This is a genomic window from Chryseobacterium sp. ISL-6 (genome assembly GCF_018613715.1).
Classification (GTDB): domain Bacteria; phylum Bacteroidota; class Bacteroidia; order Flavobacteriales; family Weeksellaceae; genus Chryseobacterium; species Chryseobacterium paludis.
Genome location: NZ_JAGGPT010000007.1, coordinates 172,503 through 230,173 on the forward strand (window position 1 = coordinate 172,503; position 57,671 = coordinate 230,173).

The window sequence follows — 57,671 nt, forward strand, 5'->3', positions numbered from 1 at the left end:
TTAGCACCATGAGCAATTGCATCATCAATACATTCTTTCAGATAAGGCGGTTTATTAACTTCTGGAAGAGGTGTTATTTTCACGTCTTTTTCCCAAGGTAATCCTGGTTTTAAGGCAGATACTGCTTTGTTCAGCTTATCAGTAAATTCAGCTGCTACTTCTCTTTGTACAAATAACAGTTTTAGTGCTGTACATCGTTGTCCATTAAAGGAAAGTGCTCCTAAAATACATTCGCTTACTGCTACATCAAGATCTGCATTCTTAGTGATGATCGCTGCATTTTTTGCATCTAAACTTAAAATAGCCCGTAACCTGTTTACTTTTGGATGCAGCTTTTTCAATCCATTAGCTACCTTACTGGATCCGATAAAGGCCAGTACATTTACTTTTCCACTTTCCATGATCGGTGTAATAATTTCCGAACCTTTACCATAAAGTGTATTTACAGTTCCTTTTGGAAAAGCTTCTTTAAAAGCGTTTAGTAAAGGATAATGAGCCAAAACACCATGTTTAGGAAGTTTAAATAAAATTGTATTTCCCATAATTAAAGCCGGGATCAACGTCGTAAATATCTCGTTTAATGGATAATTAAATGGCCCCATGCTTAAAACAACTCCCAGTGGAGCTCTGCGAATCTGAGCAATCGTTCCTTCGGCTTGTTGAAAACGTGAAGATTCACGATCCAGATCTTTTAGTGCATCAATGGTCTGGTTGATATAATCTACCGTACGATCAAATTCTTTTGTGGAATCCGCCAATGTTTTTCCAATTTCCCACATTAGCAGTTTAATGACCAGGTCACGTTGCTGGATCATTAAGTACACAAATTTTTGCATACATTTTATACGTCCTTCCACCGACATTGTCGGCCACTCACCCAGTCCGTTATCATACGCTTTTACCGAGGCTTCAAGAACTTCCATTGCATCTGCCGGACTGATGTTTGGAATACTTCCCAACAGCTTTCTTTCAAGCCCGTTTTCTGTACGTATACATACCGGTGAGTAGATATTCATGACCTCCCCTTTCCATTCTACCAATTCACCATTAAGAAGATAGGTCCGCTGGTGAATTTCCTGAATTTTAAATTCTTCAGGTATTTCGTTTTCGCTTTTAAAAATCTCGTGAAGGGATGAGTTATGTACTGAATCCATATTTTTTATCTTTTTAATAATTAAGTGTCGACTTTTGATAGAATAAAGGTAGACGTTACAATTGATTATAAAAATAGGTGATTAATAGATTCGGTCTATTTAAAGACTGTTTGAATTAAAATTAATATTTGAATCTAAAAAAAGAATAATTTTGTTAAAAATAAAATTCAATGTTTTCAAAATTAATTTTCAGCGCATTATTATTTTTCTCTGTATCTCATTTCGCTCAAAATACTAAAGCGGAAAATACGATTATGATGGGAGGAAAACCAGTACATACTTACTCGAAATTACCGGCCGTAGATAAAGCGGCTCCGAAATTTACGCTTGCAGATGTTGCTATGAAAGATCAAACACTAGATTCTTACAAAGGAAAATTCTTAATTCTTAATATTTTTCCAAGTGTAGATACAGGTGTCTGCTCAGCTTCTGTCCGTCATTTCAATGAAGATGCGGCCAATCTTCCAAACACAGTGGTTCTTTGTATTTCTAAAGATCTACCTTTCGCACAGAAAAGATTTTGTGGTGCTGAAGGCATAAAAAATGTAGTGATGCTTTCAGACTTCCGTTCTGACTTTGGGAAAACCTATGGTGTAGAAATTACAGATTCCATGATGAAAGGTCTTTTGAGCAGAGCTGTTGTTGTGATCGACCCTTCGGGAAAAATTGTTTATGAAGAGCAGGTTGCAGACATTTCACATGAACCTAATTATGAAGCAGCGATTAAAGCCATAAAAAATTAAGCTTCTATTCTTAGAATAGTTTAAAAAAAGCTCCAGCGATTTTCAATCGCTGGAGCTTTTTATTCATATCTAATCTCCATCACATCCTATTCCATTAAATTCTTTGCTGGAATAATGCAGGAATAATAAGGCTAAAGCATCATCTACAGAATCATCCATTTCAATACTAAAAAAAGGATTTTTAAACCATTTTTTATGCGTTTGGATATCTATCAGCAATTTTTTATGTTCGAACAGTTGCATTCCTTTACCAAATTTAAAGTGACAAACCTTCGTATTATCGCCTGTTTTCACAATCCTGTCTTTACCAAAATCTGTGTAGTAGATCACTTTTCTACCGTCTGAAAGTTCTATGTCATTCCATAGAAAACCTACATTTTTGATATCATATCGTTTGGAGTCACACATAATGTATTTCTTCCAGGGGATAATTTTATTCACCTCCACAATTTTTCCTATTTCTGAATTACTTTCTGAAAACAGGGTTAATTGTCTCTTTTCGAATTTTGCAATATATCTTTTCAAAGGCTTATTTTAAAATTAAACGGTCTTTTGTGAAAAGTTTATAAAGCTAAAATCTCCATGATAGACAAGGCTCAATTGGCCTTTCTGATTACGAGTTACATCACTCCGCCATTGACAGCTAGGTTTCGGTGCCGAAATTTTCATTATTCTATTGTTTTGTATAAAAATAAAAAAACTTTGCAACAAGCAAAGCTTTTTATTGAATATTTTTTACAAAATTATAATAAATTATCATCAACCATATTAGGAAGCGTTACTTTTAAGTTTGGCTCTACTTCCATAGCTCTCTTTATAGCGAAGATTGCTCCTTCATTTCTTGCCCAGCTTCTTCTTGAAATACCGTTATTAACATCCCAGAAGAGCATAGATTTCAATCTTCTGTCAGCCTCATCACTCCCATCCAACAACATTCCGAAACCACCATTGATCACTTCTCCCCAACCAACTCCACCACCATTGTGAATAGAAACCCAGGTTGCACCACGGAAACTGTCACCAATTACATTATGAATTGCCATATCAGCTGTAAATCTTGATCCGTCATAAATATTCGAGGTTTCTCTGTAAGGAGAATCTGTTCCCGATACATCATGATGATCTCTTCCCAATACTACAGGTCCGATTTCACCACTTTTAATAGCTTTGTTGAATGCTTCTGCAATTTTCATTCTTCCCTCTGCATCGGCGTAAAGAATTCTAGCCTGAGAGCCAACAACCAGTTTATTTTCCTGAGCTCCTTTGATCCATTGAATATTATCTTTCATCTGCTGCTGAATTTCTTCCGGAGAACCTTGCTGTATCTCTTCCAGAATCTGGCAGGCAATAGTATCTGTCTTATGTAAATCTTCAGGCTTTCCACTTGTACATACCCAACGGAATGGTCCAAAACCATAATCAAAACACATAGGCCCCATAATATCCTGGACATAACTTGGGAATTTAAACTCCCTCCCCAAAGTAGGATTTTCCGCCATTACATCTGCCCCCGCTCTGGAAGCTTCTAATAAAAAGGCATTTCCATAATCGAAGAAATAAGTTCCTTTTTCAGTATGTTTATTAATAGCTGCAGCATGTCTCCTTAAAGTTTCCTGAACTTTTTCTTTGAATAATTCAGGATTCTCAGCCATCATAGTATTAGATTCTTCGAAACTTTGTCCGACAGGGTAATAACCTCCGGCCCAAGGATTGTGAAGTGAAGTCTGGTCTGAACCGATGTCGATTCTTAAATTTTCCTGATCAAATTTCTCCCATACTTCAACGATATTTCCTAAATAAGCTAAAGAAACAGTTTCCTTATCTTCCTGAGCTTTTCTTATTCTGGCTACCAATTCATCAAGATTTTCATGAATTTCGTTCACCCATTTTTGATCGTGACGGATTTTCGTGATCTTAGGATTAACCTCAGCACATACGGTAATGCAACCGGCAATATTCCCTGCTTTTGGTTGCGCTCCACTCATTCCTCCCAATCCAGAAGTCACGAATAAACCACCCTGAGTTTCTTTTTTAATTTTTCTGAAAGCATTCAGCACCGTAATCGTTGTTCCATGAACAATACCTTGTGGTCCGATATACATATAGCTTCCGGCAGTCATTTGTCCATATTGAGAAACCCCCAATGCATTGAACTTTTCCCAATCGTCAGGTTTTGAATAATTAGGAATAACCATTCCATTGGTTACCACGACCCTTGGTGCATCTTTGTGAGAAGGAAATAATCCCATTGGATGCCCTGAGTACATGGTCAAAGTCTGCTCATCTGTCATCTCAGACAAATATTTCATCGTCAAAAGATACTGAGCCCAGTTTTGGAAAACAGCTCCATTTCCACCATATGTAATTAATTCATGAGGATGCTGCGCCACGGCATAATCCAGATTATTTTGAATCATGAGCATAATAGATTTTGCCTGCTCAGATCTTCCAGGATACTCTGATATTGAGCGAGCTTTCATTTCATAATCCGGGCGAAAACGATACATATAGATTCTACCGTATTTTTCAAGCTCTTCTTTAAATTCTGGTATTAACTCTGCATGAAACTTCGGTTCGAAATAACGTAAAGCATTCTTCAAGGCAAGTTTTTTCTCTTCTTCACCTAGAATTTCTTTACGTTTTGGTGCATGATTAATATTAGTTTCGTATGGTTTGGGTTGCGGCAACTGGTTAGGAATACCTTGTTGTATTTGTTCTTGGAAAGTCATATTTATATTAAAGTTCTTCGTTTAAAATTCAAAGTTTTAAAGATATTCAAATTAGAAAATATAATGCAAAGAAAACATAAAAAATTCCCCCCTTTTACTGGTATGGATCTCAAAATTAATTAGATTTCAGAGGCTGGTACAGATCCAAAATGCAGAATAATAAAACTTTCTAATTCTCCCATTACAACAGTAAGGTTATTTTTGATGGCTAAGTCCGTAATTCTAAAAACTTTTAATCCTAATGATTCTAAAAATTCTTGTCTTATACTATCATAACCTTGTTTTGAATCTTCAATTTCTACAACCAGGCCTAAATTATTCACATAAAAATCTACAATATAATTTCCAATGATTTTTTGTTTATCAAAGTCAATTTTATGAAATGATCTGGCACGAACCAGCATCCAGAAAAGCACTTCACTTAACATCCCTGTTTTGCGCTTATTTTTTAGGAGAACTTTCAGTTTTGGATTATAGGGTAAATTATCAACGAAATTTATCTGAATAGGGATTTCATTGATATGTGTAAGAATTTGATTCATGTTATGTTTTTATATGGATGTCACAGCTTCTCGTTCACTTGACAGGTATTTCAAAAGACCAGAATTTTCCATCTTCTAAGTTAAGAATTAAAAACCCAGGATTGAGCAAATAAAAAACCTTACTCAATTGAGTAAGGCTGGTTTTATGTAAGTACATCATCATTTTCTTCTTCATGATCATCATCATTATCACTGGTACTCCAATAATTATTCTCTTCATCTTCTGAGCCGATTTCCTCCATATCATCATCTTCATCTGCACCGGGAACATCAAGATCCATATCATAATCTTCCGCATTTTCATCGATTATTGGATTTCCATCCCCATCCAACGGAATATGTTTTTCTTTATTAAAAAAGTCTTCATTAGGATTATAATCCATTTCTCTTAACTTTCTATTTTGCTCGTTGATGTTGTCTTCTGGTATCATACTATTAGTATTTAAAGTTATATGTTATAGAACAAAAATAATTCCAAGTTTCATTTAATTATGGTAAACTTCAGGATTCACACAATGAATCATCTTCTCCCCTTTTGAAAATGCAATGATATTTTCCGCGGCAACTTTTGCCATTCCGTTTCTGGCCTCAATTGTTGCTGAACCAATGTGTGGAAGTATACAAACATTAGATAATCCTAATATAGGGTCATCTTTTAGAATTGGTTCCGGATTGGTAACATCTAAACCAGCCCCCCAGATTTTCCTTGAAACTAATGCTTCATATAAATCTGTTTGATTATGAAAACCACCTCTGGCTGTATTAATGAAGATAGCATTAGGTTTCATCCTCTCAAAAACCAGGTTATTAAAAAGATCTTTCTGCTCAGGTACAAAATTAGCATGAATGCTTAAAACATCGGCTTGTTCAACCAGCTCATCAAAAGAAACGTATTTTGCATTCAATTCTTTCTCAGCTTCTTCATTATGACTTCTATTATGATAAATGATATTCATATCGAAAGCTTTCAGAGACTTCTTTGCCATTTCAAAACCTATTCGTCCCAATCCGAAAATACCTAAAGTTTTCCCGTACAATTCCTGACCTAAAGCATGTAAAGGATCAAAATCACCCCAATTTCCTTCTTTTACTTTCTGAAAATTATAGCTGGCTCTTCTTGCTACCGATTGCATCAATAAAAAAGCAACATCGGAAGTCGCCTTACTTAATACATCTGGTGTATTTCCAATAGGTATATTTCTATGATTAGCTTCCTTTATATTTACATGATCAAAACCTACAGAATATAGAGCAATTGCTTTTACATTTGGACATTGTTCAAAAAAATCTTTATCAAATGAATGATTTCCTACATTTAAAATAGCATCTGTATCTTTACAATAGCTAAGCCACTCTTCATGAGATAAGTTATCATTTTCAGGTATAGTTATTTCTAATCCTGCATCTTCAAGCATTTTTATTCCAATTTCCGGAATTCTTTTATTAATGAATACTTTCATTGTTTAATATTTATACATTTTTTAAATAAAAAACCTCACTCCTTATATAAGTGAGGCCATAACTTTATTATTTAAAAATTATTACTTATCTTCTGATTGTTCTTTATTCTTATCCCAGTCCCCGGAAGTCATTTCCTGAATCTCATTCCAAATATCCTTAGCTGATTTTTGCGTGTGGTTCATAAAACTCTTTGTAGTTTCCTGATTTTTGCTTTTCATATCATTTACATAATCCTTTGCCTGCTGAGCATATCCATCAAGACTATATCCTGGATTATTGGAGATATTTTTCTGGATATTACTAAAATCGTGTGATGATTTAAATCTGTTTGTGTCCATAATAATAAGATTTAAGTGATTTCGTCATAAGAATACTTCAATTTCTATTCCGAAAAACACCTTCGTAATATTATTTTTAATGAACAATTTTGGTGATCTCCTTTAAGAAAAGGATTATTGAAATTTTAAATCAAAATTACAGTTTATTTTAACCGAATCAATTCTCCTTTTCTTTTAACAATATTTTTATAATCCCATTGGATTTGTCGAGATTTTTCAAGCCATCTTTTCAAATCATCTTCACTGATTTCCTGTTTGGAAGTATATCTTTTCTCTGCTGCCTTAAAAGTTCCTTCTATTTTTAGACCTTCCTCACCAAAGGACTGTCCACTCCAAAATAGCAGACGCACAGAATTTTTTAATTTACTATATCCCACAATAGGATTTCCATCCAGAAACCATACAGGATGCCTATGCCAGATTTTATTTTCTGCATCCTGTAATTCAGCATCAATAATAAGAGATAGCTGTATACAGATTTCCTGATCTGACTTCGACTGTGTATTATTATAATCTGTAATATCAGGATGTATCATATTTATGTATTGGTATTATTAAGCATTGGAACAAATTTATATGCTCCGAATTCCTCTTTTTCAATTTCAGTCGGAGAAATTTTTGTGAACCTATATAAAACCTGTTCATCGGTTGGACCCAAAGGAATAACCATTTTCCCACCTACTTTTAACTGTTTCAACAATTCTGTTGGTAAGACGGATGCTCCACAAGTAACAATGATCTTATCAAAAGGGGCAAACGTTGGTAGTCCGGCAAAACCGTCACCAAAGCTTTGAAATTTTGGAAAAAGATGAAGCTCTCTAAATTTTTTCTTCGAAAAATCAAATAAATCCTTCTGTCTTTCAACAGTGTATACCAAACCTTTCATAGCCAATAAAACAGCAGTTTGATATCCACACCCTGTTCCGATTTCAAGTATTTTTTCTCCCGGTGTCACCTGTAAAAGTTCTGATTGCTCAGCAACTGTTGAAGGATGAGAAATAGTTTGATGTGCGAGAATTGGAAAAGCACGGTCTTCATAGGCAAAATCTTCAAAAATACTTTCTATAAAAAGATGTCTCGGAACTTCATTCATTGCCGAAAGTACATTCTTATCCGTAATCCCAATTCTTTGCTGAAGGTATTCAACTAAGATTTTTCTTTTTCCTTTATGTACAAACGAATCTTGCGTCATTAGATAGTAGTTATTAGGTTGCAGGTACTAGTTTATCACAAAAATAAGGATTAGATTTTAGATTTCAGGAAACAGCAGGAATTTTTGCTGATTAAAGTCAAAAGTGTTTATATCTAAAATCTCGTACCTAATTTATATCTTTACAAAAATTAAAAAAGCTATGTTGAAAGCAGGTTTGGTAGGTGCCGGACATTTGGGAAAAATACACTTAAAACTTCTCAATCAATCAGATAGGTATGATTTTGTAGGTTTCCACGACAAAGATGTAGAAAACGGAAAAAAATTAGAAGCCGAATTCGGTTACAAATATTTCGAAAATTTTGATGATCTATTGGACCAGATTGATATGCTGGATATTGTAACACCAACGGTTTATCATTATGATTACGCTCTGAAAGCGATCGAAAAGCGACTGCATTTTTTCATTGAAAAACCTGTTACCCAAACGCTTCAGCAAGCAGAAGAAATCCTTTATAAATGTCGTGAAAATGGGATTAAAGCCCAGGTAGGACACGTTGAGAGATACAATCCTGCTTTTATGGCAACTAAAGAATACATCAAAAACCCAATGTTTATTGAAATCCACCGATTAGCAGAGTTTAATCCTCGTGGAACGGATGTTTCTGTTGTATTGGATCTAATGATCCATGATCTGGATATTTTATTGAGCATGGTTAAATCTAAAGTAAAGGTCATTCATGCCAGTGGCGTTTGTGTGGTAAGTAAAACTCCGGATATTGCAAATGCACGAATAGAATTTGAAAATGGATGTGTTGCCAATCTTACGACTTCGAGAATCTCTATGAAGGCGATGAGAAAAAGTCGTTTCTTCCAGAAAGATGCTTATATCTCCGTTGACTTCCTTGAGAAAAAAGCAGAGGTGATCCGCATGAAAGATGCTCCTGAAGTACCTACTCCATTTGATATGATCATTGAAAATGCTGATGGAGAAAAAAATCAGATTTTATTTGAGTATCCAAACATCCAGCCCAATAATGCTATCCTTGATGAATTAAATTCGTTTGCAGATTCTATTACACAAAATAAAAATGTAGAAGTATCATTGGAAGATGGAACTGAAGCTTTGAAAATCGCTTTGGAAATTATGAAACTGATCAGCTAGATTATATAGATTGTAGTTTTCAGAAGATCCTAATACTTCATTTCTGAATATGATAATTATCATCTACAAATAATATTCAGCATAAAATTTATTCCTCTTTAAATTGTTCACCTATTTAGAGAGGAATTTTAATTTTAATTCAATAATTTTTAAATATATTTGTGATTACTAAACATTTAATTCTAAAAGTAATCCCATAATCTTATAAAATCAAACTATGAAAAGAACCATCCTACTATCCGCACTTTTATTGTCTCAATTTGGGACATCGCAATTATTAAAAACAAATGGTCAAAAAATCGTTAATGACAAAGGTGAGAATATCCAGCTTAAAGGCTTAGGTTTAGGAGGATGGATGTTGCAGGAAGGCTATATGCTTAAAACAGCAGATTTTGCAGGTCCACAATATAAAATCAAACAGAAGATTTCTGAGCTTATTGGAGAGGATGGAATGAATGAATTCTACAAAGCTTATCTGAAGAATGGAATTACAAAACAAGATATTGATTTTCTTGCTAAATCAGGATTCAATTCTATCAGACTTCCAATGCATTACAATCTGTATACTTTACCTATTGAAAAAGAGTCAGTAAAAGGCCAGAATACATGGTTAGAAGAAGGTTTTAAAATGACAGATGATTTATTAAAATGGTGTGCAGACAATAAGATATACCTTATCCTCGATCTTCATGCAGCACCTGGAGGACAAGGAAACGATGTGAATATTTCTGATAATGACAAATCAAAACCTTCACTTTGGGACAGTGAAGAAAATCAGAAAAAAACAATTGCCTTATGGAAAAAACTTGCTGAACGATATAAGGATGAGCCATGGATTGGAGGTTATGATCTCATCAACGAGCCAAACATCAACTTCACGGGGAAAAACCCAAATGGAACGGATGAAATGTCAAATGCTCCTCTCTGGAAATTACAAAAGGATATTACCACCGCTATCCGGGAGGTTGACAAAAAGCACATTATTATCCTTGAAGGAAATGGCTGGGGAAATAATTACAACGGATTGATACCACTTTGGGATAACAATATGGTTTTCAGCTTCCATAAATATTGGAACAATAATGATGATGCCACAATAAAAGGCATTCTCGAGCTAAGAGAAAAACACAATATACCGATCTGGTTAGGTGAAACAGGGGAAAACTCTAATGTGTGGTTTACAGAGTTGATACAGTTGATGAATAAACACAATATTGGCTACGCTTTCTGGCCAATGAAAAAGATTGACAACACAGCGGGTATTGCCAATGTAAAGATCACTCCGGAATATCAGAAATTGCTGGATTATTGGAAAAACGGTGGTGAAAAGCCATCAAAAGAAATGGCAACAAAAGCTTTAATGAAGATTGCTGATAATTATAAATTCAATAATACTGAAATTAAAAATGATGTTGTAGATGCTATGTTCAGACAGACAACGGATGACTCTACGAAACCATTTAAAAATCACAATGCACCAGGAAGGGTTTTTGCTACAGATTATGACTTAGGAAGGATGGGTTCCGCGTATATGGACAATGATTTCGTTAATCTCTGGGTAAGTGATCCTGCCAAAAGGTCTGAATGGAATGCTGGTCATCAAATGAGAAATGATGGGGTTGATATTTATCCATGTAACGATAAAATCACTAATCAATACTATGTAGGAAAGACAGAAAAGGGAGAATGGATCCAATATACCATCAATAGCAAAACAGATAAAAGCTATACTTTCGACATCAGATATGCAAGTGGTAGTGAATCTAAAATAAAAATCTCAGATGCATCTGGAAACGAATTAGCAAGTGTTTCATTGTCGTCCACAGAAGGTAAAGATAAATGGAAAACAATTTCAGCTAAAGGTATCAACCTGAAAAAAGGTGAAAACAAAATCAGGATCGTTTTTGAAAATGATGGTGTAAATCTCAACTATTTTGAAGTGAAATAATAATTATATTAAATTACAAATCCCTTTTTAAGTTCTAAAAGGGATTTATTTTTTAAATTTACTGCTATGAAAAAAGCAGGCTTATTATTTCTTTTTATTTCGGCATTTTCCTTTGCACAAACAACAGCTCTGGAGCAAACTATAAATTCGATTATTAATAACAAAAATGCTACAGTAGGAGTTTCTGTCCTGGGAATTGAAGATCCCTTCAACTATAATAAGAACGGAGAGAAAAAACTTCCAATGCAGAGTGTTTTCAAATTTCATATTGCCAGTGCCGTTTTGGACTTTGTAGATAAAGGAAAGTTATCATTACACAAGAAAATCTTAGTGAAAAAGTCTGACCTTCTTGATGATACATGGTCCCCATTACGAGAGAAATATCCTAATGGTAATATCGAACTTCCACTAAGTGAAATTATCGACTTTACAGTCGCTCAGAGTGATAATAATGGCTGTGATATCCTTTTGCGCTTAATTGGTGGAACCGCTACTGTTCAGAAATTTATGAATTCCAAAGGAGTTAAAAATTTCCAGATCAAATTCAATGAGGAAGAAATGCACAAAAGCTGGGATGCACAATATGAAAATTATAGTACAACCAATTCAGTTGCAGAAGTTTTAAAAAAGTTCTATCAGGGAAAACTACTCTCTAAAAAATCTACTGATTATCTGATGCAGGTAATGCTTGGAACAAAAACGGGAACGAATAAATTAATTGAACAGCTTCCAAAAAACACCCCTATTGCTCATAAAACGGGTTCTTCGGGAAAAAATAAGAATGGACTGACTGGTGCTGAAAATGATATGGGAATTATCACATTATCTAATGGGAAGCATTATGCAATTGCTGTATTTGTAAGCAACTCAACTGAAACAGATGTTGTAAACTGCAAAATTGTTTCGGATATTTCCAAGGCCGTTTGGGATGATTTTAATAAGTAAATTTTAAAGCTTAATTTTAGGACAAAGAAAAAGACTACAGGTAATCGGTAGAAAACTTTGCTTAAACTTAACTCAATGTATTAAAATGAAAAAAACGGCCATACTTCTAAGCATTTTTTGTTTTACATTCTTTTTTTCACAAAAGAATCAAAACTATTTGCAAGTAGGTTACGCAAGTATTTGTTGCGGAACTCCTTCCGAACAACCTGTTATCAATTACATATCTCAATTTCAGAAAAAAAACAAGACCAAACCCTTTGAAATATACAGACAAAGTGGCTTAGGAAGAGAAGGCGAGTTTAATCTATATATAGGAATTGATGCCTTATCAAAAACTAAAAAAAGCAATTTTATATCAGGTCTGAAAACAGCTGTTTCATTACAAAACATGAAAAAAAATAAAAGCAGTGAAGGAAATGTGAATTTTGATGAAACACAAATTCTTACAAAAGCTGATTTAGCAAATTCAAGAAATTTAACTATCTATAAAAAATAATTTAATTTAAGGAAAAATGATCAAAAACGTTGTAGTTATCGGAGCTGGAACCATGGGAAATGGTATTGCACATACTTTTGCGCAAAGCGGATTTAAGGTAAACCTGGTAGATGTATCTCAAGATGCTTTAGATAGAGGATTAAAAACCATTACCACCAACCTCGACAGAATAATTGCAAAGGGCAACCTTACAGAAGAACAAAAAGCAGAAACTCTAGGAAATATAACCACTTTTACTGAACTTAAAAATGCTGTTGGATCAGCAGATTTAATTGTAGAAGCGGCTACTGAGAATCAGGATCTGAAATTAAAGATCTTTGGACAAATGGATGAATTTGCTCCTGAAAACTGTATTCTGGCAACTAATACTTCTTCTATTTCTATTACAAAAATAGCAGCTGCAACAAAAAGAGCTGATAAAGTAATCGGTATGCATTTTATGAATCCGGTTCCTATTATGAAATTGGTAGAAATTATCAAAGGCTATTCTACTTCTAAAGAGACTTTTGATATCATCTATGATATGAGTAAAACATTAGGAAAAGTTCCTGTGGAAGTTAATGATTATCCTGGTTTCGTTGCCAACAGAATTCTAATGCCAATGATCAATGAGTCTATTGAAACTCTTTATAATGGTGTTGCAGGTGTTGAAGAAATTGATACCGTAATGAAGTTGGGAATGGCTCATCCAATGGGTCCTCTCCAATTAGCAGACTTTATTGGTCTTGATGTATGTCTTGCAATTCTTAATGTAATGTATGACGGTTTTAAAAATCCTAAATATGCTCCAAATCCATTATTGGTAAATATGGTGATGGCAGGAAAACTAGGTGTAAAATCCGGTGAAGGGTTCTATGATTATTCTGAAAGCAAAAAAGCAGAGAAGGTTTCAAAAATGTTTTTAAAATAGTTTTAAATACATAAGTTGTACGTTATATCGCGATATGGCTAAAAATACTTATAATCGTTAATCAACGACCTGCAGCTTAATGAAAATTAAAGAAAAAAATATTCAGATATCATTGGTCATCATTACTATAGTGATGACCATTTTACGTTTTTTACTCAACGAAAAAGGCAGGGTAAATCCGGACTCGATCCGTTACATGAGATTTGCACATGTGTTTCCAACAATTGATAATACAACCACTCCATTGGGATATCCTTTAAGTATTAAGTTCTTTACTTATTTTGGTTTTGATGAATTCTGGAGCAGTAAACTTGTTGGAATTCTGGCCTTCCTATTCATCGTTATTTTTTCTTGGAAAAAGAATTTTTATCCTAAGGAATCCATTGTTATCAGTGCTTTGTTCAGCTTTGTTTCGATATATGCATATACGATGAGTGAAGCATTGATCCTTCCTTTCGTATTTCTATTCTTATACACCGCTCATTTAATTATCATTGGAAAATTAAAGAAATGGAAAGCCATATTCTACCTTTCTTTATCTTTAATAGCACTATATAATATCCGTTACAGTTCATTATTCATTATTGGTGGAACCGGACTTTTTGGATTAATGGTTTGGAAAAAAAAATATGCTAAAATATTTATAGTCTCAGCAATGATAGGATGTATTTTCATCGTTGCCTATAAGTTTCTATTTTTAGATTATTTTAATGAAAGCTATATCAATCAATTTCTGGAAATGGGATTACATCCTACTTCACAACTGTTAAAAGAATTATTTCAAGGGCTTACGACCTCCTTCAACCCGTTTATTCATATGGCAGATCCGGGTGGCGGATTGATAAATTATGCAATTTATGGAATTGGCCTTCTCAATATATTGTTGATGGTATTTCTCTTTGTAAGAAGCAAACTTTCAGAGACGGAATTTTTCTTTATTGGTATTGGTATTTCAGGTATTATATGTTCTTATTTTGTCCAATATTTTTACTCTGTAAATCCATTAGATTATAGATTAATTGCGCCATTCAGCTTTCCGATCTGGTTGGTATATTTCAAAAAATTATTTAGCCTTTTTGATATTAAAGTATATGTAATTGGAGCATTGAGTTTATTATCTGGTGTCTTTTTCACCTGGCTTTCGAAAGGAAACTATCTTGAAAACAGAAAGAATATAGAACAGTTTTTACAATCCGAAAATTTAAAGAATATCCCTATTAAATTCTATATTGAAACTGAAGAAGATCTGGAAAAAATACAAATTGCGGAGTTAATAAGCACGGTAAATCCTAATGTAAGTCTAACTTTTAAGCCAAAAGACACCTTACAAAAAACCACATTAACGCGATATAAAGTTTTACAAAAAATTAGAATCGACAAGAACAAGTATCAATAATTTTATTATCTTTGAGAAAGTTAAAATATTAAAAAAATGAAATTACCAAAGTTTTTATTAGCAGATAATTCGGAATTTCCTGAGGATTTATTCGTGGTTCATACTGAATACCCAAGATTTATCTTAAACGTTGAGGAAGAAGAAGTTGAGTGGCTAGATGATTTGGAAGGCGACGATGAAGAGACCATGGCAGATGAAGCTACTAAAGTGGTAGAAGCAGCATTCAAATGGTGTGACGAAGAATTGGCTAAGTACGATGAAGAAGAGGAAGAATAAGAAAAAACATTAAAGCATAAAAAAGGAACTCAATTGAGTTCCTTTTATTTTTTATTCTGATTTATTAAATTTCAATAATAAAAGATTGTCTTTGTATAGTTCTAATGTAGTTCCGGAAATTACATATTTGTTAGCTTTCCCCATCATATCCATAAAGTTCTGCTCTACATTCATATTATCACAAGCCATTTTTGTAGAACCCATTTGGCCCGCAGCAAAATTACCTGTAGAAGTATCCAACTTCACTGTTCCAAAATAATTGTTGCATCCTGCATTTCCATTGATCTTTTCTCCTTCGATATTCAATGTAGGAATTTTTCCTTTTACATTATCTGCTAATGTCCATTTCGTATTCACTAATGACGGTTGAGATTTCCCTACTTTTGAAGCAGATGCGCTTGACATAGTTCCGCACGACGCCAAAATCACGGCTGCACTTATACTTAAAAAAAGATTTTTCATTTTTTTCTTTTTTGATTTAACCAAATTTACGGAAATTATATTATTTAAACGCTTTTCAAAGAATTTTATTATACTGCAGAACTTTATATTAGTGAAATTATTTAGTATAAAGCTATGGCAATTAGCAACAAAAAAGACGGGCTAACCCGTCTTTTTACTATATTATTTTTATAATATTCTTTTATGATCTCAATTCCGCATTAAATTCTTTTTGGAAAGATTTAATTAAAGAATCCATTACTTCTGAGATTTCTTTTTCTTCCAAAGTTTTTCCTTCATTCAGCAATTCGAAGCTCATAGCATACGATTTTTTTCCTTCAGGAAGGTTTTTCCCTTCATATACATCGAATAAATTAATATCCTTGATAAATGGAGATTTATTCTTTTTTGCTGTTTGATATAATTCCTGATAAGTAATATTTTTATCAATCAACAAAGCTAAGTCTCTTCTTATTTTATTGAATTTAGGAATATCTTTGAACTTTAATTCGTTTGTAGAACGTAGTTGCTGAGCCAATTCCAATTCTATTTCAGCATAGAAGCAATCCTGATCAATATCAAAATCTTTCAATAGATTTGTAGAAACCTTCCCGATTCTTACTAAAATTTTCCCATCTGCTTCATAAGCTAATGCATCAGAGAATCTTTCATCAGATAAAGCAACTTCTTTATAATCGATTGCCAATTTCTCTAATAATACCTTTACGTATGCTTTCAAATTATAAAAATCTGTTGCCGATTTCGGCTGTAACCAGTTTTCTGCTACATCTCTTCCGGAAACCAGAATAGCCAGTTGCTTTCTTTCTTCATACTGAGCTCTTTTGTGGTAAATTTTTCCAAATTCAAAGAACTTTATATTCTGATTTTTTCTGTTGATGTTATAGATGGCATTTTGAAGAAGTCCTTCCAATAAAGATTTTCTCATAAATGCTAAATCACCACTTAAAGGATTCAATAACTTCACAGCATCAGTTTCATCCTTTACAGAAGTTAATGAGTTGTTCATTACTTCATTGAAACCTACACTTTGTAAAGTTCTTGCCCAATTGTTTTCCAACTCATCCTGATCATTTGCACTTAATTTAACAGGTGTAAATGAGATCTTTTGTGGAGCATCAATTTTGTTGTATCCGTAGATTCTTAAGATCTCTTCAATAACATCTATTTCTCTTGTTACATCCGCTCTGTAAGCAGGAACAGAGATCTCCAGTCCATTCTGAATTTCATTTAAAACCTTTATTTCAAGAGCTTTTAAAATCTCTTTTACTTTCTCTCTATGGATTTTAGTTCCTAAAATCTGTTCAATTTTAGAAAATCTTATAATCACGTAACTGTCTTCAATTTTCTTCGGATATTCTTCCAATAGTTCACCTACCAGTTTTCCTTCAGCAATTTCCTGGATCATTTTGATCGCATGGGTGATCGCTGTTCTTGTGATATTGGGATCTACACCTCTTTCGAATCTGAAAGATGCATCTGTATTCAAACCATGAAGCTTAGCTCCTTTTCTCACTGCTACCGGATTGAAATAAGCACTTTCCAGGAAAATAGTTTTTGTTTCGTTAGAAACTCCAGAATTGGCACCCCCGAAAACTCCGGCAATACACATTGGTTTATCTTTTCCATCTTTGATCATGACTTCAGAACCATTTAAAGTTCTTTCAACACCATCTAAAGTAGTAAACTTCGTTCCTTTTTTTACCGTTCCAACCTTTACTTTTTTATCTGCTATTTTATCTGCATCAAAAGCATGGAGTGGCTGTCCGAATCCGTGAAGAATATAGTTTGTAATATCTACAATGTTGTTGATAGGACTTAAACCAATTGCTTTCAATCTGTTTTTTAACCAAGCCGGAGACTCTGCTACTTTTACGTCTTCAATAACTGCTCCGATATACCTTGGGCATAATTCAGTATCTTCTACTTCTAAAGTAAAACTGTGAGATCCCTCATTATTTAATGCTTCAGAAGCTACTTTTTCAAACTGTGCTTTTTGCTGATTGGTTGAAAGAAAAGCGTATAGATCTCTAGCAACACCATAATGTGACATTGCATCAGTTCTGTTTGGTGTTAAACCAATTTCGATAACCTCATCATTTGTCAATTCAAAATAATCTGCAAAATTCTTCCCAACTTCATATTGAGTTTCATCTAAAACCATTATTCCACCATGATCCTCACTAAGACCTAATTCGTCCTCAGCACAAATCATCCCCTGAGAAACTTCACCTCTGATCTTTGCTTCTTTGATTTCAAAAAAGTTTCCGGTTTTATCATAGATTTTTGTTCCAACAACTGCTACAGGAACTGTTTGTCCTGCTTCTACATTGGGAGCACCACAAACAATGTTAAGTACTTTTCCGTTTCCTATATCTACAGTTGTTTTCTTTAGTTTATCAGCATTTGGATGTTTTTCACAGGTTAAAACTTTACCTACAACAATTCCCTCTAAACTGCCTTTTACACTTTCAAATTTATCTATACCTTCAACCTCAAGACCTATATCAGTAAGGAATTCACCGATTCTTTCAGTTTTCAATTCCGTTTTTATGTAATCTCTCAGCCAGTTATTTGATATTTTCATCTGCTTAAATCTATTTTTTATCAGTCAGACTCAACCATTAAGCGGTTTCATCCGTATTATTTTGAAAAACTTTACTTCAAATTTTGCGTTTACAAAGGTCGTGTTTTTTTAAGAAATAACGAAATTTTTAACTTCTCAACTCAATGTAAAAACAAAAAAAGAGGTCTTGAAAATTCAAAACCTCTGTTATTTCATTTAACTTAATTTTACAACCCAATTACTGGCATTGATAACATTAAGATATTTTCGTTTTCTTCAAGACCATCCAGAGGTTCAATAATTCCGGGTCTATTTGGTTGAGACATTTTCATGGTGATATCATCAGAACCAAGAATCGTTAACATTTCAGTTAAGAACTTCGAGCTAAATCCGATGTTGATATCTTCACCATTGTAATCACAAGGAATCTGCATATCAGCCTTGTTTGCATATTCTGTATCTTCTGCGTGAAGGTGAAGAATGTTTGCAGACAATTTAAATCTAACCTGATTAGTTGATTTATTGGACATAATTGATGCTCTTTTGATCGCACCTAATAATAGGTTTCTGTTGATCGTTAATACATTCGGGTTTTCTTTTGGAATTACCGCTGTATAGTTAGGATATTTTCCATCGATCAATCTACAGATCCAGATATGTTTGCCAAAAGTAAATTTAGCCATGTTCTCATTGAAATCGATGGTAACATCTTCATTCGAACTTGCTAAAATATTTTTGAAAATATTTAAAGGTTTTTTAGGCATGATGAATTCCATTGGTTCAGCATTCATCAGATCCATTCTTTTGTAAACAACCAATCTGTGAGAATCTGTAGAAACAAAATTTGTTTCATTTTCTCCAAACTGGAAAAGAACTCCCGTCATTACAGGACGAAGAGAATCGTTACTAGTTGCAAAAAGCGTATTGGTAAGTGCTTCAGATAAAACTCCTGCAGACATTGTCACACTTTGAGAAGCATCAAATTCCGGTAATTCAGGATAGTCATCTGCATTATCCAATGCTACCGCAAAATTATCTTTCTCATCCAAAATCTCCAGTTGGCTGCCTGTTCCTTCCGCATTATCTTTTACAGACAATGTTAAAGGTTGTTCACCATACGTTTTGATAAAATCTTGAAAAATTTTAGCAGGAACAGCAAATTTACCCGAATCATCAGACTTCACTTCCAAAGAAGTTACAAGAGTTGTTTCGCCATCAGATGCTGTAATGGTAACTTGAGTTTCGTTTAACTCGATAAGATAGTTTTCTAAAATCGGTCTCGATTGAGAACTTGATATTACGCCACTTACAGTTTGCAAAGCCTTCTGCAGTTCCCCACTTGAAATAATAAATTTCATAGATTTAAAAATAAATTTTTACAAATATAATAAATAGAAAATAGATTAAAAAATATAATTCTGAGAGTTATTAACAACGAGTAAAAGATTTTTAAAACTACTTCCGGTACATTTTTTTGATAGCAAAACTATCATAAAGGACTAAAGATAGGCATTTTCTTTAAGCAATTAATTATATTTGTACATAATCTTATTTATCATGCGTAAACCACCTATTCATAAAAGTTTCCAGAATGCTTTTCGAGGTGTTTTTTTGATGATAAAAACAGAAAGAAATTTCCAAATCGAGTGTGTTGCTCTTCTGGTTAACCTCATTCTTATCTTTTATTTTCAGCTTTCCGGCATTGATGCGACTCTAATTCTTATTGTTTCTTTCGGGGTTTTAATTGCTGAAATTTTCAATACAGCCATCGAAAGAATCTGTGACATTATTCAACCTGAATTTGACAAGAGAATAGGTTTTATTAAGGATATTTCTGCGGGAGCTGTTATCCTGATGAGTATTGTTTCGGTTATTGTTGGGATTTTGGTTTACTGGAAATATATTTTCAGCTAAGATTTTCATTTTGATTTCTTGCAGATTATGCAGATCAGGCAGATTTTTGCACCTTAGTAAAACGCACCTGTCATTAAGAACCTAGTACAATAGAGTGACAAATATTTGATCGTTTTCATAAGAATATCTTCTATTCCTTTATCGTTATCTATTGATTTTATACTTATGAAATACACAACACAACACTCAGCACACTGACTTTTTATCACTAGATAATGATATAAATTAATATATTTGTTTCAAACTAATTATATCATTAATATGAAAATCAAACTGTTTTATGCTATCATCATAGCATCATTGGTTTCTTGTGCTACAGAAACCTCGGTACCTAATCCAATTGAAATCACAAAAAGTAAAGAAATTTTAGATTTTGAAAAATCTATCAAGAGTCTTTCGAACCCCGAAAACCGTGAGACTCCTGAAGAAATAAGAAATAAAAAATCACTTGAACTTAATGACAGACGCAAGAATATTCTTATTCCATCAGCCTTGGAGTTAATAAAATCTACTGGTCCGAACGAAAAAGAAATCGCCAACACAACAAAAGGAGATCGGGACAAAATTTTAACCTGGGCTGTAAAGATCTACAATGAAAAATTAAGCAAAATCAAACAAAATTCTAAAAACTAATAAACATGAAAAAGATATCTATTATTCTTGGATTGAGTTCAGGCCTAGCCATCTTTGCTCAAAACAATCCAATTGATGGTACTGAAAATATACATATATTTAATGACAAAGCAAATCATACATTAGAATTACATTATACATTATTCACAGTCAATCCAACTACATGTGGTGGTGGTTTTCAAGCGCAGGGTCCAAGTATCATTTTACCTCCCGGAGGTTTAACAGATTACAAAACTTTTGAATCATCAACTACAGCTGCAGCACACCCCTATCCAATAGATAATTGGTTTAATGGAAACATAATACCTGCCGCTTCCATTACGCCAGCTATGGCATATAATGAACGATGGGCTTATATGAAGTTTCAGCTGAGAGATCCACAGAATCCTGGTAACATTCCACTTTTAAGCGGATCTGTTGGATATTATCAAAACTGTACAGGAGCACAGCCACACATAAGTGATTCAGGAACACTAAATGGTGTTACTTATTCATTTTTTGCTGAAGCTTTTACAGTTGGGACCGATTTATGGATCAATGTTCAATAAATCTAAAAAAAGCCTGTTAAATTTAACAGGCTTTTTTATAATATATTCTAACAATAACTATTTTCCCACGTAAATAAATCCCCTCTTTCCTGATTTGAAAGTGGTTTCTATTCTTTTATAATCATCCACCTCATATTCATCAGCCTTAAGAATTTCTTCCTCTGTCACTTCGAAAAGTACTCCTTCCACTTCATCTTCAGGGATCCCTGAAAATTTTAAAATCGGATGGTACTTCTCATTGCTTTTTCTTAACACTTCCGGATCAGTAATTTCCAGCATTTTAAGCGTATAATTTGTCAGAATATCTTTTTCACCTTTCAGTAATCTTCCGAATGTTTCGATCTGAACCTGTTCTTTCTGTAAGGTTCCATAAGAGAATAAGTAGGGCATTACAAATATTTTTCGATGATTGGTATAGCAATTTCGGCCATTATTCCATAGCCTTTTTCGTTGGGATGAACTCCATCCTGAGAAAGCAAAATCTCTTTATCTTCCAAAAATGCGGTATAAAAATCGATATAGATAAACGTGTTTTCAATAGCAATATCCTGAAGGATTGTATTGTATATCAATACCTCAGCATTGGTTCTGAGCTTTCCTGAAGCTACTACAACTCCATCTACATTTTTAGAAAATGGTAAGATACTTACCAGATAGATATCATTTGTAAATTGTTTTGCATGCTGGATAGCCTTTTCAATATTAACTTTAAACTGCTCAGGACGTACCATTTGTTTTCCTTCTTTTATGGCCAGATCATTGGCTCCGTAAGCCAGAAAGACAATATTTCCTTCTGAAGAATTCCTGGCTTTTAATTCATGTGGAATCCTTTTTATCAATCCTTCCGTTGTTTCGCCACCAATTCCTAAATTATAAATAATAACTTCATTACTTCCTTCATGAAATTTCTGTAATGCATACCTTTTCAGAATATCCACCCAGCCTCCAAATACACCATCATATTCTCCGTAAGTGATACTGTCTCCGAAGAACAGTCCATATATCATTTTCTTCATTATTGTTTTACGTCATCTAAAATGAGTTCAATATTTTTATGTGATTCAATAATTTCTAGTAGAATATCAAACAACGTTTGCCCTTTTCCTGAAATCAATTCATGTAATTGTTGTTGAATCATTTCAACATTAAAAGGTTTTCCTTGTTTGATTTTTCTTTCATAAAATTCACGGGTAGCTTTTAATCCTAAATCATTTTTTGACTTTTCAGATTTCATCCAAGTTAATTCAACCTCATCATTGTTTTCAAAAATTCCGAAACCTCCATAAAGGATATCATCAAAACCATCCAGTGTGCCCACTTTCCAATCTACATTTTTCATTAAAACCCTGGAAGCTTCTTCATAGAATTCTGATAGATTAGAAAAATGATCGCCATTAATGGCGATCATTTTCTTATGAGTTTTATTTGAAGTATTCGACTCCATTTTTAAAGATATTATGGTAATTCGCAGTTGGAATATTTTTCATTAGCCCTTCTGCAAAACGCTCAGGGTGTCCCATTCTACCAAATATTTTTCCACACGGACTGGTAATTCCTTCAATTCCGAATAGCGAATTATTTGGATTGAATGGCATTCCATGGGCAATATTCCCTTCAAAATCTATATATTGAGTTGCAATCTGACCATTCTTATATAGCTTTTCAATCTCTGCTTCAGAAGCCATAAAACGGCCTTCACCATGAGAAATCGGAATTGTAAAAGTCTGAGCTTTCATTCCTTTCAACCACGGACTTTCATCATTTATCACTTTTACAGTAACCATTTGAGAAATATGTCTTCTTATTGCGTTATGGGCGAGTGTTGGAGAATTTTCATCGAGATCTTTAATTTGTCCGTAAGGCAACAGTCCTGATTTGATCAATGCCTGGAAACCATTACAGATTCCAACGATCATCCCGTCCCTATCTAATAGATCGTGAACAGCATTTTTCATCTTTTCATTCTTCAGAACATTCACGATAAATTTAGCAGATCCATCCGGTTCATCTCCTGCTGAGAATCCACCTGAGAATGCTAAGATCTGAGATTGTTTAATTTCTTCCACCCATGCATCGATACTTTCATCAAGCAATTGGTGATTGATATTTATTAATGGTAAACTGTTGACAACAGCACCTTCTTTGTGGAATGCATTTAGTGTTTCATACTCACAATTCGTTCCCGGGAACAAAGGAGCAAAAACTCTAGGTTGAGCAATTCCATGTTTTTTAATGATAATATTTCTTGGAGTTGTTGAATTTAATTTCTCATCCAGTTCAACCGTGATCTTTTCTTTTTCAACCGTTGGAAAAAGATTTTCGAAAGTTTTGGTATGTGCAGATTCGAGTTCCGAGATTTTAGATTCAAGATTATTTATTTTCAAAGTCCCAGAATCTTTTACTTCTCCAATCAACTGAAGACCCGTTGAACTTAATTCTTCTTTTGCTTCAATGATCAGGCTGCCTATATTTTTAGCTAATAAAGTATTATCTTCAACATTGATCTCAGCCCCAAGTCTGTTTCCAAAACTCATTTTTGCTATTGCTACAGCGACCCCACCATCTTTAACAGTCTTTACGGAAACAATTTTTCCAGCTTTAATATTTTCAAAAATGAAATCATAAACTGCTTTTAAACTGTTATAATCCGGAAGGCCATTTTCCTGAGCAATATGGTTATAGAAATACAGTTTATTTCCGGCTGCTTTAAATTCCGGAGAAATGACATTTTTCTTTTGTCCATCAGCACAAGCAAAAGAGATCAGTGTTGGCGGAACATTCAGATCCTGATATGTTCCACTCATAGAATCTTTACCTCCGATTGCAGCTAATCCAAGATTAATTTGAGCATCATAAGCTCCTAAAAGAGATGCCAAAGGTTTACCCCATTTTTCAGGGGTCTGTCCTAATTTTTCAAAGTATTCCTGGAAACTTAATCTTATATTCTTATAATCACCACCCATGGCAACGATCTTAGCTACACTTTCTACTACGGCATACGATGCTCCAAGTAATGAATTTTGTTTTGAAATTTCAGCATCAAATCCCCAACTTGCCAAAGAAACAGTTTCTATATTTTTTGCTCCCAGGATAGGCAGTGTCTGAGCACTTCCTTCCATCAGGGTCTGCTGATATTTACCTCCAACCGGCATAGCAACTGTTGTTGCACCAATGGAACCATCAAACATCTCTAACAATCCTTTTTGAGAAGCTACATTTTTATCACTTAAGATCTTTAAAAAGGCTTCTTCTGAGAAAGCTTTGTCATCAAGCTTTACCTCTTCAAGATGAGTAATTTTTACCTCCTGACTTTTAGCACATCCATTGGTATCTAAAAATGCTCTTGAAAGATCAACGATCTTATCTCCTTTCCAGAACATCTGCATTCTTCCTGAATCTGTAACTTTCGCTACTTCTACAGCTACGATATTTTCAGCCTCACAGTATTTGATGAATTGTTCTTTATCTCTTGGATCAACAACCACCGCCATTCTTTCCTGAGATTCAGAAATAGCAAGCTCTGTTCCGTTAAGTCCTTCATATTTTAATGGTAATACATCTAAGTTTACCTCTAAAGAGTCTGCAATTTCTCCAATCGCTACAGAAACACCTCCAGCACCAAAGTCATTTGATTTTTTAATCAATCTGGTAACTTCAGGATTTCTGAACAATCTCTGAATTTTACGTTCTTCAACAGCATTTCCTTTTTGAACTTCAGTGGACATGGTATGAATACTGTTTTCATCCTGTACTTTTGAACTTCCACTCGCTCCTCCTACTCCATCTCTTCCTGTTGCTCCTCCTAAGATGATCACAGAATCCCCATCAGCCGGCTTTTCACGTCTTACCCAATCTACGGGAACAGCTCCGGTAACGAAACCAACTTCCATTCTCTTTGCTTTATACCCTTCATCATAAATTTCAGAGACCATGGTAGTTGCTAAACCAATCTGGTTTCCATAAGATGAATATCCGTTTGCAGCTTGTTTTGTAATCGTTTTCTGAGGTAATTTTCCAGGTAGAGTCTGATCCACTGATTCTAAAACATCAGCAGCACCCGTTAATCTCATTGCCTGAAAAACAAAAGATCTTCCAGATAACGGATCTCTGATCGCTCCACCTAAACAAGTCGAAGCCCCACCAAAAGGTTCAATTTCTGTCGGGTGATTATGAGTTTCGTTTTTAAATAATAAATACCAAGGTTCTTTTTTACCATCGTATTCGGCTTCAATCTGAATAGTACAAGCATTGATCTCATCAGAAACAACTAAGTTGTCCAGATTACCTGTTTTATGGAAATATCTACCACAAACTGTTGCCAGATCCATTAAAGAGATCGGCTTTAATTCACGACCCAAGAATTTTCTTTTTTCAATATAGTCATTGAAAATAGTTTCCAATGTATGTTTAAATTGTCCTTCAAACTGAATGTCTGACAATTCTGTTTCAAATGTTGTATGACGACAATGATCACTCCAATAGGTATCTAAAACTTTAAGCTCAGTTTCCGTTGGATCCCTTTCTTCAGTTTTAAAATATTCCTGAATAAATTTCAAATCATCCAATCCTAATGCAAATCCGTGTTGATTATAGAAATCCTCTAACTCAGCGTCATTGAAGTTGATGAAATTTTCGTGAATTAAAACTTTCGTTGGAACTTCATCTGCAGGAATGTCTAAAACCGCTAAGTCTTTTACCTGAGACTCTACCTTATTGATAAGCAAATCTTTTATTTTTGAAAGATCAGCTTCTGAAATACCTTCAAATTCGATCAATTTTCCACTTCTCACTTTAGACTTTTCATTTTCAGTCAGCAAAGCAATACACTGTTGTGCAGAATCAGCACGTTGATCATACTGGCCAGGTAAAAACTCCATGGCAAAATAGATCATCTCTGCGGGATTCTCCGTGTGTAAAATATCAGTAACAGGGTCTACGAAAGTGCTGTTAACCACTTTTTCGAACTCACCATCATTCAAATTAAAAATATCATATACATTGTATACTTTTACGTTTTTGACTGACGGAACAACCGCTTTTACTTCATCAAAAATTTTTGGACTTTCAACATCGAAAATTCCTCTTTTTTCTACGAAAATTCTTTTGTTATTAGACATTAGATGTCAGATTTTAAATATTAGATTTATTACTTTCTTTTTATCTTTTAGAACCAAATGCATGATTCTTTATATTTTACAGCTTCAATAGCAGATTATTGTATTTTGATCCATCTGTATTGGAAGCGTTTTTTGGGGTTGCAAGCCACCCATTATTATTGATTACAAATTTAAAAGAATAAGGTTTCCCTTTTTCAAAATTTGATTTGGGAATTTCTAGTTCAAAACGGTTATTTTCTCTTTTCAGTAGCTGATAATTTTTACTTTCAGGTTTCCAATCGTTGAAAGATCCTACTACAGAAACTGTATTAACCAGTTTTATATCTAAATTTTTTGGATGGATATAAGTAAAAACTATATGATCTCCTTTTATTTCATAGCCATAAATTTCTTTTTTACCCGATGGAATAGTTAGATCTTCTACTAAACTATAAGCTGCATTCTGAAGATCTGGAAAAGTCTCCATACCACTGACATTTACGGTCATACAGATTCCTAAATTAAGTTCAGGGTATATAGCAAACCAAGTCTGATATCCAAAAGAACCACCATGTTTACGCCCATTTTTCCCTTTATCTGTTACCCCAAAATCATCCCAAAAATATCCAAACCAGTTTTCTTTACTGTCACTGATATTTCTTTGAGATTCCTGAGCAATTTTGTTTCCTGAATCAAGTTCATACTTTAAAAACTTCACCATATCTCCCATTGTAGATTTGGTTTTGGAACCTCCAGAGCCCCATAAAAGACTTTTAGATTCCGGCATCAATCGACCACTGGTATGATAACCATTCGCTAAAACCTCATTTTTCCCTAGTTCAAGCTTGGTGTGATCCATTCCTGATTTTGAAAAAATATTTTCTTTAAGCAATGTCTCATAGTTTTTTCCGTAGATGTTTTCTAATATCAATCCTGTAAGTTCGAGACTCAAATTACTATACTTATAACGACTTCCAGGAAGAGTGTCCAGCTTTACTTTTCCTAGATCCTGCTTAAACTGATCTTTTGAATAGCTTTCGCCCAGTTTATTATATAAAAAAGGAGTTTCATTTGTCATATTCTTCCTTAGTTCAGTATCATCAGGCAAATTACGAGGCAACGCTGTTTTGTAGGAAATAAGATCTTTAATTGTAATAGCTCTTCCATTATATTCTAAATTCGGGTAAGGTGCTTTCAGATATTTACGAATATCATCATCAAGATTAATTTTGTTTTCCAAAACTGCCTGTGCCAGCAACTGTCCCGTAAAAAGCTTAGTAACAGAAGCTATTTCAAAATAGGTATTATCATCTGCTTTGTTTCCTTTTCCTTTATCTATTTCTCCAAAATGTTTTGTATAAACTTTACCATCTTTCACTATTCCAAAAGATACTGAGTAAGCTCCCGATTTTTCCTTTAACTTTTTTGCATTGGCATCTATAATAGAATACACTTCTTTCTGGTTTTGTGAAAAACTTTTCACAGACAGAAGAATCAATAAAAAAACCGAAAGTCCTTTCATGGGTTATTGTTATTTATAAATTTATTCGGATTATCCGGATGTTCCTTTTGATATTCTTCTGCCTCTTTCATTTCTTTCTTTAACCATTTATCAAAAGGGAGTTTCTCCACATCATAGTCAAGTGCATAAAACTGTTTACCATCTTCTGAAATGATGAATTTAAACCGGAAATCGGTTTCCATTTTTCGGTAATCATAACTTTCAACTTTAAAGAACGGAAAATTTTCTTTTGGCCTCTCCGTGATCTCAAAGAATAACTTCTTCTCATCATTGGATAATTTATTATAAAGGTTCACATAATAGATACTAGAGAGCATCTTATTTTGTTTTTTGAAAAATTGAAGAATATTCCTCTCCTTTTCATTGTATTCAAAAGGATAGGGATAAAATACTCCATTCACTTCCACATCATTTTCAGATAATTTAGTTCTGGATTGAACAATTTCTCCTTTAAAGTTCATCACTCCCCATGTTCCGCCAACAATTGCTTTATGCTCATCTTCAGTTTTCTCCCAGTCACAGCCGTCACAAAATGCAGCATATCCATAATTAAAAGGAGAAACGAAATCATGTTTTGCTTCAATAATGGCTTTACCATTTCTATCTGCAAAACCAACTTTCCCATTTTTTACAAACCTTCTTACACCTTCAGCGAAATAATCAGCTCCGTTATCATAAAAGAAAGGTCTGTATAGAAAGTTTCCTTTTTTATCATAGACATATCCCCATGCATTCTTCTCTCTAGCTTCACCTTCTTTAGGACCATCAAAATAAATGGTTTCCTCTTTTACCTGTTCACCATCTTCAAGAATAGAAAACACCTTAAATTGCGCAGGAATTATAATTTTCCCGTTCTGATCTTTTACTCCAACTAAAGAATCTTTCGATTTAAAATACGTTAAGACATCCTTTTTTTGCGAAAAGGAAATTATAGGTAATAATAAAAGTAAAAAAGGCATTTTACTCATTCTTTGGATGAAATAAAAAATGCAGCCGAAAAGACTGCATATGGTGTTATACTTTTAGATCAGCTTCCAGTCCTATCAGGTCTTTGTTTTGATCGAGAATTGGTTGAACTTCATTATTAATGAACTCTTCCGTTTGAATCGGTGCAAAGCCAATGAAATTTTTAGGATCTAAAACTTCTTTTAATTTCGATTTATCAAGTTTTAAAGAATCATCATTTAAGATTCTTTCAATAAGGTCATTTTCTTTTCCTTCTTCTTTTACTTTTTTAGAAGCTTCCATAGAATGAACTCTAATTACCTCGTGGATCTCCTGACGGTCTCCACCTGCTTTTACTTCTTCCATGATGATATATTCAGTTGCCATGAAAGGTAGTTCTTCTTCGATATGCTTGTTGATTCTGTTTGGATATACTACAATTCCATTCATGATGTTGTTCCAGATCAATAGGATGGCGTCAACGGCTAAGAAAGCCTGAGGAATCGTTAATCTTTTGTTTGCAGAGTCATCCAAGGTTCTTTCAAACCATTGTGTAGAAGCTACCATTGCAGAACTTGTCGTTAAAGACATCACATATTTTGCCAATGCTCCGATTCTTTCACTTCTCATTGGGTTACGTTTGTAAGCCATTGCAGATGAACCGATTTGATTTTTTTCAAATGGCTCTTCAACTTCCTTAAGGTTTTGAAGTAAACGTAAATCGTTACTGAATTTATGTGCTGACTGGGCAATGTTTGACAATAACGCCACCACTTTTGCATCAATCTTTCTATCGTAAGTCTGTCCTGAAACTCCAAAAACTTTATCGAAACCGAATCTTTTTGAAAGTTCTTTATCTAAATGTTTTACCTTAGAATAATCTCCGTTGAAAAGCTCCAGGAAACTTGCTGCAGTTCCTGTAGTTCCTTTTACTCCTCTGAAACGCAATGTTTCCAGGAAGAAATCAAGTTCTTCTATATCAAGAACCAAACTCTGTAACCAAAGTGTTGCTCTTTTTCCTACCGTTGTTAGCTGAGCCGGCTGGAAGTGAGTGAATCCTAAAGTAGGAAGATCTTTATATTGAATTGAAAAATCAGCAAGATTTTTCATTACGTTAACAAGCTTTTTCTTTAAGATCAAAAGCCCGTCACGGATTTGAATTAAGTCTGTATTATCACCTACAAAAGCTGAAGTAGCTCCTAAATGTATAATTCCTTTTGCTGAAGGTGCCACATCACCATATGTGTGAACGTGAGCCATTACATCATGACGGAATTTTTTCTCATACTCGGCTGCTTTTTCATAATCGATATTTTCAGCATTAGCTTTCAACTCTGCGATTTGCTCATCAGAAATTTCAAGGCCAAGATCTTTTTCGATTTCAGCAAGAGCGATCCAAAGTTGTCTCCAAGTACGGAATTTATTATTATGTGAGAAATTAAATAACATTTCTTCGCTGGAGTAGCGCTCTTCCAATGGATTTTTGTAGGAATTCATTCTTTCTTATTACTTTTTAGATGTACAAAAATACGGATTTTCGTTGAGAGAGAAAAATTGTAACCATGGTTTTAAGCATTGATTAAAGTCAAAGGTTTATATGTTATTATTAAATAAGGGAAAGTCTTTTCCTATCAATTGAAAAACCCAATGAATTATCTGTTAAATTACTTATTCATTTAAAACCGGAATTTTCACATAACTGTCATTATACCATTTAATGACCAAAGGTATTGAAGCATCCTTTATCGTTTCAGTACTTACTTCTTTTCCAGTTCCATAATTAAGTTGAGAAAATGGATTTTTATTTACGTTGATGGTCACAACAATTCTGCTGCCTTTTTGAATCTGTTTGCTAATAAAATGTGTATTGCTAAATTGTATTGACGTTTTTTCCTCGGGCTTAATTAAATTCCTTTTTGTAATATCTTTTGCATAACTGGCCCTACCTATATAATACGACAGATGAAAATATTTACCTTCAGGGGTTAATTCATATAACGTTATTCCCAAATCCACATCTTTTTTATTAATAGCAATATTTAAAGCTCCTAAAAAAGAACCATTGATGATCATTGACTTTTTTAGGGGATCACTCATAAAGACAAATCCATTACTTTTATTAATTTCATCTTTTTCGATAGGATCTGGATAGTATTCATCATTAGTAGTATTTTCACGATCTGCATAATTTACAGTCTGAGATAAGTATGTATTTTTGTCAGACAATTTGGGATCGAGAAAATAACAATCATTCCGTTTTTGTCCTGAAAGATAAAATTGCAATATCTCATTATGCATACTTTCAAAAGAAGGTGCACTTCGCCATTCATTTGCTCCCATAACTTCATAATTGATCTTATTTTTGAGAATTTGAGGTTTTTTCCCTTTTTTCAAAATAAAATCAAACCATTCATATGTAATCTTCTTGATATCGACCAGAGATAGGCTGTCAACTTTATATCCGTTTACTATTTTTTCGCCGCCAGCTTGCGTTCCGTAATGACTGTACGGGCCAATTATTAAATAAGATGAGTTTCTTGGATTGTATTTATCCAATTCTTTGAGATAATAAAGACTTGAATTTTGCGAATCATTATAATAGCCGTCAAAAGCAAGAACAGGAATATTAATTTTCTTAAAATCTTCTTTGTAGGGTGCCATTTTTTGCCAGTAGACATCAAATTCCGGGTGTGAGATCCATCGTTGAAATGATCGGTTTGGCTGTCCATCAATACTGTCCATTTTATTATAAGCAACACCTGTTTCCCACCATTTAAACATCATTTTTCTAAAACGTTGTCTGTCATTACCTACTTCGTTATCCAGATATTTGTTATTTCCAACATAAAAAGCCCACTCATAGTTAGGATTTATGAAAATATTGTTTTCCATAGGAAGCCCCATTCCGGGTCTGTTTGCAACATAGGGAACAATAGTTTTAAGAGCCGGATGCAGTGTTTTACAAGCAGCCCATTGGGTAAAACCATTGTAACTTCCACCATACATTCCTATACTTCCATTATTCCATTTTTGTTTACTTATCCAATCAATTACATCATATGTATCATTGGCATCAAACTCATATGGATAAATTTCACTTGTACTGAATCTTTTTCCGCGAGTATAAGCAATAACACCAATATAGCCTTTATCCGCAGCATCTTTCAAGCTTTGAAGATCTCCTCCTTTATCACGGACATATATTGTAAATTGAAAAATAACCGGAAGGGGCTGCGAAACTTCTTTTTTCTTTACTATCATTGCGGAAATTTCCGCTCCATCCCGTGTTTTTATCATCACGCTATCCTGAATATCATAAAGACTTTCTTTATCTTTTATACGGGTTTCTTTTGTTTGCTGACTATAAAATATTCCAGATATACATAAGAAAAGAAAGAGCAGATATTTTAACATTTAAATTTTATTTGGAGGTTATTAAGTTAGATCTCTGTTTATGAAAACAATTGAGAAATTCAAATCATTACATATTTTTATAAAAAAAGAAGCCATTCATAAGAATGGCTTCTTTATCTATTGGTAGATTACGACATCATCTTTTTTAATTTGATAGCCTTTTTTCTTGTAGGGAACTAAAACATAACTTTCTTTAATATAGCTTCCGCTTTTCCAGATTTTACCTTTTCCTTCTTTTGTAAGGATGATACTTTTCGCATTTCCATTTGGAATGAAAATCTCAGCTCGTTTCATATCTTTACTAAAAATAACAGCTGTCATTGTGGAGTAACTTTTATCTGAGCTTACTTCATTTAATTTGATTTTCTGTTCGAAAACTCTTACACAATCATTCTTGATTTGTGAATAGGTATAACCTGCAGAACCGATACAGCCATGCACATCTCTGTCACCTCCCAAAACGGGCTTTTTTTGTTGTGCAAAAACTAAAGAACCTAGGAACATCGCGCTGAATAAAATTGTTTTTTTCATATTTTAATTATTAATGTTTTTCATTTGCTAAAAAGTGTGCCAAAAATATGGTATTAGTTAATTTAATTGTAAGATACAAAAAAAGCCATTCAAAATGAATGGCTTATAATAATATTATTTACTCCAATTAATTTTTGAATGTTTTACATCCTCTGAATTGGTTCCGATCATCAAATCAAACTCTCCCGGTTCCCAATCATACTTCAGATCTCCATTGTAGAATTTCAGATTTTCAGGTGTAATATCGAAAGTAACTTTCTTAGACTCTCCTTTTTTCAGGAAAACCTTCTGAAATCCTTTCAATTCTTTTACCGGTCTGGTAATGCTTCCTACCATATCCCTGATATACAACTGTACAACTTCTGCTCCATCATAATTTCCAGCGTTTGTTACCGTAACAGAAGCCTGAACAGTCTGGTTTCCTTTTGGATTGGAATTAGAAACACTAAGATCAGAATAATTGAATTTTGTATAACTCAAACCATAACCAAACGGATATAGAGGGGTATTACACTCGTCCATATAATTGGAACGGAATCTTTGATATTCACATTTATCTACAAGATCCTGACTTAACGGGCGACCTGTATTTTTAGCGTTATAATAAATTGGAACCTGACCGAGACTTCTTGGGAAGGTCATTGGTAATTTCCCTGAAGGGTTTACTTTTCCGAACAGAACATCTGAAATTGCATTTCCTGCTTCTGAACCTGAAAACCAAACATTCAAAATAGCGTCGGGAGTATCTTTCACATTCGTTAGTGCCAAAGGACGTCCCGTGAAAAGAACCATTGCTATTGGCTTTCCAGTTTTCTTTAATTCATTTAGTAAGTCAACCTGAGATTGAGGGATCGTAATTTCAGTTCTTGAAGAAGATTCTCCACTCATTTCAGCAGATTCTCCAATGGCTAAAACAATAACATCAGCTTTATTAGCAACATCTACCGCTTCCTTTAAAAGAACTTCTTTTGAACGCGCATCTCTATCGGTTTTCTTTCCATGCGCTGCATAGATATCTTCTAATTTAGCATTATAATCGATATTTGCTCCTTTAGCAGAAATAAATTTCACTTCTTTTCCAAAATTATCCTGAAGGCCTTTCATTAATGCAACTGACTGATCATGTTTTGCAGCAACACTCCATGTTCCTGCCATATTCAATGAGTTATTTACCAATGGTCCTATTACAGCTACAGTTCCTGATTTTTTCAAAGGAAGAACCTGATTGTCGTTTTTCATCAACACCATCGACTGAGCTGCTGCATTTCTGGCAATGGTGCGGTTTTCAAGATTATAAACCTCTTTTGCTGCTAATTTTGCATCACCATAACGATAAGGATCATCAAACAGTCCCAGATCATATTTAGCTTCAAGAATTCTTTTGGCAGCCATATCTATCTCAGCCTGAGTAATCTTTCCTTCTGATAAAGATTTTTTTAAAGTCGTTAAAAAACCTTCACCTACCATATCCATATCCACTCCAGCTTTTAATGCTAAAGCAGAAACTTGCTGCAGATCTCCCATTCCGTGATCTACCATTTCATTGATTCCTGTATAATCGGTTACTACAAAACCTTTGAAGTTCCAGGTTTTTCTTAAAACATCGGTCTGAAGCCATTTATTTCCGGTTGCAGGAACTCCATCAACTTCATTGAAAGAAGCCATTACCGAAGCTACCCCGGCATCAACAGCAGCTTTATAAGGTGGAAAATATTCATTGAACATTCTCACATGGCTCATATCCACCGTGTTATAATCTCTCCCTGATTCTCCTGCTCCGTATAATGCAAAATGTTTTACACAAGCTAAAATAGTATTTCCAACAGAAAGATCCTTGCCCTGATATCCATAGACCATATTTTTTGCGATCTCACTTCCTAAATAAGGATCTTCTCCTGAACCTTCAGAAACTCTTCCCCATCTTGGTTCCCTGGAGATATCCACCATTGGCGAAAAAGTCCAGTTGATCCCATCAGAAGATGCTTCTCTCGCTGCTACTCTTGCAGATTGCTGAACTAAATTCATATCCCATGAAGCAGCCAATCCTAAAGGAATGGGAAAAGTAGTTTCATAACCGTGGATCACATCCATCCCGAAGATCAATGGAATTTTCAAACGGCTTTTTTCTACAGCCACTTTCTGAACTGCCCGAATTTTATCCGCTCCTTTTATATTGAATAGTCCGCCGACTAAACCTTGTTCTACTTTTTTACCTATATCAGAACTTTGCGCCAGCCCCGTGGTAAAGTCTCCTGAGCTTGGTAAATTAAGCTGTCCTATTTTTTCATCTAAAGTCATTTTTGACAAAAGCTGATCGACAAAAGCTTTTTTCTTCGTCTGATATTGAGCCGTTTGATAGGATTGAACAGGCTTTGTTACCATTTCCTGAGCCGAAAACACCGGTGAAAGTGCTAAAATCGCTATTACAATTAACTTTTTACTCATTTTATCTTCATTTTTTATTGTATTCGTGAATTCTAGATTTCATCAATCTATCTTCTTAAATTATCGTTCTAATTTTATTATTTTACAGTTAAAGGCAGAGACGTATTTTTCTAACAATCTTTACGCTTTTAAGATGAGAGTACTCTTTTACTAAAGCTTTTAATTTCTCTTCTTGGATAACATCCATTCATATAACTTAGGATCTGAATAGGTAGAATCCCAGGAGTTATGATTGTCATTAGGGAAAATAATCAATTCAGCAGTTGGATTTACCGGATGTAGTTTCTGATAAAACCTAAAAGCATTTTCCGGTAAAACGATATCATCCATTCCACCATGAAAAATTTTCATATTAAGATCTTTATACTGATTGATATTTGCTGTCATTATTTGGTCTGTTGGCGCACAGACAGGAACTACCGCAGCAAACATTTCAGGATGTTCCATAGCCAGTTTCAGAGTTCCCCAGCCTCCCAATGAAAGACCTGTAAGGTAAATTCTGGAAGCATCAATTTTATATTTCCTTTGAATCTCTTTAATCAGGTTGTAAATAGTTACTGTATCCCACCAACTGTCAGCCGGACATTGAGGCGCTAAAATAGCCACAGGTTCCTTTATCAGATTTTTATACGTAAAGGGACTGTGGGCTTTTACCATTTCCAGATCAGTCCCCCTTTCTCCGGATCCGTGAAGAAAGACAATCAAAGGAATATTGCCTTTTACTTTTTGAGGATAGTCTAAAATATAAGATACCTTTTCAGCTCTTTTAAATTCTTTATTGAGCTCAGCCTTTATTTCCTGGGCACTCAAATTCAGTGAAAAGGGTAAAAGTAAAAAAAGCAGTTGGTGTAGTTTAAATTTCATATAATATTTCCTATTTTGATTAAAGTCAAATGTATTAATTCATTTTTTTAATAAAAATTTCCATGATGAAAATAACATTTATTTAATCCCATATTTTGTAGATTGGAAGCTTAATTTTTTAAGTCCTTGTTGAATTTCCGGAGCATTCATAAATAATTTCCATAAAAATCCAGTTCTGTAGTTTTCTATCATTGGAGCAATTGTTCCCTGATCTATTGCTAAATATCTTGGTGTAAACCAATTGTTATAATTGATCGATGTTGCATCATAAGGCCCTGCTGATCCTACAAATTCAGGTTTTCGCGTATAGATGAATTTCAAGAAATCCATTGATTCTTTCGGTGAATAAGGAAAACTACTCAATGCGGCTGTTGGAGAAATTATTCCATGATCATTCTGAGGAAAATGAGCATTATACCCTGTACTTCCATCTTCATTTCTGGAATAGCTCGCTGTAAGTCCCCAATAATCTGGACCATATCCTTTCCATTGTTTTGGATTTTCAACACAGTATTTATAGTCGATAAGAACCTGGTTTTTATTTAGATCAAAATAGTTTTTAATCAATTTATCAGACAAACCTCTCGGATCTAATCCGATATATGAATAATGTGCCCAGAACAAAGGTCCACCATATTCTTCCGCATAATTGTGCTTTACGTACATTGGAAGCCCATACTTCGTTTTGTCCGAAAGGAAAGTTCCATTTCTTGTCCATCCTTTATAATAGGTTTCGGCATCAATAGAATAAGTGGGTGATGAAGCAGCTAAGATATAAGTGATCATACACTCGTTATAGCCTTCCAGTGGAAAATTCATTTCCCATTGATACTCCGGTGACCAGTGCCAGTACAATACTTTTTCACCACCTTTGGTATACCAGTTCCATTGAATTCCTTTCCATAACTCATCGCATTTCTTAGCCAGTGCTTTTTCTTCGGCATTTCCGTTTTTAAAGTATTCACGAACCATTAAAATTCCTGAAGTTAAAAACGCTGTTTCTACTAAATCTCCACCATTATCCTTTTTACCGAAAGGAACAGTCTTTCCAGTTTCTCCATTGATCCAATGCGCCCAAGCTCCTTTATAACGATCAGCTTTTGCTAAAAAATCCATCATATTGGAAAGTCTTTTTACCGCTTCTTTTCGTGGAACAAAACCCCTTTCCACTCCGACTAATATAGTAGCTAAACCAAATCCTGATCCACCTGTAGTCACTACATGTTTATCATGATCCGGGTAGATATCGTCTTCATGGTAGCGCTCCCTTCCCAACATAGAATGTGGTTCTGCATACTCCCAAAAATACTTTAAAGCATCTTTCTGAACTTTATCCATCAGCTGCTCATCCGTAATATTACTTTTTACTGCTTCTTTTTTAACAAGTTCTTTATTCTGAACCTGAGCATTACAGGAAAAAAATGATGCAACTGCAAGAATAGAAATAATTCCTAACTTCATAAAATATACATTTTCATAGGATTAATTAAAAAAATAGCCAAAGTCACCTTTGGCTATTTTATATAATAATAGATTAATAACCTGGATTTTGAGTAAAGGCTCCATGGCTTTGATCCATTGCATCTAAAGGGATAGGAAATACTTCATTTTTCCCTGCTTTAAATCCATAAGGTGCTAAAACTGTAGCAGCCTGTCCTGTTCTCACTAAGTCAACAAATCGGTCTCCTTCTAATGCCAGCTCTACTCTTCTTTCATGCCAGATCGCCGTTCTTAATGCAACCTGACCTGATGCAGTAGTTCCTGGTAAAGAAGCTCTTGTTCTTACCTTATTAAGATTTGTAGTTGCCGTAGCGGTATTACCCAACTCATTCGCTGCTTCTGCGTTGATCAATAGTATTTCAGCAAATCTTAATATTCTGATATTCTGAATAGATCCGTACCCACAAGCATTATTGTTTAAAGCTTTAGGAACATATACTTTTTGATTGTAGGTTGTAACTGATAATGGATCTCCCATAGCAATTAAATCTCCTTCCGGTGTCGTTTCACCATTTCTAAGTATCGTCAGTTCTTTTCTAATATCACCTGCTTCAAAGGCATTTTCAAGTGCATTGGAAGGTGTAAAAAAGCCCCATCCAAATTGATCTCTAACCCCTTGAACTTCTGCATATTGACTTCCGCCGTACTGAGATGAACAACCACAATTTACTTCAAACACAGATTCTTTACCAAACTCACCTGCAGGCCTGAATAAATGGTTAAAATCCGGGTCCAGGTCATAACCCATAGCAATTACCTGGTTAGAAGTTTCATATGCTTTTTGCCAGTCTTTTTTATAAAGATAGACCTTAGAAAGCAATCCTAATGCAGCTCCTTTAGTTACTCTTCCAAGATCTGAAGCAGGATACGTTTGAGGAAGAACTTCTGCCGCCGCAGTAAGATCAGAAATAATAAAATTATAAACTTCTTCTACCGAATTTCTTGGTTTCTCATATACAGTCTCCACTTTATCATATATTGGTACACCCCCATAAATTCTAACTAAATTAAAATAGAAATATGCTCTTAACATTTTAGCTTCAGCAATCAATCTATTTTTTAAAGTAGTGTCCATTGGTATTGCAGGGACATTCGTGATTACCTGATTTGTTCTGTTCACTGCCTGCCATTGTCCGATCCAATATCCTCTTACACCTTCATCACTCACTGTATAGGTAAAATTATCATATACATTAATGAAAGATGAATCTCCAGGATTAGAACCTTTTAATACATCATCTGCCGGAACTCCGAAAACAAACTGATAAGGAAAAGCAGAATTTTCCCAGCTTCTTAGAAAACTGTAAATAGCACTGGTTGCTTGTAAAGCATCATCTTGAGTCTTAAAAAATGATGACGCATCATTTACACCTTCCTGTTTTATGTCTAGATAATCGTCTTTACAGCTTATAACAAGTGAAAATAAAGCGATTGATAAAAATATCTTTTTCATAATGTTTCTTATTAAAATGTTAGGTTCATACCAATGGTATAGATTGCCGAAATTGGATAGATATTATTATCAATACCCATTTGTACTCTATCGGTATTTAAGATTTCCGGTGAAAAACCATGATATTTGAAACTTGTCCAAGGGTTTTGAGCGCTTACATACAATCTTAGCTTAGTAATAGACATCGAATTTGTAAATGTTTTTGGTAAATTATATCCCACCTGAATATTTCTAATTCTGATATAGCTTCCATCTTCTACGTAAAAACTATTGGGTAATATAATAGACTGATCATTGGTGGCCATAGGATAATCATTGGATGTTCCGGCACCATGCCATCTGTTATTATAAAAATCTAGATCCCAACTTTCATTTCCATATCGTTGTTCTCTATTGAAATTGTATATTTTATTTCCAAATACACCTTGGAAATCAATGGCAAAATCAAAATCATAAACATTCATATTAACACCAAATCCATAAGTTCCTTTAGGAATAGGGCTTCCGAGGAAAGTTTTGTCCCTTGCATCAATAACTCCGTTTCCATCGATGTCAGCAAACTTAAATCCACCTGCTTTTGCTCCATTTTGCGTAGCCCATGCATCTGCTTCTGCCTGACTTTGGAAAATACCCTCTACCTGGTAACCATAATAAGAACCAACGGCCTGTCCTTCTTGTAGTCTGATAATAGAATTTCCATATAAACTAGCTCCTGTTTGTAAGTAAGATCCATTGAAAACAGAAGTAATCTCATTCTTTAAGGTGGTAATGTTACCATAGACACCAATTTTTATATTATCATTGATCTTAGTATCATAGTTTACAGAAGCCTCGAAACCTCTGTTATTAAAAGAATAAGCATTCGTAATATAGTTATTCCAGTTAGCAGCTCCTGAAACTGTTCCCTGAACAATACCATAAACAACGTCTTTGGTATCTTTATCAAAATAGGTAGCATCAATTTTCAACTTATTATTAAATAGTGCCATTTCTAATCCTAGATCTCTACCCGTTGTGGTTTCCCAACCAATATTCGGATCTATAATTTGATCTATGGTTTGTGCTGGTGAACCATTATTTCCATAATATGCCCCTCCATTAATAATTGATGTATTAAGTGTGTAAGCTCTTTGCACATCTGGATTTCCTAATTTACCCCAGCTCGCTCTTAGTTTTAAAAGATTAAAAACATTCTGCTCACTCATAAAGCTTTCTTTGGAAATAACCCATCCTGCGCTAACAGCTGGAAATACACGGTATCTGTCGTTGCTGGAATATTTGGAGGTTCCATCTCTACGAATAGAAGCATTCAATAAATATTTACCACCATAATCATAGTTTAACCTTCCAAAAAAGGACTCTATTCTATCTTGATATGGGATTACATTACGGTCACCTTTATCGTAAGTTGTCATTACAATATCAGTTCCATCCGCAATATTCAAAGAATTGTTATTTCCATTATATCTAACATTAAGTGCATCAGCATATGCCTGAGCATAAGAGCTTCTGGTCCTGGAAAAACCTGCGAGTACTTCTACATTATGCTTTCCAAAACTTCTTTTCCAACTTAATGTATTATCCCAGATATAATTTCTCGTTCTAGAATCTCTTGTTATTAGTTTTGGTGGCTTTTGATCCGCTGTAGGAACATAATTAAATGTAGGAGTATATTCGTACTTATTCGAATTAATATTATCAGAACTATAACTAATTCTAAAAGTAAAGTCTTTTAAAAATTTATATTCTCCCCAGATATTATTCAGTAATCTTTCTTCTCTAGTTTGAGATCTGTATAAATCTAATTTTGCTCTTGAATTTGGAATTTTAGCCAGGGTAAAATACTGATAGTCTCCTGTACTAGGATTAATTGGAGCATAGACAGGTGGCGAAGAATAAGCATCTAGCAACGTATTCTGAGCCTGATCAGTACGCATTTTTGAAAAAGTAAAGTTATTTCCAATAGTAATGTTATCCGTAACTTTATAAGTAAGATTAACTTTCGAGTTAAATCTGTTAAAACCACTTCCTGAATTGATTCCCTGTCCAGCATTTAAATTACCTTCATCCTGCAAGTAACCTGTACTCAAGTAGTAATTCAATTTTCCTAAATTTCCGGATGCAGAAATATCGTTAGAATTAATAATACTGGTTCTGAAAATTTCTTTAAACCAATCAGTATCCGCAGGATAATTAGATCTGTTTAAGAATACCGGATCTTTCACATTTTCATTGATCAATTTTTCATTGTACAATTCGATATACTGATCAGCGTTAACCATTTTAGGAATATTGGTTACCGTCTTAATTCCTAAATAAGAATTAAAATTAAAGACAGGTTTCTTACCTCTACCACTTTTAGTTTTAATAATAACCGCACCATTTGATGCTCTTGCTCCGTAGATCGCTAAACTTGATGGATCTTTTAACACACTCATTGATTCAATATCCTGGGGACTCAAAAATGAGATATCATCTGTAATCATTCCATCAACAATAAAAACAGTTTTACCTGTTAAAGAACTAATCCCTCTGATATCTACTCTAGGAGATCCTCCTGGCGCTCCAGAATTCAAAATCTGAACTCCGGATAATTTCCCCTGAATAGAACTTATAGGGTTAGCATTCGGTTTATCGGCAAGATCTTTTGCCGTCACAAGCCCTATACTTCCCGTAATATTTTCTTTCTTCTGGGATCCATATCCAATCATAACCACCTCTTCGATCTTCTGTTCTTTAGTAACAGTATCCTTAGGCGTCACCTGCGCATTGACGTTCATACCGAAGTATAACACAGCAATGAGTGATGAATACTTTAAATCACTTTGTTTCATATAGTTCAATTTTATTTCGTACAATCAAATTTCGAGACCGGTTTTTAAACCTTCAACCTGTCTTTAATTAAATAAATATTGTATTTCTCAAAAAAAGACATTAACCAAAATTAGAAAAATATATGAAACATTGTTAACATATCATAAAAATTCTATAATTAGTGTGATACACCATACAGCATATGTGAAAACTTCATTTTTTAACGAATTATTTTTAAAAATCAAATTGGTTTTCAATTAAATTTACAATGATAAATACAGGGTTTTATCAAAATAACTCCCCAAATCGCTATCATAAATTTAATATTTTGTTAAACAGATTTTCCTGTTTACCTTTGGCTCAATATTTGAAAATTACAACCATTAATAAAAATCAATGAAAAAATACATTTTAGCAATAGCTTTAATAGCAGGAACTGCAACTGTCATTACGACCTCTTTACAGTCTTGCAATAGTCTTGCAACAACTGACTTGGGCTTATCTATCATCAAAAGGTTATTATTGAACGGAATCGATAAAGGAATGAACGTTTATGGTAATAAAGATGCTTTCCTACAAAATAATATGGTTGATAAAGCGTTACCTAAAGAATTGAGAGATATCAATACTATGCTGGAGAAAGTAGCTCCTTCATTGGTTGCAAAAGAAAGAGAATATGTTGCTGAGGCAGCTTCTTATACGGTGAATATTTCAAAACCCATCCTGCAAAATGCAGTCAATAGTTTGAATGCCCAAGATGTAACCAGAATTATTCAAGGTGAAAAGGGTACGGCAACTTTGATTTTAAAAGAAAAGACTTCTCAACAACTGGTAGCAGCTATTGCTCCAAAAGTGGATGAAAAATTAAATCAATATGGTATCGTTAAGACCATTAATACCGCTTTGGCAGGAAGTAATTTTTTAGGGAATCTCTTAGGTGGAAATAACAACACTGTAAATGCGGGCGGACTGAGTAAATTAGCCTCTGAACAACTGGTTAACGGTTTATTTAATATCATTGAAGATTACGAAGTACAGAACTCTAAAGCTCTATTGGGACCTCTTGGAAAATAGAAAAAATTTCGTTAAATTTATATATAATTAAAATTGATAGATGGACATACTTCAAGGAAATCAACACGCAAATCCTGAAGAATTTTATAATTCTTTAAAGGAAAAATTAGAGGGTCATCATGACTTTCCGGAAGATTATTTATTTAAATTTATAATTCCTACAGATCAGGCAAAGCTTACAGAAATATATAGAGTTTTTGATGGCATCAAATTTACACTTGGTAATAGAGAAAGTAAAAATGGAAAATATACAGCTTGTAATATCAATGCTTTTGTATTGGATGCTGATCAGGTCGTAAAAATTTATAAAGAAGTTGGAAGGATAGAAGGAGTAATTCTATTGTAAAAATAAAAAGTCAGCATAAAGCTGACTTTTATTGTATATTGTATTTTGATTATTTTTCTATAAAGAACTTCACATTTTCAATCGGTCTTCCTAGCATGGCTACTGAACCTTTTATTAAAATAGGCCTTTGTATTAAAGAAGGATTTTGAGATAAAATTTCTAACCATTCGTCTTCCGAATAATTTTTACTCGCAAATTTTTCCTGATACAATTTTTCGGTCTTTCTGATCAAATGGAACACACTTTGATTCAATTTCTTCAAAACCGTTTTTAATTCTAAAATACTTAGCGGGTCTTCCACCATATTGATGATCTCAAACGGCACTCCATTCTCATCCAAATACTCTAAAACAGCATTTGACTTTGAACAACTTCCATTATGTAAAACCTTAACTAACATATTTAATTATATTAAAAAATTAAACTTGTACTATAACAAATTTAGTAAGAAATCAAGTTACAAAAATCTTAACGGATAATAAATAATTGTTAATTAAAACAATCCATTCAGTTCCGCTTCAATTTTTTCCAGGATAAAACCAAAGTCTTCAGGTTTTTCCACGAAATCTAAATCATCAACTTCAATAACCAACAGTTTCCCTTCCGTATAATTGGAAATCCATTTTTCATACTTCTGATTTAATTTTGAAAGATATTCAATACTGATCGAAGCTTCATATTCCCGTCCTCTTTTGTAGATCTTTTTAACCAGATTGGGTACATCAGACTTCAGATAGATTAATAGATCCGGAGCTGAAACAAAAGATTTCATGAGATTAAAAACAGCCTGATAATTGGTAAAATCCCTATCAGAAAGCAAATTCATATCATTTAAGTTTTCTGCAAAAATATGTGCATCTTCATAAATGGTACGATCCTGAATAATATTCTTTCCACTTTCTCTTATCTCCTTTACCTGGCGGAATCTGCTTCCTAAAAAGTAGATCTGTAAAGCAAAACTCCATTTGCTCATATCCGCATAAAAATCTTCCAAATATGGATTATGGTCTACATCTTCAAATTGTGCATCCCATCCGTAATGCTTAGAAAGCATGGTCGTTAATGTAGTTTTACCTGCTCCAATGTTTCCTGTAACTGCAATGTGCATATTCTATTTTCCCTTATGTTTTATTGATACCATGAAAAAACAACTAAATACCAACTGTCTGAATTTCCTTAGAATCTTCAATAAGCTTCTTCAAAGTATCGTCTGCAGCTTTTTCTACAGTTTGATCTTTAATAAACTTATCCTGAACTTTTTCTAATGATTTATCCTCAGATTCAGCGGGTTTCTCCGGCAATTTCTGGATGGCTTCTTCAGTCTTTTTGGATTCAGGTTCAGGATCGGCCTGCTGTTTAGCTTCTTTAATTTTTTCGAGGTTGTAAAGATAAAGGTTGTTCGCTTTGATTGCAAAATAAGAAAGCGTGTTTTTATCCACAATCTGCGCATCAGGATCTTCAAAAATCTTCACCAAACCTTTTTCAGGAACATACTTAAGAATTGTTGTCTTGGTCATCATTAAAATATATTCATTTTCTCTTCTAAAGCGTTTTCCATTTTCTAGAGGAATTTCAACCAGCTTTTCAAATTTCAAACTGTAAACCCGGAAGTGCTTTCTTGTAAGAATATAAACCTTATTTTCATAGACCAAAAGATCTACCAGATCATCAAAACTGGCATCAAAAGGATAAGAATTGATTGTTGTATCGTTTCTGAAATTATATTGAATAAGACGTTTTGAACTTTCATCCAACAACCATATCTGCTGAAGATCTTCTGCGTAAGCTATTTTTATGAAAGTAAATTTTTGTTTAAAATCTACTTTTTGGATTTCATTAAGGTTCTGATCTACAAATTTCAGTTCCTGTGCATTTTCCGAAAACAAAGGTACAGTTAATGGATTTTGAACCCCTTGAATTTTAAAGGGTACAGTAAGCATCATTTTCCCGATCTGTTTTCCTAAAGAATCATATTTTGTTAAACTAAAGTCTTTATTTTTATAGATATAGAGGTTTCCATAATCGTCAGCAAAGAGGTCTTTTGCTTCCTTTAATTTTAAAGTATCTAATGCCACGGCTTTCTGCGCAGAAAATGAGCAGAAAATGAAAGCAAATATGAATGGTAATAATTTCAAAGTTCTTTTACTAATTATAGTGCTTCAGAGAAGCTCTACCAATTTACATACTTTATTCTATTTAAGTTAAAATTGCCTGTCATTTAATTTATCTAATAGCAATTTCATAAATCTTATTCCAGTTTTTTCCTGTCACTAACATATTTTCTCCTTTAAAGGCAATTCCATTCAAAACGTGCTCACTGTTATTTTGAGTATTTTCTGTGGTAATTTTTGTGAAATCAAATTTTCCTACCACTTCGCCATTTAAAGGATTAATTTTTAAAATGATAGGCTTATGCCAAATGTTTGAATAAATGAATCCATTATGGTATTCTAATTCATTAAGCTGCTCATAAACCTCAGCATTACCCGCTACAGGAATTGTTTTCAAAACCTTTGAAGGATCATTTACATCTAAAAAATAGAGGTTTTTTGAGCCGTCGGTTGCAATAAGATCTTTTCCGTCGTATGTTAATCCCCAACCCTCACCAATTACACTTGGTAGTGGAAATTCAGAAAGAAGTTTAAGGGTGTTTTTATCATACACGAAACCTTTTCTGTTTTGATAGGTTAGCTGAAATATTTTATCTTCTGCAATGGCGCAACCTTCAGAAAAAATATCATTGGGTTGTTTGGTTAAAGTAATAGGTGTCATTTCACCTAATGTATATTTTAGAATTTTCGAGGTATTTTTAAGTCCCGCACTCTCATAAACGGTACTCCCTTCCAGAGTAAACCCTTCAATAAAATTATTCGGATCGTGTGGGTATTCTGCTTTGATTTCATAGGAAATTTGCTTCTCAGGATTCTTTGCAAACACATTGATCGTAGCATCCTGATTTAATGTTTCTCCTTCCTTTGTTTTAATGATGAAACTCACCTCATTATCTCCTAAAGTGAAAAACTTAGGATCTATTGTTAAATTTGAAGTTTCATGATCTCCAAAACTTATCGCAATACTTTCTGCATTATCTGAAACATCTTTAGGGATCTCCAGCTTATCACCAAAATGATAGCCCCTTTGCTCCATCGAATTATTATAATCGCTTAAAGTATCCAGGATCTTTTTGTTTTTATTACAAGATGTTAACAATAAGATTGACGCAAAAGTTGCAGCTAGCTTTAATTTCACTGAATTTCTAATATTTTCTCAAAAATAGGAAAATTTATCACTTGGTCAACTAATTTCATTGACCCATCCTATAATTTTAAGAATATACATTAGCTTATTTCACTCTTTTATAATAGCTATCTATCTCATCAAAATAGCGCCCCAAAAGAGCGCTATTTCGATTTTATGTAAACAAAATTACTTTTGATTATTTAATTGCAACTTCATAAATCTTCGACCAGTTCTTTCCTGTCACCAACATATTTTCACCTTTAAAAGCGATGCCATTTAGTACATCATCACTTCCTTTGGTATTCTGCTTGGCGATATCTGTAAAATCAAATGTACCAACAACTTCTCCATTGGCAGGATTAATTTTTAAAACAATTGGCTTTTGCCAAACATTCGCATAAATAAATCCATTATAATATTCCAATTCATTCAACTGATCATAAGCCTGAGCACTCCCTGCCACAGCAATATATCTTACTAATTTTGAAGGATCTTTAGGATCAAGGAAATACAATAATTTACTTCCATCAGAAGCGATAAGGTTTTTTCCATCATACGTCAGTCCCCATCCTTCTCCTAATACATTAGGATATGCAAATTCCGACAGAAGCTTTAAAGAGCTTTTATCATAGATATATCCTTTTTTGCTCTGCCAGGTCAATTGATATACTTTATCACCAACAATAGTACTTCCTTCAGAAAAATCTTCCTGTGCCTGTTTTGTTGATGCAAGAGGAGTTGTGGTTCCCAATGTATATTTTAGAATTTGTGAAGACCCGTTCTGCCCATCGCTCTCATAAATTGTGTTGCCTTCTACCTGAAACCCCTGAACGAAATTGGCCGGATTATGTGGATATTCTGCAACAATCTGATAAGAGATCTTTTTCTCAGGATTCTTAGCAAAAACATTGATCGTTGCATCCTGATTCAAAGTTTCACCTCCTTTAGTTTTGATATTGAAGGTTACCGCATTATCTCCTAATGTGAAAAATTTAGGATCAATCACTAAATTCGAAGTTTCTTTATCTCCAAAACTAATGGTAATACTTTCAGCATTATCTGCAACATCTTTAGGAATCTCAAGTTTATCACCAAAATGATATCCTTTGCTTTCCATTGAATTGTTATAATCAGTTAAACTATTCAATATCTTCTTATCATTGTTACAAGACACCAACATTAAAATCGCTGCAAAACCAGCTATTATATTTTTTTTCATTGAATTTCCAAATATTTCACCAAAAATAGCAAATTTTATTCCGTTGTACTAATTTCATCAACAGCTTGACCGAATTGTAATATATATCCATTGTTGTCATAAATGGCAAATTCACGCATATCCCAGTCGAAGGTTTCAATTTCGTAACAAACTTCCGTTTTATCTTTTAATTCTTCCCAAAGATCATCTACATGGTCTACATTAAAGTAAAATGAACCTGTAAAACCTATTCCATTAAACTTCTCATGGTCATTAGGTTTTGAAAGCATAAGCTCTACATCATCTTTACGAATCGTTGCCCATTCCCATTCATCATTTCTTCCTACCAACGTAAAACTTAAAGTGTGAATGTAAAAACCGATGGTTTCATCCAGGTTTTGTGTCCAGAGTATAGGACGTAAAGAATTATATTTTATCATAACTTTTAATTTATAAGTAAAACGCAAAGACACTCATTTGCGTCTTTGCGTTTTTTATTATTTATCTTCTAGATACAATTTCAGACTTTGTCCGATAATGGCATTCCATCCTTCTGTAAAACTTTCCCGAGAAAACCCTTCACCCAATTCTTTGAAATGATCGATATCATCGTGAGTGAGCTTAACTATTGTGTCTTTTCCGTCAGGCTGAAGTTCCCATGTAACAATGGTCTCTGCATCGGAAAATTCAGGATAAGACCAGGTATGCTTTAATTTTTCATTGGCCGTAAAATCTAAAACATTACCTTGATGATGGTACTTTTTAGCTTCTCCCGGTTCATAGAAATTAAATTGCTTTCCGGTTTCCAATTCAAAATCTGATATATCAAAATACCACGATTTCATTTTCTCTTTATCAGTTAGTGCTTCCCAAACCTCATCAACGGGTGCTTCTACTTTGTATTGAACAATAATTGGAGTACTCATTTCTACTTTTTTTATTTTATTTAAAATTTATCCGTGGGTAAATCCTGTAATTTTAGCTTCATCAAAATCAAGCTGCATTTCGATCGTCCGCATCACGTGATCATCAAATATCTTCTCCCGTTTCATACGATGAAGCTCATTTCTCTGTGCCTGGATCACCTGTCTCAAAACATCTTTATTCTCGTTCATTGCTGAAACATAGTCTCCGGTAGAAGCCATACACTGGGCTTTATCTGCCATCATCATCATTTCATTTTCCAATTTATGTTTTTGATGACGTACCAGGCTATTTTTTTCTGCTAATTCTGAGAAATCAGTATCTAATTTATGCAAAGCTGTTTCTTTTAGCTTTCTCATTAAAATGACTTCCTGTTTTTCTTCAGGTATTTCACTTCCGGCATCACTTATTTTTAATAATTTTAAAATAGGAGACAACAATAATCCCTGCCCCACCAAAGTAATTAAAATAATAACAAAAGTTACGAATAAAATAATATTACGATGTGGAAAGGCATCTCCATTGGGTAAAAATGCAGGTATAGATAATGCCGCAGCCAACGATACCACTCCTCTCATTGCCGCAAAACTAATGATAAAAGGCTCCCGCCAGTCTGGCTTTGGAACTTTTAATCTGAGTTCTTTTGAACAAAGTCTCGGGAAATACATTAAGGCATAACTATATGCAATTCTTGTCAGAATAATGGCACCACCAATTACTATACTATAAAAAATACCCTCCGAAATAGTATACTCTTTCATGGCAGCAATAACAATAGGCAGTTCAAGGCCTATTAAAATAAAAATGATCGTATTCATCAAAAAGATCAAAACACTCCACACATTTCCCGACTGAATTCTTGAGGTATGGCTTAAATAACAATGTGAATTATATGACATCAGTAATCCACCTGCAACTACTGATAACACTCCCGAAAAATGAAAATGTTCTGCTCCCACATACATAATGTAAGGAACAATAAGCGTAATAATAGTATCAATATTAGAATTGGAAGGTATAATACGAAGTAAGGCTCCAAACAGAAAACCTACGGCAATTCCAATAGCAATCCCACCAATAGCCATAATAAAGAAATCCTGAACAGCATCTCTGAAAATAAACTGTCCTGAGATCACAGCCGCTAAAGCAAATTTAAAGACAATTAAACTCGATGCATCATTAATCAAACTTTCTCCTTCCAGAATACTGGTGATCTTCTTGGGAATTTTCATATTTCTTAAAACTGAGGTTGCAGCAACTGCATCAGGTGGAGAATTCACACCCCCTAATAAAAATCCCATTGCTACAGTAAGTCCAGGAATAATAGATGATGAAAGATATGCCACCACTATTGAGGTGAGAAATACCAGTCCAAAAGCCATCGAGAAGATCTGCTTCCGCCATTTATGAAAATCCTGCCAGGAGGTAAACCAGGCTGCTTCAAATAAAATAGGTGGCAGAAAAATAAGGAAAACCAAATCCGGTTCTATTTCAATGTGAGGCATTCCTGGAATAAAGCTTATCAGTAACCCTGCTATTACAAGGAAAATTGGATAGGCTACTTTCAGTTTTTGCCCGATCATTACTAATATCATCACAGACAACAAAACTGCGATTGATATTATGACGTAATTGTGAATCATTTATTTATGATTTATTAATGTTAATATTATATTGGAATCTAAATAAATTTTTTGCATCATATGTGTATTCTAAAGGACAATATTGTTCTTAGGCGTAATTGCTGACGGAAGATCAGACTCATCCAGCATATCTCTCATATCAATCTCTATTGTCCGACTGATCTGTGTAATGGGAACATCATTCGGGCTTCCTTCAAAAGGGTTTACAGAAGCTTCTCCTACACTATCTAGGGTATGGAAACACCAGGTCACCAATAATGAGAATGGAATATTAAACCATATGGTAAAACCTTCCAATAAAGTCCCCTCACCCAGTTTATCGAATTCTTTCAACAATCCAAAAGGAACAAAAACAATGAACAATAATAAAAGATAGGTAGTGATAGAAGAAAAATTCCGTGGATAAGGGAAATTTTTAATTCTTTCCGCTTTTCCCTGATCATCTGTAAACTTTATCAATTGCTGATTGATCTGCGTCCATTGGAAATCATTAATTTTTCCATTGGCATAGGCTTCCGTTAACTCTCTGCTTTGCATCGCTGTTAATTGTGTCGCTCTGTTTTTTTTGCTCAGGATATACTGAAGTTCATCATCAGAAAGATAATTTCTCAATTCATCATCAAGTTTGGAAAGTCTTTCAGGAATATCATACTTTTTTGAATACTCATCAAATTGTACCGTATTCATATTCTCCCATGCTCTGGGTTCTCTAAGCTGAAAGCGAAGTGCCGTTAACCATGCATAATGACGTAAGAACATTTCTTTTACTTTAGCGGGATCTTTTTCTGAAAGAGAATCTCTTAAAATATATCCAAAACTTCGGCTATTGTTAATGATTGAACCATAGATCTGTCTTGCTTCCCAAAGCCTGCTATAACTGGCATTATTTTTAAAACCTACTATAAACGCCACTGCAGTTCCCATAATTGCAATGGGCTGCCATGGGAATGAAACAAATTTCCAACCGCAATAATATAACGTTGTAGGAATAGCTGCTAAAATGGCCAGAACATAAATACTCCTTCTTGTCCATATTGCAAATTCGAGTGCTCCAAATCTTTTTCCTGAATGCATAAGTGTTTTTTATTGTTTTATTTTTTGTTAAATGGAATATTGTTATAAAATCCAATCTGAATCTGGCCTCTGTTTTTATTTTCCTGGAGCTGATTCATATAACCGGCTTCAATTCTCAAATTTTTATTAATCACATATCCTAAAGCTCCATATACCCTATTCCGATCAAATACCGGACTGTTGAAGTGTAGGAAAACTTCATTATAAACGGAAGCATAAAAGGTCTTTGGCAGCATTTCTTTGTTATTGATCGGAATATTAAGGCCCAGAAAATACCGGAATCTCATTCTGAAATCATCTTCCAGAAAACGTTCTTCCAAACGATAACGATGTTGAAGATAGATCCTTCCAAACTGCTGTTTCGTGATAAACTGTTGGAAAATCCGGTGTTCAATATTTTCTTTCTTCTCTCCATTTACATAAGGCTGACTTAAAATAAAGCCATATCCCAGTAAAACATTATTATTGTTTTCTGAAAGATCATAGCCAATCCCTGTACGGACTAACAGCTGTTCCAGATCTCCAACTGCATCGAAATTACGATACTGAATTTCATTATGCCAATTCCATTTCTTATTAATTTTATTGTTTCCAAAATACATATACCAAGCTCCCAGGTTATTTTTCTGAGCAAACGAAAATGTGGTTGCTAAAATAAAAATAACCAAAGCCAATGACCTTACAATCTCCATACTGATCTTCTGCGTTTATTCTTTATTAATTTGCCTGACCAATTTCCAGGGTGTCAAACTTCCCCTCATTATTTAAATTAAACTTAAAAAAGGTTTTAAAATCACCCCAGCTTTCTGTGTGAAACTGTCCGTAAATAGCTTTACCATCATTTTCAATCTTATCGATGGATGTAAATTTTTCATGACCACAGGCATCTTTCACAAATTTCTTAAAATCTCTTGGGTTTCCATCATCATATAATTTTGAATCTGTAGTGAAGAAAGAAGTAAAAGCTTCTGCATCACCACTCTGCCATGCTTCAAAAGCTTTCTTTACCGTTTCATTTAGTTTTGTTGTATCCATATTACTTTTTACGTTTTGTTGGGTTTGAATTAATTTTTTATCATCATTTTTCTGAGCACACGCTGAACACATTGAAAATATGATCAGCAGATAAGGGATCTTTTTCATGAAAATTTAAATGGATAATTTAAGTAAATAATAACAAGATTCAAAGCAATGAAGGGAAGTTCTATTAATGCGCCCTTGATATCTCCATGAAATAATTCTAGACACATGATTAATAATATTGTTCCGGCCATCAAAAAATTCCCCCAAACAAAGGTCTGTGGAATTAGTATCATTACTGCACTCATTAGGGTAATTGCCCCTAAAATCATAATTGCAGTATTATTCATTCCTAATTTTCCAAGCATTTGCAACATTTCCGGCTTTCCTGAAACCATTGCTAAACCTTGTTTAAAACCCATGTACACTGCAATAAGAATCAATGCAATGGTTAGTATTTTTAAAATCATTTTGTATGTGTTTTTTGTAAGTTAATAAAATCTATGGAAAGTTATCTGCCCTGTCAGAATTTCTTTCTTATTAAGCTCATTTTTTACTTTCCGGTACTCGGCTTTGATTTCATCGATTGTAAATTTCATCATTTGTTTAATTGTGTTGTTTAAAATAAGAATTCCAGATTAATTGAATTTTCAAAACTGAACCCTCTTTTTCAAATTTAAAAAAAAATGGAATGCAAATGTATAATAAAATGAAAACCGGCGGGATATCCCGTCGGTTATTTTTAACTATATTTCGTATCTAAAATATGAATATTAAGGATGAGCCTGTGTCTTTGCAGGATCATCATAGTTCACCATCCAGTTGATCCCGAATTTATCTGTAAACATTCCAAAATAGGCTCCCCAGAAAGTATCTGCCAGCGCCATTGTTACCTGCCCACCATCAGAAAGTCCGTTGAACAATTTTGTTGCTTCCTCTTTTGATTCCGTATTAATAGAAATTGAAATATTATTTCCAGGGATTAATTGAGAAGCCCAGTCTTTACCTGTATCACTTCCCATTAATATTGTTTCTTTAGAAATCGGAAGAGAAACGTGCATAATTTTATCTTTGTCTTCCTCAGGAGTTTCCTTTCCTTCCATTGGAGGCATTTCCCCAAAAGTTCCGATATAAGGATATTCTCCACCAAAAACAGATTTGTAAAAATCAAATGCTTCCCTACAGTTTCCATTGAATGTTAAATAAACGTTTACTGTTGCCATAAATATTTTTTAAAGTTTAGTTAGTTTAATTGTGTACGTTTAAGGTTTTTCTGAAATTTCTTTTAACATCGAAAGCCCTTTCTCATAATCTTTTCCTATGGAACCATCTACATTCATAAATAATTTCATGATGGTAAAAGGAAATGGAATCTGAGAAGTGAACCCCCACGTTACTTTGCTACCCTTTCCCTCAGCAATTACTTTAACATAAGTATCGGCTTCACTTTCATAAGGCGTCATAAACTTAATTGAAGTATCTATTCTTTTATTAGCAACATCTATTTTTTTTATTTCCTGACAACCTTCACCTGCTTTTTTGTTTTTGCTGCTCCAACACATTTTTTCACCAGGTTTCCCCATTATTCCCGTCCAGTCTTTTTTCATTCCCTGATCCAGTCTGTTCCATGGACTCCATTGATCCATTGCTTTCAGAGTATTGGTATTCTGCCATACTTTTTCAACCGGTGCATTTATGGTAATTGATTTTTCATATTTAAAATCACCTGAAATTAAAGCTGCCGCAACCAACCACAAAATAAGTATTGCAGCCAATACAAGCATGATCCATTTTAAAATTTTCATATCCTTTTCTATCTATGCTGATCAATTAAAATCATATTACCATCCGGGTCTTTAAGAAAGATATGTTCCGGACCTGAAGTTGTTTCATCAGCATCTTTATCCAATTGGATATTGTTTGCTTTCAAATGCTTCTGAATATCCCGTACATCATCAAAAGACTCAAGATTCTGGGCATTCTCATCCCATCCGGGATTGAAAGTAAGCATATTTCCATCAAACATAGCCTGAAATAGCCCAATCAAAGTACTTCCGTTTTTCATGATCAGGTAATTCTGTTCCATATTTCCACCCATAGAACTGAAACCTAATTTTTCATAAAAATCTTTAGACTTCTGAAGGTCTTTTACACTTAAGCTAATTGAAAATACGCCTAATTTCATATTCTATTTATTTAAAAAATAATTTAATGCTAAACAAAGAAAGCCTCAATACATACTATTGATTTGTCAAACTGGTTTTGAAGTCTAAGGTTCCATCATAACTTTTCCAGTCACCTATAAACTCAATATATTGTCCTTCGATCTTCTCATTGGTTTTATTCCACTTAAAAGTATAGATAAATTTACCTTTAAAAAGACCGGAATGCTTTCCTTTGTTTTCTTCTGCTAATTCATATTCACCGTACACACTTCCTTTCTTCTTGGTATCTTTATATTTAGTGATTTTCAGTTTACCTTCATATTTTGTGTAGGTCTTATCCACGAGAGAATACCCGGAAACAAAATATTCCTGATCATTTTTTTTATCCTGTTCAGAAATATTGATCTTAAGTTTCATAACTTGTTTATCATTTCCAATGGTTCCTGTATAGGCTTTGCTGTTATTAAGCCAAACATTAGAAATATTAGGCATCTGAGCAAAGACAAAATTGGAAATGAGAATAAGGAGTAATAAAAGTTTTTTCATTTTGTTTGTGGTTTATGTAAATATTACCTTGGCAATATCAATGATAAGGTTGAACTTAAACTAGTGCGGGAAATAGTTTTATTAGTTCTTCTGTTTAGAGTTACACTCCAAATTGAGATAAATGGTGGTTTAAGTGTTTTGCAAACATATTACTCCACTCGTGGGATTTTAGTTTACCAAAAGAGAAAGACTCCTTTCCATCGAAAGCTTCTGCTCCCAATTGTTGTGTCTTTTGAATAAATCCTATTAATCTCTTTTTTTCTTCTTCAAAATCTCTTCTTCCAACGACCATAAATTGTGGTGCTGTAGGGGAATCTCTGGGATAGGCCTTTTCGCTAACCACTTTAGGTTTTACAAAATTTTTCAATATGAATTTTGCGATAGTTCCCGGCTTTTTATGCTTTTCAGGTTCATACACCATTTCATAAGAAACGCAACAGTGAGCCAACATCTGATCCACCATCATTTTCCCCCAAATACCGTGGGTATCTTCAATAAGATTATTTATTCTATTGATATAATTCTGAGCAACTTGTGCTTCAAATACGTTTTCCATTATCTCTTTAATTGTTCTAAAAACAAAGATATTAGTTTTTTCTGATGAATTTATATCCTTTTTTAAAAACCGTAAAAACACGGGAGAGATTTGAGGCAGGAGCTTCGGGATGCGGGCTTTGTTTGTTCGAAATTATCCTATTTCATCGAAAGGATCTTCTTCCTTCGGATTCTCAGGTTTTACATATCTGAATATCAGCCATAGTTTGATCTTAAGAGCGATCCACCCGATAAAAGCATAAATAACTAAAAGAATACCTAAATGTCTCAGATATGGAAAAGTAAGTTCTACTGAACCTTTTTGTATCAATAAAATTTTGAAAGCCTGTAAGAAAGGCGTTAAAGGAATAATATTCGCAATGAATTGTACGAATGCAGGCATCGCATTCAACGGCCAGGTAAACCCACTGATAATAAACGCAGGAGAAGCAATAACCATTAAAATCTGAGTTGCTTTCAGGGCATCCGGAATTAAAATGCTGATAAAAACACCCAGAAAAGATGCTGATCCAACAAAAACAGCTGTAAGCACAATGAAGTTAAAAATTCCCTGTGGCATGGGGACTTTGAAGATCATGTGCATGAAATAGTACATTCCCACGATAAGAATGGAAAAGATCCAGACAGGAATTACTTTGATCAGCATGGTTGGGAATGCCCATTTTCTCATTCCATAATATTCTTTAACAAAAGAGCCACCCTGAAATTCTGCAGCAAAACTTACAGCCATTGCCAATAGAATTACCTGTTGCAGAACTACAGCCAACATAGCCGGCCACATGAAAATAAGGTAGTTACTGGTTGTATTAAAGAGCGTAATATAATTTGTTTTAAAAGGCTCAAATTGGGTAGCAGCACGTGTTGCAGGCATTCCCGCTTTTTGAAGTGCTTTCATAGAAGCTCCTGCTGAGAAAGTTCCGATGGTAAGCTGAAGTGCTTTTGTAGCAAAATTAGCCGTCAGCACATTTCCCGTATTGATATAGACATTTACTTCGGGATACTTCTTCTGAAGCATTCCGGCTTCGAATTTTGATGGAATGATCACTACTGCTGCAGCTTCATATCTGATCACCTCATCTTTTATACTTAGCGGTTCCTGAATATATTTAAGTACTCTGATGCCTTTATTATCCTGCAGCATTTCCACCAGCTGATTGGATAAAGGGGTATTATCCCTGTCAATCACAATCACCGGTGTATGTTCTACCTTTCCGCTTTTATACACGAACCCTAACAACGTGGCATAGAATAGTGGAGCCAGAAAGAATACGGTTCTCAGGGTTGAGTTTTTAATAAACATTTTAAACTCACGCTTTAAAAGACGGAAAAATTCTTTCATCAGTTTGTTTCTATTTCAGGATAACATTAGCATTAACCAGGATATTTTTAGCTTTATTCATATCCTTTGGCTTTACTTTAATTTCATAAATCGCATCCTGCAGTTGATAGTCCGGATAGGCAGTGGTAATATCCGCATACCTCGTCAGCTGTTTGATATACAAAATTGTTCCTTCTACATTTTCTTTATTGTAAACGACCTGCATTCCTACAGTCTGTCCTTTTTTGTATTTTGATATTTCACTTTCAGGAATAGTAAATCTGAAATAAGTACTCTCCGGAATATAACCGTTAAACAATGCAAAACCTGCTGTAGCTAGTTCTCCGGCATTCAGACTGATGGTTTCTATTTCCATATCATTTGTGGCAATAACATACCGTTCAGAATATGCTACATTAGCTTCCTGTAAAGCTCCTTTTGCCTGTGAAGCCTGTCCTGCTGCCATATCTACTTTTTCGAAACGCGTTCCTCTTTTTACATCATCCAATTCAGCGACTACAGCATCATATTGTGCCTTTGCTCCCTGAACTTTAGCATAGACCTCATCATACGCTTGTGGTGACATTAAGCTGTCCCTATACATATTGGAA

At 34.0% G+C, this 57,671-nt stretch carries 58 protein-coding genes (2 of these 58 cut by a window edge); 13 read left to right on the plus strand and 45 right to left on the minus strand.

The window, feature by feature from the left end; genetic code table 11:
- Positions 1-1,154, minus strand: the 5' portion of a protein-coding gene (locus tag J7E44_RS16490; RefSeq protein WP_214831509.1) for an NADP-dependent glyceraldehyde-3-phosphate dehydrogenase. 475 nt of this gene lie to the left of the window's left edge; the window shows 1,154 of its 1,629 coding nt (coding positions 1-1,154); the start codon lies at positions 1,152-1,154; the stop codon falls past the left edge of the window.
- Between the two features lie 170 nt (positions 1,155-1,324).
- Between J7E44_RS16490 and tpx the strand changes: the two genes are divergently transcribed.
- Positions 1,325-1,897 carry a thiol peroxidase gene (tpx, locus tag J7E44_RS16495; RefSeq protein WP_214831510.1) on the plus strand — a complete coding sequence of 191 codons (573 nt, stop codon included), beginning with the start codon at positions 1,325-1,327 and terminating at the stop codon, positions 1,895-1,897.
- Between the two features lie 69 nt (positions 1,898-1,966).
- Here tpx and J7E44_RS16500 read toward each other — a convergent pair whose 3' ends face one another.
- From J7E44_RS16500 to J7E44_RS16535, 8 genes are all read right to left on the minus strand, one after another.
- Positions 1,967-2,422, minus strand: a complete 456-nt coding sequence (locus tag J7E44_RS16500; protein ID WP_214831511.1) for a hypothetical protein — start codon at positions 2,420-2,422, stop codon at positions 1,967-1,969.
- Between the two features lie 218 nt (positions 2,423-2,640).
- A complete protein-coding gene (gene hutU / locus J7E44_RS16505; RefSeq protein WP_214831512.1) occupies positions 2,641-4,626 on the minus strand; it encodes a urocanate hydratase in 1,986 nt (661 codons plus the stop codon).
- 119 nt (positions 4,627-4,745) lie between these two features.
- Positions 4,746-5,168 carry an endonuclease domain-containing protein gene (locus J7E44_RS16510; RefSeq protein WP_214831513.1) on the minus strand — a complete coding sequence of 141 codons (423 nt, stop codon included), beginning with the start codon at positions 5,166-5,168 and terminating at the stop codon, positions 4,746-4,748.
- A gap of 143 nt (positions 5,169-5,311) precedes the next feature.
- The gene (locus J7E44_RS16515) at positions 5,312-5,599 is read right to left on the minus strand and encodes a hypothetical protein (protein ID WP_214831514.1); all 288 of its coding nucleotides are present in this window, start codon (positions 5,597-5,599) and stop codon (positions 5,312-5,314) included.
- A gap of 54 nt (positions 5,600-5,653) precedes the next feature.
- Positions 5,654-6,628: a 2-hydroxyacid dehydrogenase gene (locus J7E44_RS16520; RefSeq protein WP_214831515.1), complete on the minus strand. Its 975-nt coding sequence runs from the start codon at positions 6,626-6,628 to the stop codon at positions 5,654-5,656.
- Between the two features lie 81 nt (positions 6,629-6,709).
- On the minus strand, positions 6,710-6,967 hold the full coding sequence (locus J7E44_RS16525; RefSeq protein WP_214831516.1) for a prevent-host-death protein: 258 nt from the start codon (positions 6,965-6,967) through the stop codon (positions 6,710-6,712).
- Between the two features lie 143 nt (positions 6,968-7,110).
- Complete coding sequence (locus J7E44_RS16530; RefSeq protein WP_214831517.1) at positions 7,111-7,503, minus strand: DUF1801 domain-containing protein; 393 nt, start codon at positions 7,501-7,503, stop codon at positions 7,111-7,113.
- Between the two features lie 2 nt (positions 7,504-7,505).
- Positions 7,506-8,159 (minus strand): protein-L-isoaspartate(D-aspartate) O-methyltransferase, encoded by a 654-nt coding sequence (locus tag J7E44_RS16535; protein ID WP_214831518.1) that lies wholly within the window; start codon positions 8,157-8,159, stop codon positions 7,506-7,508.
- Between the two features lie 160 nt (positions 8,160-8,319).
- On the opposite strand from J7E44_RS16535, the gene J7E44_RS16540 reads away from it, so the two are divergent.
- The 7 genes from J7E44_RS16540 to J7E44_RS16570 all read left to right on the plus strand — a co-directional run bounded on the left by J7E44_RS16540 (position 8,320) and on the right by J7E44_RS16570 (position 15,253).
- Positions 8,320-9,282: a Gfo/Idh/MocA family protein gene (locus J7E44_RS16540; protein ID WP_214831519.1), complete on the plus strand. Its 963-nt coding sequence runs from the start codon at positions 8,320-8,322 to the stop codon at positions 9,280-9,282.
- Positions 9,283-9,499: 217 nt separating this feature from the next.
- The gene (locus J7E44_RS16545; protein WP_214831520.1) at positions 9,500-11,230 is read left to right on the plus strand and encodes a cellulase family glycosylhydrolase; all 1,731 of its coding nucleotides are present in this window, start codon (positions 9,500-9,502) and stop codon (positions 11,228-11,230) included.
- Positions 11,231-11,296: 66 nt separating this feature from the next.
- Positions 11,297-12,175: a CGA/CIA family class A beta-lactamase gene (gene bla-A, locus J7E44_RS16550; RefSeq protein ID WP_214831521.1), complete on the plus strand. Its 879-nt coding sequence runs from the start codon at positions 11,297-11,299 to the stop codon at positions 12,173-12,175.
- Between the two features lie 85 nt (positions 12,176-12,260).
- Positions 12,261-12,671: a hypothetical protein gene (locus tag J7E44_RS16555; protein ID WP_214831522.1), complete on the plus strand. Its 411-nt coding sequence runs from the start codon at positions 12,261-12,263 to the stop codon at positions 12,669-12,671.
- A 19-nt stretch (positions 12,672-12,690) separates the two neighbouring features.
- Positions 12,691-13,581: a 3-hydroxybutyryl-CoA dehydrogenase gene (locus J7E44_RS16560; protein WP_214831700.1), complete on the plus strand. Its 891-nt coding sequence runs from the start codon at positions 12,691-12,693 to the stop codon at positions 13,579-13,581.
- A gap of 79 nt (positions 13,582-13,660) precedes the next feature.
- Positions 13,661-14,977, plus strand: coding sequence for a hypothetical protein (locus J7E44_RS16565; RefSeq protein ID WP_214831523.1), 1,317 nt, complete (start codon positions 13,661-13,663; stop codon positions 14,975-14,977).
- Between the two features lie 36 nt (positions 14,978-15,013).
- A complete protein-coding gene (locus tag J7E44_RS16570; protein ID WP_007845674.1) occupies positions 15,014-15,253 on the plus strand; it encodes a DUF8828 family protein in 240 nt (79 codons plus the stop codon).
- Between the two features lie 51 nt (positions 15,254-15,304).
- Here J7E44_RS16570 and J7E44_RS16575 read toward each other — a convergent pair whose 3' ends face one another.
- The 3 genes from J7E44_RS16575 to dnaN all read right to left on the minus strand — a co-directional run bounded on the left by J7E44_RS16575 (position 15,305) and on the right by dnaN (position 19,636).
- A complete protein-coding gene (locus tag J7E44_RS16575; protein WP_214831524.1) occupies positions 15,305-15,715 on the minus strand; it encodes an META domain-containing protein in 411 nt (136 codons plus the stop codon).
- A 181-nt stretch (positions 15,716-15,896) separates the two neighbouring features.
- A complete protein-coding gene (gene pheT, locus J7E44_RS16580; RefSeq protein ID WP_214831525.1) occupies positions 15,897-18,299 on the minus strand; it encodes a phenylalanine--tRNA ligase subunit beta in 2,403 nt (800 codons plus the stop codon).
- Positions 18,300-18,505: 206 nt separating this feature from the next.
- Entirely contained in the window at positions 18,506-19,636 is a 1,131-nt protein-coding gene (gene dnaN, locus J7E44_RS16585; RefSeq protein ID WP_089026989.1) for a DNA polymerase III subunit beta, read from the minus strand.
- A gap of 199 nt (positions 19,637-19,835) precedes the next feature.
- Between dnaN and J7E44_RS16590 the strand changes: the two genes are divergently transcribed.
- From J7E44_RS16590 to J7E44_RS16600, 3 genes are all read left to right on the plus strand, one after another.
- On the plus strand, positions 19,836-20,192 hold the full coding sequence (locus J7E44_RS16590) for a diacylglycerol kinase family protein (protein ID WP_214831526.1): 357 nt from the start codon (positions 19,836-19,838) through the stop codon (positions 20,190-20,192).
- 261 nt (positions 20,193-20,453) lie between these two features.
- Positions 20,454-20,825, plus strand: coding sequence for a hypothetical protein (locus J7E44_RS16595; RefSeq protein ID WP_214831527.1), 372 nt, complete (start codon positions 20,454-20,456; stop codon positions 20,823-20,825).
- 5 nt (positions 20,826-20,830) lie between these two features.
- Positions 20,831-21,373, plus strand: a complete 543-nt coding sequence (locus tag J7E44_RS16600) for a hypothetical protein (RefSeq protein WP_214831528.1) — start codon at positions 20,831-20,833, stop codon at positions 21,371-21,373.
- 57 nt (positions 21,374-21,430) lie between these two features.
- Here J7E44_RS16600 and J7E44_RS16605 read toward each other — a convergent pair whose 3' ends face one another.
- The 14 genes from J7E44_RS16605 to J7E44_RS16670 all read right to left on the minus strand — a co-directional run bounded on the left by J7E44_RS16605 (position 21,431) and on the right by J7E44_RS16670 (position 41,977).
- Positions 21,431-21,763, minus strand: a complete 333-nt coding sequence (locus J7E44_RS16605; RefSeq protein WP_214831529.1) for a gamma-glutamylcyclotransferase family protein — start codon at positions 21,761-21,763, stop codon at positions 21,431-21,433.
- The gene (locus tag J7E44_RS16610; protein ID WP_214831530.1) at positions 21,763-22,389 is read right to left on the minus strand and encodes an SGNH/GDSL hydrolase family protein; all 627 of its coding nucleotides are present in this window, start codon (positions 22,387-22,389) and stop codon (positions 21,763-21,765) included. Before J7E44_RS16610 ends, J7E44_RS16605 begins: the two co-directional genes overlap by 1 nt.
- The gene (locus J7E44_RS16615; protein ID WP_214831531.1) at positions 22,389-22,817 is read right to left on the minus strand and encodes a barstar family protein; all 429 of its coding nucleotides are present in this window, start codon (positions 22,815-22,817) and stop codon (positions 22,389-22,391) included. The genes J7E44_RS16610 and J7E44_RS16615 overlap by 1 nt, the downstream gene beginning before the upstream one ends.
- Positions 22,795-26,490 (minus strand): phosphoribosylformylglycinamidine synthase, encoded by a 3,696-nt coding sequence (locus J7E44_RS16620; protein WP_214831532.1) that lies wholly within the window; start codon positions 26,488-26,490, stop codon positions 22,795-22,797. The genes J7E44_RS16615 and J7E44_RS16620 overlap by 23 nt, the downstream gene beginning before the upstream one ends.
- 76 nt (positions 26,491-26,566) lie before the next feature.
- The gene (locus J7E44_RS16625; RefSeq protein WP_214831533.1) at positions 26,567-27,991 is read right to left on the minus strand and encodes a serine hydrolase; all 1,425 of its coding nucleotides are present in this window, start codon (positions 27,989-27,991) and stop codon (positions 26,567-26,569) included.
- Positions 27,988-28,950, minus strand: coding sequence for a WG repeat-containing protein (locus J7E44_RS16630; RefSeq protein WP_251040611.1), 963 nt, complete (start codon positions 28,948-28,950; stop codon positions 27,988-27,990). Before J7E44_RS16630 ends, J7E44_RS16625 begins: the two co-directional genes overlap by 4 nt.
- A gap of 55 nt (positions 28,951-29,005) precedes the next feature.
- Positions 29,006-30,433, minus strand: coding sequence for an adenylosuccinate lyase (gene purB / locus J7E44_RS16635; protein ID WP_179472973.1), 1,428 nt, complete (start codon positions 30,431-30,433; stop codon positions 29,006-29,008).
- Positions 30,434-30,604: 171 nt separating this feature from the next.
- A complete protein-coding gene (locus J7E44_RS16640; RefSeq protein ID WP_214831535.1) occupies positions 30,605-32,350 on the minus strand; it encodes a CocE/NonD family hydrolase in 1,746 nt (581 codons plus the stop codon).
- 117 nt (positions 32,351-32,467) lie between these two features.
- Positions 32,468-32,881, minus strand: coding sequence for a hypothetical protein (locus J7E44_RS16645; RefSeq protein ID WP_214831536.1), 414 nt, complete (start codon positions 32,879-32,881; stop codon positions 32,468-32,470).
- Between the two features lie 114 nt (positions 32,882-32,995).
- A complete protein-coding gene (gene bglX / locus J7E44_RS16650; RefSeq protein WP_214831537.1) occupies positions 32,996-35,326 on the minus strand; it encodes a beta-glucosidase BglX in 2,331 nt (776 codons plus the stop codon).
- Between the two features lie 159 nt (positions 35,327-35,485).
- Positions 35,486-36,190 (minus strand): carboxylesterase family protein, encoded by a 705-nt coding sequence (locus J7E44_RS16655; RefSeq protein WP_214831538.1) that lies wholly within the window; start codon positions 36,188-36,190, stop codon positions 35,486-35,488.
- A gap of 78 nt (positions 36,191-36,268) precedes the next feature.
- Positions 36,269-37,651: a glucoamylase family protein gene (locus J7E44_RS16660; protein ID WP_214831539.1), complete on the minus strand. Its 1,383-nt coding sequence runs from the start codon at positions 37,649-37,651 to the stop codon at positions 36,269-36,271.
- A gap of 73 nt (positions 37,652-37,724) precedes the next feature.
- Complete coding sequence (locus J7E44_RS16665) at positions 37,725-39,143, minus strand: RagB/SusD family nutrient uptake outer membrane protein (protein WP_214831540.1); 1,419 nt, start codon at positions 39,141-39,143, stop codon at positions 37,725-37,727.
- 11 nt (positions 39,144-39,154) lie between these two features.
- Positions 39,155-41,977 carry a SusC/RagA family TonB-linked outer membrane protein gene (locus J7E44_RS16670; protein ID WP_214831541.1) on the minus strand — a complete coding sequence of 941 codons (2,823 nt, stop codon included), beginning with the start codon at positions 41,975-41,977 and terminating at the stop codon, positions 39,155-39,157.
- A gap of 376 nt (positions 41,978-42,353) precedes the next feature.
- On the opposite strand from J7E44_RS16670, the gene J7E44_RS16675 reads away from it, so the two are divergent.
- On the plus strand, positions 42,354-43,031 hold the full coding sequence (locus J7E44_RS16675) for a DUF4197 family protein (RefSeq protein WP_214831542.1): 678 nt from the start codon (positions 42,354-42,356) through the stop codon (positions 43,029-43,031).
- Positions 43,032-43,071: 40 nt separating this feature from the next.
- Entirely contained in the window at positions 43,072-43,377 is a 306-nt protein-coding gene (locus J7E44_RS16680) for a DUF493 family protein (RefSeq protein ID WP_214831543.1), read from the plus strand.
- A gap of 49 nt (positions 43,378-43,426) precedes the next feature.
- Here the strand turns inward: J7E44_RS16680 and J7E44_RS16685 are convergent, their stop codons facing one another.
- The 19 genes from J7E44_RS16685 to J7E44_RS16775 form a co-directional block, all read right to left on the minus strand.
- Complete coding sequence (locus tag J7E44_RS16685; RefSeq protein WP_214831544.1) at positions 43,427-43,777, minus strand: ArsC/Spx/MgsR family protein; 351 nt, start codon at positions 43,775-43,777, stop codon at positions 43,427-43,429.
- A gap of 93 nt (positions 43,778-43,870) precedes the next feature.
- Positions 43,871-44,485 (minus strand): deoxynucleoside kinase, encoded by a 615-nt coding sequence (locus J7E44_RS16690; RefSeq protein ID WP_214831545.1) that lies wholly within the window; start codon positions 44,483-44,485, stop codon positions 43,871-43,873.
- Between the two features lie 43 nt (positions 44,486-44,528).
- Positions 44,529-45,512 carry a hypothetical protein gene (locus J7E44_RS16695; RefSeq protein WP_214831546.1) on the minus strand — a complete coding sequence of 328 codons (984 nt, stop codon included), beginning with the start codon at positions 45,510-45,512 and terminating at the stop codon, positions 44,529-44,531.
- An 88-nt stretch (positions 45,513-45,600) separates the two neighbouring features.
- A complete protein-coding gene (locus J7E44_RS16700; RefSeq protein WP_353050503.1) occupies positions 45,601-46,626 on the minus strand; it encodes a glutaminyl-peptide cyclotransferase in 1,026 nt (341 codons plus the stop codon).
- A gap of 187 nt (positions 46,627-46,813) precedes the next feature.
- Entirely contained in the window at positions 46,814-47,836 is a 1,023-nt protein-coding gene (locus J7E44_RS16705; RefSeq protein WP_214831547.1) for a glutaminyl-peptide cyclotransferase, read from the minus strand.
- A 35-nt stretch (positions 47,837-47,871) separates the two neighbouring features.
- On the minus strand, positions 47,872-48,255 hold the full coding sequence (locus J7E44_RS16710; protein WP_214831548.1) for a VOC family protein: 384 nt from the start codon (positions 48,253-48,255) through the stop codon (positions 47,872-47,874).
- A 57-nt stretch (positions 48,256-48,312) separates the two neighbouring features.
- Positions 48,313-48,741 (minus strand): SRPBCC family protein, encoded by a 429-nt coding sequence (locus J7E44_RS16715; protein WP_214831549.1) that lies wholly within the window; start codon positions 48,739-48,741, stop codon positions 48,313-48,315.
- Positions 48,742-48,768: 27 nt separating this feature from the next.
- Complete coding sequence (locus J7E44_RS16720; protein WP_214831550.1) at positions 48,769-50,382, minus strand: Na+/H+ antiporter; 1,614 nt, start codon at positions 50,380-50,382, stop codon at positions 48,769-48,771.
- Positions 50,383-50,451: 69 nt separating this feature from the next.
- Positions 50,452-51,456, minus strand: coding sequence for a bestrophin family protein (locus tag J7E44_RS16725; RefSeq protein ID WP_214831551.1), 1,005 nt, complete (start codon positions 51,454-51,456; stop codon positions 50,452-50,454).
- A gap of 17 nt (positions 51,457-51,473) precedes the next feature.
- The gene (locus J7E44_RS16730) at positions 51,474-52,148 is read right to left on the minus strand and encodes a DUF2490 domain-containing protein (RefSeq protein ID WP_214831552.1); all 675 of its coding nucleotides are present in this window, start codon (positions 52,146-52,148) and stop codon (positions 51,474-51,476) included.
- A 25-nt stretch (positions 52,149-52,173) separates the two neighbouring features.
- On the minus strand, positions 52,174-52,599 hold the full coding sequence (locus J7E44_RS16735) for a nuclear transport factor 2-like protein (protein ID WP_214831553.1): 426 nt from the start codon (positions 52,597-52,599) through the stop codon (positions 52,174-52,176).
- Positions 52,596-52,946, minus strand: coding sequence for a DoxX family protein (locus tag J7E44_RS16740; RefSeq protein ID WP_214831554.1), 351 nt, complete (start codon positions 52,944-52,946; stop codon positions 52,596-52,598). Before J7E44_RS16740 ends, J7E44_RS16735 begins: the two co-directional genes overlap by 4 nt.
- A gap of 303 nt (positions 52,947-53,249) precedes the next feature.
- Entirely contained in the window at positions 53,250-53,699 is a 450-nt protein-coding gene (locus tag J7E44_RS16745; protein ID WP_214831555.1) for a VOC family protein, read from the minus strand.
- A gap of 39 nt (positions 53,700-53,738) precedes the next feature.
- A complete protein-coding gene (locus J7E44_RS16750; RefSeq protein ID WP_214831556.1) occupies positions 53,739-54,281 on the minus strand; it encodes an SRPBCC family protein in 543 nt (180 codons plus the stop codon).
- A gap of 8 nt (positions 54,282-54,289) precedes the next feature.
- Positions 54,290-54,661 carry a VOC family protein gene (locus J7E44_RS16755; RefSeq protein ID WP_214831557.1) on the minus strand — a complete coding sequence of 124 codons (372 nt, stop codon included), beginning with the start codon at positions 54,659-54,661 and terminating at the stop codon, positions 54,290-54,292.
- 55 nt (positions 54,662-54,716) lie between these two features.
- Positions 54,717-55,187 (minus strand): hypothetical protein, encoded by a 471-nt coding sequence (locus J7E44_RS16760; protein ID WP_214831558.1) that lies wholly within the window; start codon positions 55,185-55,187, stop codon positions 54,717-54,719.
- 100 nt (positions 55,188-55,287) lie between these two features.
- Positions 55,288-55,743 carry a DUF1569 domain-containing protein gene (locus tag J7E44_RS16765; RefSeq protein WP_214831559.1) on the minus strand — a complete coding sequence of 152 codons (456 nt, stop codon included), beginning with the start codon at positions 55,741-55,743 and terminating at the stop codon, positions 55,288-55,290.
- Between the two features lie 132 nt (positions 55,744-55,875).
- Positions 55,876-57,081, minus strand: coding sequence for an ABC transporter permease (locus J7E44_RS16770; protein WP_214831560.1), 1,206 nt, complete (start codon positions 57,079-57,081; stop codon positions 55,876-55,878).
- Positions 57,082-57,091: 10 nt separating this feature from the next.
- Positions 57,092-57,671: the 3' portion of an HlyD family secretion protein gene (locus J7E44_RS16775; RefSeq protein ID WP_214831561.1), read on the minus strand. 377 nt of this gene lie beyond the right edge of the window; the window shows 580 of its 957 coding nt (coding positions 378-957); its start codon lies beyond the right edge, outside the window — the gene reads right to left on this strand; it ends in the stop codon at positions 57,092-57,094.

Bases quoted from the DNA above. Each gene is read 5' to 3' on its own strand.
- J7E44_RS16610 (WP_214831530.1), bottom strand. From the start codon at position 22,389: ATGAAGAAAATGATATATGGACTGTTCTTCGGAGACAGTATCACTTAC.
- dnaN (WP_089026989.1), bottom strand. From the start codon at position 19,636: ATGAAATTTATTATTTCAAGTGGGGAACTGCAGAAGGCTTTGCAAACT.
- J7E44_RS16545 (WP_214831520.1), top strand. From the start codon at position 9,500: ATGAAAAGAACCATCCTACTATCCGCACTTTTATTGTCTCAATTTGGG.
- J7E44_RS16640 (WP_214831535.1), bottom strand. From the start codon at position 32,350: ATGTTAAAATATCTGCTCTTTCTTTTCTTATGTATATCTGGAATATTT.
- J7E44_RS16690 (WP_214831545.1), bottom strand. From the start codon at position 44,485: ATGCACATTGCAGTTACAGGAAACATTGGAGCAGGTAAAACTACATTA.
- J7E44_RS16600 (WP_214831528.1), top strand. From the start codon at position 20,831: ATGAAAAAGATATCTATTATTCTTGGATTGAGTTCAGGCCTAGCCATC.
- J7E44_RS16540 (WP_214831519.1), top strand. From the start codon at position 8,320: ATGTTGAAAGCAGGTTTGGTAGGTGCCGGACATTTGGGAAAAATACAC.
- J7E44_RS16615 (WP_214831531.1), bottom strand. From the start codon at position 22,817: ATGGAGTCGAATACTTCAAATAAAACTCATAAGAAAATGATCGCCATT.
- J7E44_RS16665 (WP_214831540.1), bottom strand. From the start codon at position 39,143: ATGAAAAAGATATTTTTATCAATCGCTTTATTTTCACTTGTTATAAGC.
- J7E44_RS16590 (WP_214831526.1), top strand. From the start codon at position 19,836: ATGCGTAAACCACCTATTCATAAAAGTTTCCAGAATGCTTTTCGAGGT.
- bglX (WP_214831537.1), bottom strand. From the start codon at position 35,326: ATGAGTAAAAAGTTAATTGTAATAGCGATTTTAGCACTTTCACCGGTG.
- J7E44_RS16630 (WP_251040611.1), bottom strand. From the start codon at position 28,950: ATGCCTTTTTTACTTTTATTATTACCTATAATTTCCTTTTCGCAAAAA.
- J7E44_RS16595 (WP_214831527.1), top strand. From the start codon at position 20,454: ATGAAAATCAAACTGTTTTATGCTATCATCATAGCATCATTGGTTTCT.
- J7E44_RS16680 (WP_214831543.1), top strand. From the start codon at position 43,072: ATGGACATACTTCAAGGAAATCAACACGCAAATCCTGAAGAATTTTAT.
- J7E44_RS16515 (WP_214831514.1), bottom strand. From the start codon at position 5,599: ATGATACCAGAAGACAACATCAACGAGCAAAATAGAAAGTTAAGAGAA.
- J7E44_RS16565 (WP_214831523.1), top strand. From the start codon at position 13,661: ATGAAAATTAAAGAAAAAAATATTCAGATATCATTGGTCATCATTACT.
- bla-A (WP_214831521.1), top strand. From the start codon at position 11,297: ATGAAAAAAGCAGGCTTATTATTTCTTTTTATTTCGGCATTTTCCTTT.
- J7E44_RS16660 (WP_214831539.1), bottom strand. From the start codon at position 37,651: ATGAAGTTAGGAATTATTTCTATTCTTGCAGTTGCATCATTTTTTTCC.
- J7E44_RS16570 (WP_007845674.1), top strand. From the start codon at position 15,014: ATGAAATTACCAAAGTTTTTATTAGCAGATAATTCGGAATTTCCTGAG.
- J7E44_RS16535 (WP_214831518.1), bottom strand. From the start codon at position 8,159: ATGACGCAAGATTCGTTTGTACATAAAGGAAAAAGAAAAATCTTAGTT.
- tpx (WP_214831510.1), top strand. From the start codon at position 1,325: ATGTTTTCAAAATTAATTTTCAGCGCATTATTATTTTTCTCTGTATCT.
- J7E44_RS16670 (WP_214831541.1), bottom strand. From the start codon at position 41,977: ATGAAACAAAGTGATTTAAAGTATTCATCACTCATTGCTGTGTTATAC.
- J7E44_RS16705 (WP_214831547.1), bottom strand. From the start codon at position 47,836: ATGAAAAAAAATATAATAGCTGGTTTTGCAGCGATTTTAATGTTGGTG.
- J7E44_RS16655 (WP_214831538.1), bottom strand. From the start codon at position 36,190: ATGAAATTTAAACTACACCAACTGCTTTTTTTACTTTTACCCTTTTCA.
- J7E44_RS16740 (WP_214831554.1), bottom strand. From the start codon at position 52,946: ATGATTTTAAAAATACTAACCATTGCATTGATTCTTATTGCAGTGTAC.
- J7E44_RS16685 (WP_214831544.1), bottom strand. From the start codon at position 43,777: ATGTTAGTTAAGGTTTTACATAATGGAAGTTGTTCAAAGTCAAATGCT.
- J7E44_RS16520 (WP_214831515.1), bottom strand. From the start codon at position 6,628: ATGAAAGTATTCATTAATAAAAGAATTCCGGAAATTGGAATAAAAATG.
- purB (WP_179472973.1), bottom strand. From the start codon at position 30,433: ATGAATTCCTACAAAAATCCATTGGAAGAGCGCTACTCCAGCGAAGAA.
- J7E44_RS16745 (WP_214831555.1), bottom strand. From the start codon at position 53,699: ATGGCAACAGTAAACGTTTATTTAACATTCAATGGAAACTGTAGGGAA.
- J7E44_RS16770 (WP_214831560.1), bottom strand. From the start codon at position 57,081: ATGAAAGAATTTTTCCGTCTTTTAAAGCGTGAGTTTAAAATGTTTATT.
- J7E44_RS16555 (WP_214831522.1), top strand. From the start codon at position 12,261: ATGAAAAAAACGGCCATACTTCTAAGCATTTTTTGTTTTACATTCTTT.
- J7E44_RS16625 (WP_214831533.1), bottom strand. From the start codon at position 27,991: ATGAAAGGACTTTCGGTTTTTTTATTGATTCTTCTGTCTGTGAAAAGT.
- J7E44_RS16510 (WP_214831513.1), bottom strand. From the start codon at position 5,168: ATGAATCAAATTCTTACACATATCAATGAAATCCCTATTCAGATAAAT.
- J7E44_RS16725 (WP_214831551.1), bottom strand. From the start codon at position 51,456: ATGCATTCAGGAAAAAGATTTGGAGCACTCGAATTTGCAATATGGACA.
- J7E44_RS16765 (WP_214831559.1), bottom strand. From the start codon at position 55,743: ATGGAAAACGTATTTGAAGCACAAGTTGCTCAGAATTATATCAATAGA.
- J7E44_RS16530 (WP_214831517.1), bottom strand. From the start codon at position 7,503: ATGATACATCCTGATATTACAGATTATAATAATACACAGTCGAAGTCA.
- J7E44_RS16730 (WP_214831552.1), bottom strand. From the start codon at position 52,148: ATGGAGATTGTAAGGTCATTGGCTTTGGTTATTTTTATTTTAGCAACC.
- J7E44_RS16720 (WP_214831550.1), bottom strand. From the start codon at position 50,382: ATGATTCACAATTACGTCATAATATCAATCGCAGTTTTGTTGTCTGTG.
- pheT (WP_214831525.1), bottom strand. From the start codon at position 18,299: ATGAAAATATCAAATAACTGGCTGAGAGATTACATAAAAACGGAATTG.
- J7E44_RS16605 (WP_214831529.1), bottom strand. From the start codon at position 21,763: ATGCCCTACTTATTCTCTTATGGAACCTTACAGAAAGAACAGGTTCAG.
- J7E44_RS16620 (WP_214831532.1), bottom strand. From the start codon at position 26,490: ATGTCTAATAACAAAAGAATTTTCGTAGAAAAAAGAGGAATTTTCGAT.
- J7E44_RS16525 (WP_214831516.1), bottom strand. From the start codon at position 6,967: ATGGACACAAACAGATTTAAATCATCACACGATTTTAGTAATATCCAG.
- J7E44_RS16575 (WP_214831524.1), bottom strand. From the start codon at position 15,715: ATGAAAAATCTTTTTTTAAGTATAAGTGCAGCCGTGATTTTGGCGTCG.
- J7E44_RS16755 (WP_214831557.1), bottom strand. From the start codon at position 54,661: ATGAAATTAGGCGTATTTTCAATTAGCTTAAGTGTAAAAGACCTTCAG.
- J7E44_RS16710 (WP_214831548.1), bottom strand. From the start codon at position 48,255: ATGATAAAATATAATTCTTTACGTCCTATACTCTGGACACAAAACCTG.
- hutU (WP_214831512.1), bottom strand. From the start codon at position 4,626: ATGACTTTCCAAGAACAAATACAACAAGGTATTCCTAACCAGTTGCCG.
- J7E44_RS16735 (WP_214831553.1), bottom strand. From the start codon at position 52,599: ATGAAAAAGATCCCTTATCTGCTGATCATATTTTCAATGTGTTCAGCG.
- J7E44_RS16760 (WP_214831558.1), bottom strand. From the start codon at position 55,187: ATGAAAAAACTTTTATTACTCCTTATTCTCATTTCCAATTTTGTCTTT.
- J7E44_RS16645 (WP_214831536.1), bottom strand. From the start codon at position 32,881: ATGAAAAAAACAATTTTATTCAGCGCGATGTTCCTAGGTTCTTTAGTT.
- J7E44_RS16715 (WP_214831549.1), bottom strand. From the start codon at position 48,741: ATGAGTACTCCAATTATTGTTCAATACAAAGTAGAAGCACCCGTTGAT.
- J7E44_RS16675 (WP_214831542.1), top strand. From the start codon at position 42,354: ATGAAAAAATACATTTTAGCAATAGCTTTAATAGCAGGAACTGCAACT.
- J7E44_RS16750 (WP_214831556.1), bottom strand. From the start codon at position 54,281: ATGAAAATTTTAAAATGGATCATGCTTGTATTGGCTGCAATACTTATT.